The 57,671-nt window shown below is 52.6% G+C and carries 41 protein-coding genes and 1 pseudogene (1 of these 42 running past the window's edge); 14 read left to right on the top strand and 28 right to left on the bottom strand.

Annotated elements, in window-relative coordinates:
• The 5 genes from OOT00_RS10895 to OOT00_RS10875 form a co-directional block, all read right to left on the bottom strand.
• A protein-coding gene (locus OOT00_RS10895) for a UbiD family decarboxylase (RefSeq protein WP_265425409.1) crosses the window boundary here: on the bottom strand, positions 1–1,173 show its 5' portion. Its footprint begins 651 nt before the window's first position; the window shows 1,173 of its 1,824 coding nt (coding positions 1–1,173); the start codon lies at positions 1,171–1,173; the stop codon falls past the left edge of the window.
• Positions 1,170–1,736, bottom strand: a complete 567-nt coding sequence (locus tag OOT00_RS10890) for a pyridoxamine 5'-phosphate oxidase family protein (RefSeq protein ID WP_265425408.1) — start codon at positions 1,734–1,736, stop codon at positions 1,170–1,172. Before OOT00_RS10890 ends, OOT00_RS10895 begins: the two co-directional genes overlap by 4 nt.
• 85 nt (positions 1,737–1,821) lie before the next feature.
• Positions 1,822–5,538, bottom strand: coding sequence for a pyruvate carboxylase (locus OOT00_RS10885; RefSeq protein ID WP_265425407.1), 3,717 nt, complete (start codon positions 5,536–5,538; stop codon positions 1,822–1,824).
• A 96-nt stretch (positions 5,539–5,634) separates the two neighbouring features.
• A complete protein-coding gene (locus OOT00_RS10880) occupies positions 5,635–6,510 on the bottom strand; it encodes a biotin--[acetyl-CoA-carboxylase] ligase (RefSeq protein ID WP_265425406.1) in 876 nt (291 codons plus the stop codon).
• Positions 6,510–8,204, bottom strand: a complete 1,695-nt coding sequence (locus OOT00_RS10875; protein ID WP_265425405.1) for a glutamine--tRNA ligase/YqeY domain fusion protein — start codon at positions 8,202–8,204, stop codon at positions 6,510–6,512. Before OOT00_RS10875 ends, OOT00_RS10880 begins: the two co-directional genes overlap by 1 nt.
• A 380-nt stretch (positions 8,205–8,584) precedes the next feature.
• Here OOT00_RS10875 and OOT00_RS10870 point away from each other — a divergent pair, with 380 nt between their 5' ends.
• The gene (locus OOT00_RS10870; RefSeq protein ID WP_265425404.1) at positions 8,585–9,106 is read left to right on the top strand and encodes a DUF84 family protein; all 522 of its coding nucleotides are present in this window, start codon (positions 8,585–8,587) and stop codon (positions 9,104–9,106) included.
• A 30-nt stretch (positions 9,107–9,136) separates the two neighbouring features.
• Here the strand turns inward: OOT00_RS10870 and OOT00_RS10865 are convergent, their stop codons facing one another.
• Complete coding sequence (locus OOT00_RS10865; protein ID WP_265425403.1) at positions 9,137–10,015, bottom strand: pyruvate, water dikinase regulatory protein; 879 nt, start codon at positions 10,013–10,015, stop codon at positions 9,137–9,139.
• A gap of 301 nt (positions 10,016–10,316) precedes the next feature.
• Here OOT00_RS10865 and OOT00_RS10860 point away from each other — a divergent pair, with 301 nt between their 5' ends.
• The gene (locus OOT00_RS10860) at positions 10,317–10,892 is read left to right on the top strand and encodes a hypothetical protein (RefSeq protein ID WP_265425402.1); all 576 of its coding nucleotides are present in this window, start codon (positions 10,317–10,319) and stop codon (positions 10,890–10,892) included.
• Here OOT00_RS10860 and mnmH read toward each other — a convergent pair.
• From mnmH to OOT00_RS10845, 3 genes are read right to left on the bottom strand one after another with little or no spacing between them, the layout of a single operon-like run.
• Positions 10,844–12,076: a tRNA 2-selenouridine(34) synthase MnmH gene (gene mnmH, locus OOT00_RS10855; RefSeq protein ID WP_265425401.1), complete on the bottom strand. Its 1,233-nt coding sequence runs from the start codon at positions 12,074–12,076 to the stop codon at positions 10,844–10,846. The two genes, OOT00_RS10860 and mnmH, sit on opposite strands and share 49 nt — an antisense overlap.
• Complete coding sequence (locus tag OOT00_RS10850; RefSeq protein WP_265425400.1) at positions 12,066–12,599, bottom strand: dihydrofolate reductase family protein; 534 nt, start codon at positions 12,597–12,599, stop codon at positions 12,066–12,068. Before OOT00_RS10850 ends, mnmH begins: the two co-directional genes overlap by 11 nt.
• Positions 12,599–12,982, bottom strand: coding sequence for a hypothetical protein (locus OOT00_RS10845; protein ID WP_265425399.1), 384 nt, complete (start codon positions 12,980–12,982; stop codon positions 12,599–12,601). Before OOT00_RS10845 ends, OOT00_RS10850 begins: the two co-directional genes overlap by 1 nt.
• Positions 12,983–13,201: 219 nt before the next feature.
• Here OOT00_RS10845 and OOT00_RS10840 point away from each other — a divergent pair, with 219 nt between their 5' ends.
• From OOT00_RS10840 to OOT00_RS10820, 5 genes are all read left to right on the top strand, one after another.
• The gene (locus tag OOT00_RS10840; protein WP_265425398.1) at positions 13,202–14,323 is read left to right on the top strand and encodes a hypothetical protein; all 1,122 of its coding nucleotides are present in this window, start codon (positions 13,202–13,204) and stop codon (positions 14,321–14,323) included.
• A gap of 15 nt (positions 14,324–14,338) precedes the next feature.
• Positions 14,339–14,848 (top strand): hypothetical protein, encoded by a 510-nt coding sequence (locus OOT00_RS10835; RefSeq protein WP_265425397.1) that lies wholly within the window; start codon positions 14,339–14,341, stop codon positions 14,846–14,848.
• Positions 14,849–15,052: 204 nt separating this feature from the next.
• A complete protein-coding gene (locus tag OOT00_RS10830; protein WP_265425396.1) occupies positions 15,053–16,300 on the top strand; it encodes a glycosyltransferase family 4 protein in 1,248 nt (415 codons plus the stop codon).
• Positions 16,287–17,000, top strand: coding sequence for a class I SAM-dependent methyltransferase (locus OOT00_RS10825; protein WP_265425395.1), 714 nt, complete (start codon positions 16,287–16,289; stop codon positions 16,998–17,000). The genes OOT00_RS10830 and OOT00_RS10825 overlap by 14 nt, the downstream gene beginning before the upstream one ends.
• A 136-nt stretch (positions 17,001–17,136) precedes the next feature.
• Entirely contained in the window at positions 17,137–18,009 is an 873-nt protein-coding gene (locus tag OOT00_RS10820; protein ID WP_265425394.1) for a hypothetical protein, read from the top strand.
• A gap of 105 nt (positions 18,010–18,114) precedes the next feature.
• Here the strand turns inward: OOT00_RS10820 and OOT00_RS10815 are convergent, their stop codons facing one another.
• The 12 genes from OOT00_RS10815 to OOT00_RS10760 all read right to left on the bottom strand — a co-directional run bounded on the left by OOT00_RS10815 (position 18,115) and on the right by OOT00_RS10760 (position 32,838).
• Positions 18,115–18,489: a hypothetical protein gene (locus OOT00_RS10815; RefSeq protein ID WP_265425393.1), complete on the bottom strand. Its 375-nt coding sequence runs from the start codon at positions 18,487–18,489 to the stop codon at positions 18,115–18,117.
• A gap of 9 nt (positions 18,490–18,498) precedes the next feature.
• Positions 18,499–19,737 (bottom strand): type IV pilus twitching motility protein PilT, encoded by a 1,239-nt coding sequence (locus tag OOT00_RS10810; RefSeq protein ID WP_265425392.1) that lies wholly within the window; start codon positions 19,735–19,737, stop codon positions 18,499–18,501.
• Between the two features lie 77 nt (positions 19,738–19,814).
• A complete protein-coding gene (locus OOT00_RS10805; protein WP_265425391.1) occupies positions 19,815–22,862 on the bottom strand; it encodes a PulJ/GspJ family protein in 3,048 nt (1,015 codons plus the stop codon).
• Between the two features lie 31 nt (positions 22,863–22,893).
• Positions 22,894–23,319, bottom strand: coding sequence for a type II secretion system protein (locus OOT00_RS10800; RefSeq protein WP_265425390.1), 426 nt, complete (start codon positions 23,317–23,319; stop codon positions 22,894–22,896).
• Positions 23,316–23,819 (bottom strand): prepilin-type N-terminal cleavage/methylation domain-containing protein, encoded by a 504-nt coding sequence (locus OOT00_RS10795; protein ID WP_265425473.1) that lies wholly within the window; start codon positions 23,817–23,819, stop codon positions 23,316–23,318. The genes OOT00_RS10800 and OOT00_RS10795 overlap by 4 nt, the downstream gene beginning before the upstream one ends.
• Positions 23,819–25,033, bottom strand: coding sequence for a type II secretion system F family protein (locus OOT00_RS10790; RefSeq protein ID WP_265425389.1), 1,215 nt, complete (start codon positions 25,031–25,033; stop codon positions 23,819–23,821). Before OOT00_RS10790 ends, OOT00_RS10795 begins: the two co-directional genes overlap by 1 nt.
• 1 nt (position 25,034) lies before the next feature.
• Positions 25,035–26,744: a GspE/PulE family protein gene (locus tag OOT00_RS10785; RefSeq protein WP_265425388.1), complete on the bottom strand. Its 1,710-nt coding sequence runs from the start codon at positions 26,742–26,744 to the stop codon at positions 25,035–25,037.
• Positions 26,745–26,764: 20 nt separating this feature from the next.
• On the bottom strand, positions 26,765–28,306 hold the full coding sequence (locus OOT00_RS10780; protein ID WP_265425387.1) for an AAA family ATPase: 1,542 nt from the start codon (positions 28,304–28,306) through the stop codon (positions 26,765–26,767).
• A 56-nt stretch (positions 28,307–28,362) separates the two neighbouring features.
• Positions 28,363–29,916, bottom strand: coding sequence for a type IV pilus secretin PilQ (gene pilQ, locus OOT00_RS10775; protein WP_265425386.1), 1,554 nt, complete (start codon positions 29,914–29,916; stop codon positions 28,363–28,365).
• 44 nt (positions 29,917–29,960) lie between these two features.
• A complete protein-coding gene (locus OOT00_RS10770; protein ID WP_265425385.1) occupies positions 29,961–30,455 on the bottom strand; it encodes a hypothetical protein in 495 nt (164 codons plus the stop codon).
• The gene (locus OOT00_RS10765; protein ID WP_265425384.1) at positions 30,452–31,003 is read right to left on the bottom strand and encodes a hypothetical protein; all 552 of its coding nucleotides are present in this window, start codon (positions 31,001–31,003) and stop codon (positions 30,452–30,454) included. The genes OOT00_RS10770 and OOT00_RS10765 overlap by 4 nt, the downstream gene beginning before the upstream one ends.
• Positions 31,000–32,838, bottom strand: coding sequence for a type IV pilus biogenesis protein PilM (locus tag OOT00_RS10760; RefSeq protein WP_265425383.1), 1,839 nt, complete (start codon positions 32,836–32,838; stop codon positions 31,000–31,002). The genes OOT00_RS10765 and OOT00_RS10760 overlap by 4 nt, the downstream gene beginning before the upstream one ends.
• Positions 32,839–33,142: 304 nt before the next feature.
• On the opposite strand from OOT00_RS10760, the gene OOT00_RS10755 reads away from it, so the two are divergent.
• From OOT00_RS10755 to OOT00_RS10745, 3 genes are all read left to right on the top strand, one after another.
• Positions 33,143–34,474 (top strand): sigma-54 interaction domain-containing protein, encoded by a 1,332-nt coding sequence (locus tag OOT00_RS10755; protein ID WP_265425382.1) that lies wholly within the window; start codon positions 33,143–33,145, stop codon positions 34,472–34,474.
• Positions 34,475–34,691: 217 nt separating this feature from the next.
• Complete coding sequence (locus tag OOT00_RS16265; RefSeq protein WP_303649957.1) at positions 34,692–35,090, top strand: type IV pilin protein; 399 nt, start codon at positions 34,692–34,694, stop codon at positions 35,088–35,090.
• Positions 35,091–35,202: 112 nt separating this feature from the next.
• Entirely contained in the window at positions 35,203–35,370 is a 168-nt protein-coding gene (locus OOT00_RS10745; RefSeq protein WP_265425381.1) for a hypothetical protein, read from the top strand.
• An 81-nt stretch (positions 35,371–35,451) separates the two neighbouring features.
• On the opposite strand, the gene OOT00_RS10740 is transcribed toward OOT00_RS10745, so the two are convergent.
• The 6 genes from OOT00_RS10740 to OOT00_RS10715 all read right to left on the bottom strand — a co-directional run bounded on the left by OOT00_RS10740 (position 35,452) and on the right by OOT00_RS10715 (position 44,397).
• Positions 35,452–35,862 carry a type II toxin-antitoxin system VapC family toxin gene (locus OOT00_RS10740; RefSeq protein WP_265425380.1) on the bottom strand — a complete coding sequence of 137 codons (411 nt, stop codon included), beginning with the start codon at positions 35,860–35,862 and terminating at the stop codon, positions 35,452–35,454.
• Positions 35,859–36,101, bottom strand: coding sequence for a CopG family transcriptional regulator (locus OOT00_RS10735; protein WP_265425379.1), 243 nt, complete (start codon positions 36,099–36,101; stop codon positions 35,859–35,861). The genes OOT00_RS10740 and OOT00_RS10735 overlap by 4 nt, the downstream gene beginning before the upstream one ends.
• Before the next feature lie 344 nt (positions 36,102–36,445).
• Positions 36,446–38,038, bottom strand: a complete 1,593-nt coding sequence (locus OOT00_RS10730; protein WP_265425378.1) for a class I adenylate-forming enzyme family protein — start codon at positions 38,036–38,038, stop codon at positions 36,446–36,448.
• Between the two features lie 467 nt (positions 38,039–38,505).
• Positions 38,506–40,428: a molecular chaperone DnaK gene (gene dnaK, locus OOT00_RS10725; RefSeq protein ID WP_265425377.1), complete on the bottom strand. Its 1,923-nt coding sequence runs from the start codon at positions 40,426–40,428 to the stop codon at positions 38,506–38,508.
• Positions 40,429–40,448: 20 nt separating this feature from the next.
• On the bottom strand, positions 40,449–41,183 hold the full coding sequence (gene grpE, locus OOT00_RS10720; protein WP_265425376.1) for a nucleotide exchange factor GrpE: 735 nt from the start codon (positions 41,181–41,183) through the stop codon (positions 40,449–40,451).
• A 346-nt stretch (positions 41,184–41,529) separates the two neighbouring features.
• A complete protein-coding gene (locus OOT00_RS10715; protein WP_265425375.1) occupies positions 41,530–44,397 on the bottom strand; it encodes a DEAD/DEAH box helicase in 2,868 nt (955 codons plus the stop codon).
• A 239-nt stretch (positions 44,398–44,636) separates the two neighbouring features.
• On the opposite strand from OOT00_RS10715, the gene OOT00_RS10710 reads away from it, so the two are divergent.
• Positions 44,637–46,751: a PAS domain-containing sensor histidine kinase gene (locus OOT00_RS10710; RefSeq protein ID WP_265425374.1), complete on the top strand. Its 2,115-nt coding sequence runs from the start codon at positions 44,637–44,639 to the stop codon at positions 46,749–46,751.
• On the top strand, positions 46,744–48,984 hold the full coding sequence (locus OOT00_RS10705) for a putative bifunctional diguanylate cyclase/phosphodiesterase (RefSeq protein ID WP_265425373.1): 2,241 nt from the start codon (positions 46,744–46,746) through the stop codon (positions 48,982–48,984). Before OOT00_RS10710 ends, OOT00_RS10705 begins: the two co-directional genes overlap by 8 nt.
• Here the strand turns inward: OOT00_RS10705 and OOT00_RS10700 are convergent.
• Positions 48,949–53,190: an acyl-CoA dehydratase activase gene (locus OOT00_RS10700; protein WP_265425372.1), complete on the bottom strand. Its 4,242-nt coding sequence runs from the start codon at positions 53,188–53,190 to the stop codon at positions 48,949–48,951. The genes OOT00_RS10705 and OOT00_RS10700 overlap by 36 nt on opposite strands.
• Before the next feature lie 415 nt (positions 53,191–53,605).
• Here OOT00_RS10700 and OOT00_RS10695 point away from each other — a divergent pair, with 415 nt between their 5' ends.
• Positions 53,606–56,806 carry an EAL domain-containing protein gene (locus OOT00_RS10695; protein ID WP_265425371.1) on the top strand — a complete coding sequence of 1,067 codons (3,201 nt, stop codon included), beginning with the start codon at positions 53,606–53,608 and terminating at the stop codon, positions 56,804–56,806.
• A gap of 478 nt (positions 56,807–57,284) precedes the next feature.
• Positions 57,285–57,671, top strand: a pseudogene (locus OOT00_RS10690) (pyruvate:ferredoxin (flavodoxin) oxidoreductase); the annotation flags it as partial.

The raw sequence follows: 57,671 nt of genomic DNA, 5'->3' as shown, positions 1-57,671 counted from the left end.
ATACTTGGCAAGGGAGCAGTGGCCGAAACCGAGAATGGCCGAAGCCTGGGTGAGCAGCTCCATGGGCCTTGATGTAGCAGGCTCAAAACGCTCATGGCCTATGGCCAGCAACAGAGGATGAACACCTGCCGCATCAACGGCATGGACAGCTGCCACACCTGGCAGAGAAACGGGCACCATGGGAGCTGTGATCTCATGGATGAGCTGACCGAAAACCGTATCTTCCGCAGGGGGCCTGCTAACCACCGTAAAGGGCCAGATGGCATTTTTCCGGTGGAAAACCCGCACATTCTCCAGATAGGGAAAATCGTGTACAAGACTGTAGTAACCCAGATGATCCCCAAAGGGACCTTCGGGCTTCTTTCCTTCGGCCAGATAACCTGTGATGCAAAAATCCGCATCCAGACTGATAATATGATCGCCCCTGCGGGCGTAGCGGAAATTGCGTCCTCCAAGGGCACCGGCAAAAACCAGCTCCGAAAGGCCTTCGGGAAGGGGCATGACCGCAGCCAGAGTATGGGCCGGAGGACCACCTGCAAAAACGCTTACGGGAAGCCTTTTACCCATGGCAGCAGCCTTGGTATGGTGGATGCCTATATCCCGGCGGATCTGATAATGCAGCCCCACCTCCTCATCCTGAATATAGTCATTTCCGGAAAGCTGCACCCTGTACATGCCAAGGTTGGTGGAAAAAATACCCGGCTTTTCAGGATCTTCACTCAAAACCTGAGGCAAAAGCACAAAGGGACCACCATCTTTGGGCCAGCATCGCACGGCGGGAAGACTTGATATACGGGTTTCACAGGCTAAAACAGGCCCTGTTTTTTTCCGTATGGGGAGGGATGCTCCAAGGCTCCCCGGCAGGGAAAGGAGGCGGGATGGCCGTTTCAAAAAAATAGCAGGATCTGCCTTGGCTTCCACCAAAGTACGCACCGCAGCCAGTGTATCCCGGAAAAGAAAGCGGGCCCTTTCAAGTGTGCCGAAAAGATTGGAAACCGCAGGAAAGGGAGAACCTTTTACTCTTTCATAAAGGATGCCCGGTCCTCCCGCCTCCTGCACCCTGCGGTGGATGGCCGCCATTTCAAGATCCGGGTCCACCTCTTCACGGATACGAACCAGATCTCTCTTTTTCTCCAGATCCCTTACGGCCTCCCAAAGACTTGCATATTTCATGGGTTTTCTCCTTCTTTCATGGCAACCTTTTCCTTGAAGCCAAAACCCAACCGGTTGTCTCCATACAGAGCATACTCCGGTATAAAGCGAAAAAAACGGTTGCCAAAGCGTTCCCCGAACTGTGCGGGGTCACACATTCCCGCACCGGCCATTTCCCGTATAAAGGAAAACTTCCTTACGTATTTAGCAAAGGCAGAGGCCGAACCACTGCCACCGGGGCGAATGCGCCCTGTCATCTGCAGCCCCCTGATCTTTTTCCAGTGACCTCCATCCTGGTACACACTGGCCGATGCCTGCCTTCCATGGCGGATATGACGGGATTCCGGCGATGAAAAAAACCAGAATGTACCTTCGGAGAAGACATAATACACCGGTGCAGCCCATGGGCCTTCCGGCCCGCAGGTGCCAAGAATCATGATCGACGACTCTTTGGCCAGTTCCCTCGCGCGCTGGTTCAGGGTTTCAGCGGATAGTTTTTTTTCATCCCTGCGGGAAATCATTACCACCAGCCTGTCCTTTTCCGATGTGTAGGAGTGCGGGACCCGTGTAGCCCACAATGGCATCCGCTCCCGGAGAAAAACCCATACGCAGAAGAGGCGGCCCACAGGCCGCCTCTTGTCATGGCATAAGCAGGAAAGATGTCAAGCTCTAGCCCTGTTTTTTACCGCAGGACGGGCAGAAAACAAACTCTTCCTGCACAGGAACACCACAGTCCGTACAACGGTTGGCAGAAACCGGTTCCAGCTCCACCAGCAGTTCACCGTCTTTAACAGGAACCATTTTGCGGTCCACCTGATAACGGGCAGATTTTAACACTCTCTTCACACGGCCATCCACGGTGGAAAGCACGGCTTTTTCCTGCTTCATGATGGAAATATTGAATATCTCCTCACCGGCCTTCACCATATCTCCCACATTCACATGGGTTACCCACAGATCACCATTGGAAGGCGATGAAATATGATAGGGATTATCGGAATCCGCCATTTCCATGCCTGCGGTTCCGCCCCTGAGGGGTTCTGTCACCTTGACCACATGGGTCATGATTTCCGAATCCAGATGATAGCGGACCACGGCATTACCATCCTCATCGGGCAGGGAAACATCCAGAATGGTCATTTCATGGGGCATCCCCCGGCTGTCTTTGAAGGAGCAGGAACTGTTCTTTTCAATGCCTTCAAACCAGACATCCAGAGGCAGATTGTTGGGATCTCCGTATTTTTCCTGAAAACGTATGGTCTTCAGGGCATCCCCGGGATGATTCAGGTAAAGGACAAGCTCTTCTTTTGTAGGCTCCCGGTTCAGCGTCTTTGTCAGAGCCGCCTTCTCCAGATCAATATCCATGGGATCGAGGTGCTGCAAAGGAGAATCTTCCGTTCGTTTTTCCATGGCCTTTCTGTAATCCGGACCAAAGGCGGATTCATACACCCACTCCGGCGGGAAGCCTAAGGGCAGCTTGCCAAATTTACCCAGAATCAGATCACGGAAAGCATCATTGGCTTCCTGATAAATCTCAAGCCTTGCCTTTTTCATTTCTTCGGGCAGGGCCTCTTCCGGCGTACTTACTACCATTTCAAGAACATCCAGCAGTTTACGTACATTCTTTTCCCCGCCCCGCTTATAGGCACCGGTCACGGAAAGGAAGGCCGTATTCCAGGTAATCTGGGAGCCGGGGGTCACATCATGGTAACGGACAATCTGACGGATACCGGCAAGGTACTGGAGCATATAGGGCAGAAGATGAATATATCCCTGCTTCATGGCCCCTTCCTGGGACGAACTGGTAGCACCACCGGGCATGCCATGCTGCACCACCTCATAGTCCACACCCTGGAAATAGGGTGCCGTGTAACGGTCGTAGTAGGGCATGATCTGCTTTAAAACAAAGCCCGCATCCCGCACCCTTTCCTTGTCCAGACAGATATCAAGACCATGCTCCTCTTCAATGAGGGCCGCCGTTGCCAGGGCATCACCCTGACCGTACCACCGCACGGATGCACCGATGGCCACATCCAGAATATGGCATCCGGCTTTTGCTGCCGCAGAAAGGGCAGGAGAGAAAAGCCCGTCCGTACAATGGCGGTGATAATGCAGCACCAGATCCGGATATTTTACCCGAAGCTTTGTTACCAGATCCCGGATCATGGCGGGCGGACAGACCCCTGCCATATCCTTTAAGCCCAGAATAATGATACGGCTGGCTTCTTCAAGGGAAATACCGGCCACATCCGCCACCATGGCAAGGATCTCTTCCGTAACACCAAGGTAGTGATCCGCATCAAAACCCTTGGCGTGACTCATGGAAATGGCAGGCTGAAAAATCTTGTATTGCTTGGACAACACTACTTCCGCAAAGGGCCGCATGTTTTCAATGTGGTTCAGAAAATCAAAACAGCGGATAACATCATAATTCTCACAGATCATCTCGCCTGTAATACGCATGAGATTTTTAGGCTGGGGCTTGTAACCCAGCACATTGGTGGAGCGTATCAGAATCTGCTTTAAGGTATCCGGTGCAAAATCATTCCATTCATCGGCCTCCGTAAAGGGATAGGTCATGTTCCCCAGCATGGCCACATGAAAATGGGCACCGCCGCCGTTTTCCAAAGAGAAGAATCCGCACTTGTCCAGAATGGGGCCAATAATGCGGTCTTCGGCCAGACGGAAGCGGTTACCGGAGTTGGACTGAGTCTGATCCCTGCAGGTAGTATCGGAAAAAAACACCTTCCCTGCGGTTCTTACATAATCAAGGATGCTCTCCCGGCTCTGCCCCCTTCGAAGGGGAACATGGGCAACGGAATCCCTTTCCGGAGCAAAGGGAATAACAGGCACACAGGGCCCGAGGCGCTTATCCTGAACGCCCCTGTACTTATCAAGGGCAAGATACTCATTATAACCCTTGGCGGAAATTTCTGCGATGAGGCGGGAAAGGCGCAGGGCTTCGGGCTGCTGATCCACATAATCAAAAAGATCGGGATTTTTCTGCACAAATTTTGTGTCATAGTTTCCCGCAACGAATTCCGGCCGGTCCAGTACCACCTTAAAAAAAGGAATGGTGGTTTTAACACCGGAAATCATGCATTCTTTCAAGGCCCTGCGCATCTGTTCCACATTCTTGGTCCAGGAAGATGCATAGGCAATGAGCAGAGAGGCTGCGGAATCATACTGGGAAGGGAATTCATAGCCCGCTGTAATACACGAATCTATACGTATACCCTGACCACCGGGGGAGGTGTAACGGGTAATACGGCCCGCATTGGGAGAAAAACCTTTTTTGGGATCTTCGCAATTGATGCGCACCTGCATGGCATACTGGTGAGGCTTTGTATTCTCATCATTGAAACGCAGGGTGCAGCCATAGGCAATGGCGATCTGTTCTTCCACCAGATCCACCCCATAGCGGCACTCGGTGATTCCATGCTCCACCTGAAGACGGGTGTTGGCCTCAATCAGATAGGGGTTGCCTTCCATGTCCACAAGAAATTCCACCGTGGCCAGAGAATAATAATCCACTGCCTTCACAAGCCGGATGGCGTATTCCTTAAGGCGTGCCCGCAGCTCCTCTGTCATTTTCGGCCAGGGCGAGGGCGTGATTTCAATGAGCTTCTGGTGGTTACGCTGCACCGTGCAGTCCCGCTCATCAAAAGCAAAAACATTGCCGTACTTGTCTGCAATCACCTGAATTTCTATGTGCCGGACTTCAGAAAGCAGCCTTTCCACAAACAGTCTGGGGTTGCCAAAACTGGCTTCAGCCAGAGCCGAAGCCTTCACAAAACTGGATTCAAGGTCGGCATCCGAATAGACCTCATAAATTCCTCTGCCTCCACCACCGCCTTCCGCCTTGAGCATGATGGGAAAACCCAGCTTACGGGCAATGTCCCTTGCTTCCGGAATACTGACAGCACCCTCGGAACCGGGTACCACAGGCACCCCTACCCTCTGGGCCAACGCGCGGACAGCCACCTTATTGCCCAGCTCATGCATGGCCTTCTGGGGTGGACCGATAAAAATAATTCCGGCTTCTTCACACTTGGCAGGAAAAGAATCATCTTCCGCACCAAACCCCCATCCCGGATGAATGGCCTCGATGCCTTCTTCTCTGGCTTTTTTTACAATACGGTCCAGATCCAGATACGCTGTGGGGTTTTCGCCCAGAAGCATGAGTTTTCTGGCTCCGATGGCCGCAGGAGATGTTTTATCAATGTCCGTTGCCGTTATGCAGGCCGTTGCACCCAGCTCTGTGACAGCCCTGGCAATTCTGCGGGCAGGGATACCCCTGTTGGCAATGAGAATACGGACATCATTACCCGTTTCCCGTCTTCTCCGGATTTCTGAACGAAACTCTTCAAAGGTTTGTGCACCCATGTGTTGTTTCCTTTTTATGGTTTGCAATGATTAACAACAGACTATCAACCAAAATGGTGCAGAACAAAAAAACCTGATTTTCCGTTCATACACATGCTATGCGGGGCCTATGCTGCCTGAATAGAGGATTTGTTCCCCTTTTTCAGTAACCAGACGTAAACCTCCGTCTCCGGCAATCCCTGCCAGAATGGCAGGGAAAATTTCCCCTCCTGACGGATAGACCATGACAGCCTGCCCCCTTCGCCATAGCCATTGAGTCGAATCAATCATTAAATCATAAATCGACCCGTTTTCAATGTTTTTCCTTATTATTTTTCTGGCATATTCCGCCGAACTGGCCCAAAATTCCAAAGGGTCAAAAATATATCCACCCTGATTCAAGGATGTTGCGTCAATAGGGCTGGATTCTCTGATGGCAAGGCGGGAAGGAGCAGAAACAAAGTTCACCCCCATACCCGCCAGCACACAGTCCCCCCTGGAACGTATCAGCATACCGCCCACCTTCCGGTTTTCCAAAACCAGATCATTGGGCCATTTGATCATCAGCGGCACCCCCCTCCACCGGAAAATCTCCGCCAGGCCAGCCCCCAGCATAATGGGCAACAGTCCTTTTGCTGCAGAGAAAACGGCCGGCAGTTTCCAGACAAGATAGAGGTTGCCAGCCGGTGAAACCCACTGCCTGCCATACTGCCCCACACCGGAGCTCTGGCTCTCTGCCAAAACCGAATCCCAGTCCGAAAGCAGTCCCCTTTCCTCCAGCCACAGGGCCACATCAAAGGCAGAGCCGCAATCTCCGCACACCCTGATAACGGCTCCATGCGCCCCGGACTTTCCTGCCCGCACCCAGCCTCCCGCATCCTCCGAGCCACAAGGCATGAAACCCGTTTTTTCATAAAATACAGGGCGTAAGGGTGCCGCCAGACCGGGCAGTCCCTTTCGCCACAGCATCACAGAAGGAGACGGTATGGTCATCAGGGATTCCCGGCCACTTTTGCCCAGGAGTCCCTGAGGGTGATGGTACGGTTCAGGACCAGCTTCGCCTTTTCCATGTCTGTGTCCGTGTCCACGGCAAAATACCCCACCCTTTCCAGCTGAAAGACCTCTCCAGGCAGAGCATCAGCCATGGCAGGTTCCAGAAAAGCCTTTCTCTGCACAAAAGAGCCCGGGTTCAGGGCATCCAGAAAGCTTTTTCCTTCGGGCATATCATCAGGATCTTCCTGAGTAAAAAGCCGGTCGTAAAGCCGCACTTCAGCTTCCATAGCATGACTTTTGGATACCCAGTGGATGGTGGCCTTCACCTTCCGGCCGTCCGGAGCATTGCCGCCCAGGGTTTCGGGATCATAAACAGCACGGATTTCCACCACATCCCCCGTCTCAGGATCTTTCACAATTTCCTCACAGGTCACAAAATAAGCAAAGCGCAACCGGACCTCCCTGCCCGGGGAAAGACGGAAGAATTTTTTAGGGGGATCTTCCATAAAATCCTCCCGTTCAATCCAGAGTTCACGGGAAAAGGAAACCTTCCGGCTACCGAATGCCGGATCTCCCGGATGATTCACCGCATCCAGCCACTCCACCTGCCCTTCCGGATAATTGGTGATAACCAGCTTCACGGGATCCAGCACCCCCATGCGCCGGGGAGCGGAAGCATTCAGATGATCCCGGACACAATATTCAAAAAGGGCCAGATCCACAGTGCTGTCTTTTTTGGCCACACCGATACGCTCACAAAAATCCCTCAGGGCTGCCGCAGGAACCCCCCTTCTCCGCAAACCGGACAGGGTTGGCATACGGGGGTCATCCCATCCATGAACATGGCCCTCTTTCACCAGCTGAATCAGCTTGCGTTTGCTTAAGACCGTATAGGAAAGATTCAGCCTTGCAAACTCATACTGCTTAGGTCTTGCCGGGGCATCAATGTTGTCCAGCACCCAGTCATAAATTTCCCGGTTGTTCTCAAACTCTAAAGTACAGATGGAATGGGTGATGCCTTCCAGAGCATCGGAAATGCAGTGGGTGAAATCATACATGGGATAGATACACCATGCGTCCCCTGTCCGGTGATGATGCACCTTGCGAATACGGTAAATGGTGGGATCCCGCATGAGCATGTTGGGGGATGCCATATCAATCTTCAGCCTGAGCACATGGCTGCCCTCATCCAATTCCCCGGCCCGCATACGGGCAAAAAGGGCAAGATTTTCTTCCACACTCCGGTCCCGGTAGGGGCTGTTTTTTCCGGCTTCCGTCAGAGTACCCCTGTAGGCACGGGTTTCTTCCGCGGAAAGGGAACAGACATAGGCCTTACCACCACGAATGAGATCCACTGCAAAATCATGGAGTATGCCAAAATAATCGGAAGCATAAAATTCCCGGCCCTCCCAGTCAAAACCCAGCCACCGCACGTCTTCTCTGATGGCATTCACATATTCCGTGGATTCCTTTTCAGGGTTGGTATCGTCAAAGCGAAGATTGCATTTCCCTGAAAATTCTGCCGCCATACCAAAATTCAGACAAATGGATTTAGCATGACCCATGTGCAGGTACCCGTTGGGCTCCGGGGGAAAGCGTGTATGCACCCGACCCTTATGGGTGCCAGCTTCAATGTCTGCTTTAATAATATTGCGGATAAAATGGGAAGGTGCTGCATTTTCTGTGGTACTCATGGTATCCTTTCCGGGCGTAAAAACCCGATACTGGCAGTCTGTCACGGAGGCTCTAAGGCTGTTTGTAAGTGATATTGTCATGGTTTCGGATTCCGACACTCAAGCGATAAGCCGAAACCGGCTGCCGCAGCAACCAGACTTTTTACGCTTGAGTGACGAAGAGTTTTTGCCAATTCCGCACAGGACAAAAAGCTCTTACGAATACGATTGCGTAACGGACAATAAACATTGTGCCTCGGCAACTGTTTTACGGATATGACATTACCTAACAAAAACTGCTGAACTGACACATACAATCTCTTCATACCGCTTTGCATTGTCAAAGCAATGATGCCAGACAGGTCTTTTAACAGAAACCCGCTACAGACCAAGGAAAAAATATGCATTTCTGCTTAGGTTCCCTCAACCCCGTTAAAAAGGAAGCCCTTGTTCAGGTACTTGAAGAATCCGGCCGCTTCTCCTCCATCCATGTAAGCTGTGAAAACGCTCCATCTGGCGTACCGGATCAGCCAAGGGGCTTTGAAAGCACCCTCACCGGTGCCCGAAACCGGGCAAAGGCCGTATGGCATAACGGCCTCTTTCTGGGAATCGGCATTGAATCGGGCATCATACCCGTTCCCCTGACCCGCACCGGCTACATGAACCTTACGGCCTGCGTGCTTTACAATGGTCAGGATTACTTCACCGGCCTTGGACCTGCCTTTGAGTTGCCCACCGAAATCAGCCGCCTTGTTACAGAAAAAGGACTGGAACTGGATGCGGCGGTTCAGGCAGCAGGCTTCAGCCACAATCCCCGCATCGGCTACGACAAGGGGCTCATCGGTATTCTTACCGGCAATGCCGTCACCCGCATGGAGTACACCAAACCGGCCATTCATATGGCTCTGGCTTCTCTGCCCTGAAACGAACAGGCTCCAACACTACCCCGGCAATCAGGGAGCAACCTTGCGTTTACCCTGCTTATGAGCTCCCTCGGGGAACCGTTTCTCGATAATGCTCACCACCTCTTCGGCACTGGATTCAATGGGTTTATTGCTCACATTAATGGTGGCAAACCCATGGCGGCGGTACAGCTCCCGTACGGACTCAACCTCACGGAAGACTTCTTTTTTACCCGTATAAGCCATATCGTCGGTGAGGCCCAGCCGCTTCCTGCGAATCTGCCTGTGGGCGGCAAGCTGCTCAGGATCAATGTAAAGGGCCACAATGCGTTTACGGTTAATGGCCATCAGCTCCGAAGGCAGGGGGATACCGATTACAATGGGGACATTGGCCACTTTCCAGCCATGGACGGAAAGGTACATGCTCAACGGGGTCTTACCGGAGCGGGAAAGCCCCACCAGCACTATCTCGGCCTTTCCCAGATCCTGGGGATTGAGCCCGTCATCATGGGCCACGGCAAACTCAATGGCTGCCACCCTGTCCATATTTATCTGATTGAACTTGCGGTAACGCCCCGGTTCTCCCAGGGGTTTTTCATGGAAGGCAGCCTCCAGCATATCAAGGGCCGGTCCCATGAAATCCACACAGAGAATACCCGTTTTTTCGCACTCACTCTGCACAAGCATCCGCAACTCCGGGTCGACAATGGTATAGGCGACAACGCCCTCTTCTTCCCGTACCTTCTCCAGAATCTCGTGAATCTGCTGCGGCCCATGCATATGGGGTACCCGCACCACACGGCTTCGAACAGCGGGAAACTGAACAAGAACAGAACGGATCATCTGCTCTCCGTTAATCCCCTGTCCGCAGGATAAAACATAAACGGGTGCTCCCTGCCGGATCATGGTTGTAAGATCTCCGCCTGGCATGCAATCTCCTTTCAAATCAATCAACAAATGGCTGGATGCAGCACGCATACCTGATCCGGAACAAGACTCCGGACTGCCCGGCATCCTCCTCTTCAAAGCACCCCATACCTGAACTCCGGCACAGGGAGCCCCAGCCGATCATGTACCACTGCCCGTCAGAAAACCGGCCCAGCAGCAGCCAGTAAAAAACACTGATTATCCGTCTCTTTTTGTATTTTCCCTCAGATCTTTTGACAAGACAGGGGAACTCGACTATGGGGTACACAGTTTTTTCATCGTACAAAGGGAGGCAGGCACGGGCATGATTATCGAAAAGCTGAAGCACTTCAAGAAAAATCAGGATCTGGTGGAAATCGGAAGACGGCATCTCTCAGAAACCCCCATCGTGGGCCAGATCCGCGCCCTTTCCGATAGCCTCGTTCAGGTTACGGAATACGACGGCACAGGGCGTTACAACGGCATCAGTGTTTTCTATACCGATGATATCACAGATCTTTTATGGGAAACCAGAGATACCCGGTCCGTACTGAAACTCGCCCGGCTGCGTACACCCTTTGAGGTACCCGAGCTGCGCCTTGGCTCCCTGAAACTGCTCATCGAAGATCTGCAGCAACGCTTCGGGACCGTTGCCATGCTCAATGAAATGGCCGGCCTAACAGCCATGTGCGGGGATATCCTGAACGTGGACAACGAATGGGTCCACATTCTGGAATATGCCCCCCGCAGCGACGATGGGCGATTCCAAAGCCTTACACGGCTGGACCTCATCACCCGTCTCTGTGCGGACACCCCGGCCATTCAGGATATCACATCCGTCCACAGACTTCATCATAAGGACGGTTCCTCCGCCATCACGGCTGACCCCGAAGAGTCCTGACAGAAACAGCGCTGCCATATTCCTGCAACGGTCTCAGCCGCTGCAGGAATAGCATGGCAGCAAAGGACCTGAAAAGGCTCTGTTTTTTCTCCTTTATAGCCTTTATCATAATAATCAACCAGAATATCATGCAAAAAAAGACCGGTGTCACCCTTATCCAGAAGCGACTGCCAGTACCGAACCCTATGGCCGCCAACCCGCCTTGACAGATAAAGAAGGGCATCGCGAACCGCATCCCTGCCCCTGCCATCCTCCCCAAAATACTCCCGCGTAAGCCTTGCCACACGTAAATCCATAGGCGATTCCAACCGGATATGGGGGCCATTTTCAAGTGCCTTGAAAAGAGCCGGAGGAATCTGAACACCACCTATTTTCCGGCTCTCCATTTCCGTCAGAAAAAAAGGGAATTCACCGTTTGCCTGCCGATGTGCCAACAGCGCCAGATACAGGCGGGTTTCAAAGGTCTGCTGGTCCACCGCCCCCCCCTGCCCGGCGAACCGGATATGTCCGAAAACAGAGGCCGCATGACCTGCCAGTGCTTCCAGGTGCAATACGGGAAGGGATGGATGGGTCTTTGCCAGAAACTCCAGCAGCTCGGACTTGCCACACCCTGTCATGCCAGACAGAGACCACAACCGCAGACTTCCATGGTACAGCAGATCATAGACCTCCCTGCGAAAACCCTTATGACCACCTTCCAGACGCATAACCGGAACGCCATGCCTGCCCAGAAGCCCTGCCACATACCGGCTCCTTCCACCACCTCTCCAGCAATAAAGAATCAGGGGCCTGCCACCGGCATACCTGCGCGCCTTTTCCACATAGGAGGCCTCCTTTTCTCTGGCCAGATGGAAAGCATAGCGCAAAGCATCTTTATGGCTGTAACGCTTATACAGAAGACCCACCTCATGGCGCTCCCTGTCATTGAGAATGGGCATGGAGACGGCAACGGGAATGGCATTTTTCGCATATTCGGACTCCGACCGGACATCCACCACCCCATACTCCGGATCGTCACCGCAGAGATAAGACTGCAGCACTTCTCCAAAAGCTTTCTGAGAAATATTCTTCACATCCGGTGCAATGAGATTCTGCCTGATTTCCGGAAGCTCCATCGCCTGAATACGCTGGCACAAATCGTTCAGTTCCGCCTGCTGTTCCTGCTTTTCCGTATCATCCCCCATTCCGTACTCTGTAGTGAAGAAGCAGGGAGTTCTCCCCCAGAAGCTTCACGCCAGCCAGTTGCAAATCCATGGATACCGTTTCAGCAAAAAGGCCCGGCCCCTCACCAAAAAAAAGGGGAGAGACCGTCACCATCATTTCATCAATGCAGCCCTTTCTGGCAAAAACAGCATTCAACTCACTGCCGCCAATAAGGGCCGCTTCTCTGTATCCCTGATCCGCAAGATTAGCCAGCACCTTTTCCACGGGTCCGGATGTGAACACAAGGTTCGGGCTGTTTCCCGCCCGTTTTTCCGGAGACCGGGTAAAAACAATATTTTTTCGCCCCGGCAGAGGAGCTCCCATGGCATCAAAGGTTTTTGCCCCCATGATGACCACTCCCACGCGCCGGGTGAAATCTGCAAAATGAACTTTATCCGCCCTTTCCGTCCAACCCAGAGGATCACCCGGCCCCCGTGCCGTCCTGCCGTCCAGGGTCCGTGCCATAACCAGAATGACGCGAACCCTATCCCCGGTTTCCGCCATCACGAACTCACTACCGCATCGGGCATGGGTTTTCCCCGGTACCGTTCATCATAAACGTCATGAACACTGTCAAGAGAGTGACGCTCAAGAATATACGCTGCCATGGCTTCAGCTGTTTCCGGGTCTTCCATATCATTTTTTATACGCCCCATCAGCACCATGCGCACGAGTTGTACTTTGGAATCCTTATAGCGGATGGCCTTGTCCAGACTTCGTATATCCTCTTCCTCCATCCCGTCTCCCATGCGGGAAACGGGAACCCCGGCCTCTTCCAGAACCGCCATGCGCTCCGGTACCGGTATCCTCTGGAACCTGCGACAGAGACCTGTGGGTAAACGCCTAAGAGCCAGCTGAACATCTTCACAGGTAATTTTCTTATTCATGAAATCTGTACCCTCCTCAGACATTGACATAAGCGGGTCTGCTCTCCCTGTTTTTCAGCCCCACCATAATCAAAAACCTTCCATCCGGCAGGGAACCGGGCAGTCTGGCGAATGTAAGCCACCACCCCGGCAAGGTCAAGATCCACAAAAAGGCATAGATATTGCATGATTCCACGTTGAAACGACAGCATCCACAGTTCCTAGCCAAGGGAGTCCATCATGCATTTCACAAAATTATTTCTCTGCTGCCTCCTGCTTGCCATCACCTTCAGCTGCACCGAAGAGAGCACCCATTCCCCAGCAGCACCGGACTCCCCCGCCAGCCCGCCACCCGCCGTTCAGGCAGTCGTGGATCACCGGGGAGACGAACTTAGCGTATCCGATCCGGAAAATCCCCTTTTCCGTGCCGGAGTACGGATCCCACCCGATGCCCTTTACTCCACGGAAACCATTAGCATCAGCGAAACACCCCTGCCAGCGCCCCTGCCCTCCAGCCGGGCCGCCGGACCGGCTGTGCGGTTTCAGCCCCACCCCCTCATATTCGAATCTCCGGTCACCATAACCCTTCCCTACGGGGAAAAATTTGCCGATGGAACACCCATACCGGACTATCAGGTCGTGGCCCGCTACTTTGACCCTCTGGCCCACCGCTGGACGAACATGGCCCTGAAAACCAGAAATACCAGAGATAAAACCCTGACCTTTGAAACCAGCCACTTCAGTGTGTATATTGCCGCTGTGGAAAACAGACCGCCTGACCGCCCCACCTACCCCAACACCCTTGTTCCGGGAGAGTATTTTGTGGGTAACCCGGAATTCAGGATCATCAATGGAGAACCTGTACTGCTGGAAAAAGGCAGAATCAACCGTCCCGGTTATACCAAAGGCACCCCCTTTCATCTCTATGCCCGGTATTCTCAAGAGGGTCTCATTCTTATGGTGGACCAGAAAGCCTCCGTCAACACACCGGCGGGCTACCACGCAATGCTCAGGGACGATGGCAGGGGTGCCATACTGGACACTTCCGTACTCTTTGAAGCCTTTACCAAAATACAAGCCTCCGGCGATGCCAGATTGTGGCGATGGGAGGCCGTATTTGTTCCCGAACACACCCGCCTGAAAAACTATGAGGTCATAGACGAGCAGAATCCCTATGCCCTCCCCTTCCCTGTCGGGCAACGTATTTATGCGGAAATGGACGCTTTAAATGACAGGGAAGTGCTGCTATCATGGGGCTTTGACATCATACCGGAACTTAGAATTGACCTTGGAGACGGAGATGAATGGAGCTACTACACACTATGTATTGCCTTTGAAGCTACTTTCCTTGGCTATCCGTAAAGGAGAGAGAGCACCATGAAAACATACCTTTCCATTGGCATTGGCGCAGCCATACTGGCTGCTGTGGTTATCGGGCTTGCCCTGTATAAGCCCTACTACGATAAAAAGTACACATTTTCGGGTCTGGGAGAAATTTATCAGGCCCGCCGTGGTTCCTGGGAGGCCCAGCAGCAGCAGCGCATGTTTTTTGAACCGGGGATACAACCCCCTCTGGAAGAAACGGCCCACCTGCCAAGCTATCAGTTTCGCTTTGCCACCAACCTTGCGGATCAGAGTTTTTTATCCATGCAACTGACCTTCCGCTTCAAAGACTCAAACGGTATAACGGACATCCGGAAAAGATCGGACCGTATTCACCACGCCCTTACCATTGCCCTCTCTTCGTATACACGCCACGATCTGGAAGGCCATGAAGACAGGGTCATGGCCCTGACCACCAGTATCCTGAACCGCTACCTTACGACAGAGGTAGCCTACCTTTATCTCACCGCCTTCACCCTCAGCGGTGGCATGGGAGAAAACTGAACCTCCCCATGGCTCAAGCCAGGGGCTTTACGGCGACTTTCGGTAAGGCCCCGAAGCCCTGCGCGCCAAAAAAGCCCTTGACGAAACAAGCTCCATCGACATATGGGACTCACTTACCATCGGTTTTTTCCCGGGCAAAGGTGCTGTGCAAAACCTTCTCTTTTACCGGGACAGCCCTATCAGTCACAAGCTCGGGAGTCCTTTATGTCAGAAAACCAGGAAAAACCCTTACGCATATGCATGATCAGCTACCGCAGCAATCCCCATTCCGGCGGTCAGGGGGTGTATATACGAAATCTTGCCAAGGCCCTCTGTGATCTTGGTCATGAAGTGGACGTACTGGCCGGGCCTCCGGACCCTCTTCTCGAAGGAGGAGCCAGACTGATTCCCGTTCCAACGCTGGATCTTTACAATCCCGAGGCTCTGTTCCGCACCCCTCGCATTGAGGAGCTCAAAGATCCCGTCAATCTCATGGAGTGGCTCAGCATTTCCACCATGGGCTATCCCGAACCCTTCACCTTCGGTTTCCGGGCTGTTCGCTTCCTCAAAAACCGGCTCCACGACTACGATATCATCCATGACAACCAGAGCCTTTCCTACGGCATTCAGCAGATCAGCCAGAAAATTCCCACCGTTGCCACCATACACCACCCCATGACCGTTGACCGGAAACTCGCCATCCGCAGCGTCCGGGCTCCATGGAAAAAATTCAAGCACCTCCGCTGGTATTCCTTCATCGGCATGCAGAAAAGGGTGAGCAGAAAACTACCCAGAATTATCACCGTAAGTGAATTTTCTAAAAAAGACATCGCCCGGGAATATGCCATTTCTCCCTCCCGCTTTTCCGTTGTTCCCAATGGCATTTCAACGGAACTGTTCTTTCCCATGCCCGAAATCCAAAGGGAGCCGGGACGCCTGATCGTCACCAACAGCGCGGATATGCCCCTAAAGGGCCTCTACCACCTGCTGCAGGCTCTGGAAAAAGTATCCCGCACCCATTCCGTACGCCTTACGGTCATTGGAAAACCCAAGGAAAAGGGTGGTATTGAGAAACTGATCCGCAAACTCAACATAGGCCATATTATTGATTTTACAGGAAGAATAGACCACTGGCAATTTGTGCGGGAATATGCCAGAGCCTCCATTGCCGTTGTCCCCTCCCTTTATGAAGGCTTCGGGCTTCCCGTGGGCGAGGCCATGGCAACGGCCACACCGGTTATCTCCACCACCGGGGGAGCCCTTCCCGAGGTTGCCGGAGATGCGGCACTTCTTGTTCCGCCGGGGAATGCGGATGCCCTGGCAGAAGCCATCTGCGAACTGCTGGATGACCCTGCCCGAAGAGAACGGCTGGGAGCGGCGGGGTATGCCCGTGTGCATGAACACTTCACATGGAAAAATGCTGCGGAAAAAACCGTAGAAACCTACAGGGAGGTTATCCGTGATCACCGTTGATTTCCGTCGCATGAACATACAGCCGGGTTGGAAAATTCTGGATATCGGCAGCGGACCCGGCCGCCATACGGCGGCCGCCTATGGCCTTGAAAAAGTTACGGCCATTGGAGCTGACCTCAGCCACGAAGACCTCCTTTCCGCGCAGGAACGTCTTCAGAATCATGACATGATGGGATGGCATGGCGGAGGGTCATGGGGACTCAGCACCGCCGACATCACCCAACTCCCCTTCCGGGACCATGCCTTTGACGCCGTCATCTGCTCTGAAGTCATGGAGCACATTCCTGATGATGCCTCTGCCGCCCGGGAGCTGGTCCGGGTGGCCAGACCCGGAGCAGACGTTGTGGTCAGTGTTCCCCGTTTCTGGCCGGAACAGATCTGCTGGTGGCTGGCCAAAGACTACAGCCATGCCAATCAGGGCCACATACGGATCTACAGAAAAAAAGACATCATCCGCATCCTTGAAAAAAGCGGACTGACCTATCAAGGCTGCGGCTATGCCCACAGCCTTCACAGTCCGTTCTGGTGGCTCAAGTGCCTTGTCGGCCCCACAAAAAATCAGCACCCTGCTGTCCGGCTCTACCACCGTTTTCTTGTGTGGGATATCATGGAAAAACCGGCACTGACGCGCTTTATGGACCGCATGCTGAACCCGGTTATGGGCAAAAGCCTTGTGCTCTATTTCCGTAAGCCCCTGTAAAAAACCGGTGCGGATGTCCATTGCATTCTTATCCGAACGGTGATATTTTTGCCTTTAGTGAAAAGAAGGTCTGCATACTGCTAGAGCAGGCCAATGAACGATTTTCCTGAAAACTTTTTCGGGACAGGATGAAACAATGAAACAGGGTATTCCAGGGCATAAAGCTATTTATCTTCTTCTGTCTCTTTTTCTGGCGGCAGGAGGATTTGCCTGGGCAGAACCCGAGCTTCCTTACAACACGGAACCACCGGCACTTTCCATGCAGATGCACCTGCGTGACAACAATCAGGCTCGCCTTTCCCCCCATTGGAGTCAGGCGGATCAGGCCATGCATATGGCCAACACACAGAATGCCTCTCAGGGTGTGGACCTGCGACTTTCCATGGACCGGCTTCATTTTAAATCCTCCATTCAGCAGGAACGCCTCCACGACGATATTCCCTACACAGGCCAAAACACCTCTTACGCCAGAGGTACGGATCGTATGGATATGGCGGCGGGTATCGGTTACCAGTGGGATCTGCTGAATCAGCGCCTGTCCCTCATTCCCATGATGGGTCTTTCCTACCATGGCTATTCTCCGGATTCCAGGAATCCCCAGTACGGAAACACCGGAGGAGACGCTCTGCAGCCAGCCAAAGGAGAGCTTTCCGAATGGAACAGCTGGTGGTACGGCCTGGATCTCAGAGCGCAGCCCCGGCCGGATCTTTCCGTGGAATCTTCCCTCCTTTTCCATAATGCAAAATTTTCCGAAAGAAACCCCGAATGGGGTGATATTTCGGACAACAACCCGCATAAAAGCGAGGGAGAAGGACGTATCTTCCGGCTGGGTGTTCGCCAGCAGCTCAGCCCTTCATGGAGTGCGGGAATTCTGTACAGCTGGCAGCAGTGGATGTCAGAAAGAGGCGATTTACCCGCCGACCTCAGTCCTCAGGACAGGGGCCGGTCCGACATCCCATTTAACGGGGATATTCAGGAACTGAATATTTCCTTAAGCTATGGTTTTTAAGAAAAGGGGGCAGGCCCCTTTTCTTTTCCTTTTTTCTTTTACTTTCTTCTTTCCCTTCTCTTTTCTTCTTTTCATGCCCCTTTTTTTCTTTTGTTTTTCTCTGACTTAGTCAAAATATTCACAAACACAGCTTGAATCAACACTATCTAAATTGGTCAATACAACAGCCCCGTTACATACACATTTTTTAATTGTATTATTTGAATTGCTTTGAAAACTACCCTGACCTGAATAGTTTGAATTAAAAAATAAACGAGAATAATCCACATCACTAAAAGATGAAACCGAAGACACCGGAGAATGCGGGGATATTTTTTTTTGAGGATATGCACGCGTATGGGGACGTACATAGGTTCCATCTTGACGATAATATCCCCTTACACTCACTCCACCTGAGGTGTTTCTATCAGAAAAGGCATAATTACTAAAAACCAGTATAAACAGAAAAAAAAAGCCGACCCAAAAATAACTTTTTTTCATAATTTTTCCCTACAGGTTCTTAATAATATCCGACATGGACATCCCGTCTTCCTGAATTTCATAGGCATCCTCACCGGCATGATGCAAACTGGTGGGGATGCTTTTTTTGATACTGCCATCTCCCGTCAGCTCACCCAGGGCTGACAAAATTCCCGGTGCCTGAACCGGCCTCTGCTCATCCAGCACGAGAGAAGACGCATAGGAAGGATCGGTAACATCCTCTCTGGAAGGCCGGAAAATACGGAAAGGAGGCATGAGATTCTGCTGTTTTTTTAAAAAATCCCTGCGATACTGCTCCTGCGTCATCATCCCTCCCTCCTTGCCCATCTGTATGGCACTTTCTATCTGGGAAAAACGATTCTCACGAATCAGGCCCTTCACTCCGGAACTTCCCTGCAAAAGAGACAGCACGGGCACCCGGAAACCCGCTTCAGGCAGATATTCCAGATGCTGTACCACCAGAAGGGCCAGGGTGGAAGCCAGCTGGTTGCGCACCAGATCCTGAATTTCCGGCTGAAAAGAATTACAGATACGGTAAAAGGCATCTTCAGAATGGGTGGCATGGAGGCTCGCTATGACCAGATGACCGGACTCCACGGCATTAAGGGTCAGACGGATGGTTTCCGGCTCCCGCAGCTCCCCCACCACAATGACATCCGGATCCTGACGCAGCACGTCCCTCAAACCCTGATCAAAGGAAGGCATATGGGTACCCAGCTCCCTCTGCTCCACATAGGATTTTGCCGAGGCAAAGCGGTATTCAATGGGATCTTCCAGAGTAATGATGTGCTCACTGCGGGTCTGATTGATCTCATCCACCATGGCAGCAATGGTGGTGGATTTACCGGAGCCTGTGGAACCGCAGATAAGAATCAGCCCCTTGGGGAGGCGGCAGGCCTGACGGATCAGGGGATGGAGGTTCAGATGATCCAGAGTCGGCGGACGGCCGGGCAGCATGCGGATGGAAATGCTGATACCCCGGGATGTGGCAAACACATTCATCCGCACTCGCACACCCTGCATGGAGCGCGCCAGATCCACGGAAAAACGGGACTGCAGCATGGCCCTTTCACGGTTTGTCAAAAGGGTCCCTGCCAGTCCATCCATCTCCTTTGGGGAAAAACGGGTATCCGTCAGAAAACCGATTTTCCCGTCTTTACGGAACACCACCGGATGCCCGCCCGTTAGATGCAGATCGGAGTACCCGGACTGCATGGCGTTTTTAATGAGTGTGTCAAGGTTGTTCATCAAAAGTCCCTAAAGGGGTCGAATCGATTTTTAATTTCAGGGTATTCCCGATGGATGCCTCATAAAAAAAGTTTTTTTTACTGCTGAACAGGCGGCAGGAAACCCGTTCCAGCCTTCTGGTCCAACTGAATAGCAAAATCGTCGTAATAGGTAGAAGTTCCGGCACTGCTGGAGGTAATAAGGGAAACATGATCCCCGTTACCAGTGACAAAATCAGTAGCCGTACTTTTTTCCGTCCACACAGGGGAAAGCAATGCACTCGTGCGGATAACCGCTTTTTTCAACTCGCTTCCTACCGCTGACGGCACAAAAGTAGCGCCGCCTCCCGGTACACCTGCCCACTTTACCAGTGTAAAATAGTCATTGCCAGCCGCCCTGTCAGTCCAGTCATCGGGAGGCCAGTTCGCCTGATTCCTTGGGTTGCCACGTCTGAAAACATTGGACTGGCTTCCGTCACCTAGCTCGGGGGTATTCTTATTATCTGACACATAAGCCATAACCCAGTTTACCTTAGAAGCGCCCTGAGATAAGGTTCTGATCTGGGCATGACTGGTGTCGCCTTTCAGATAAATTTTTTCGTTTGCTGTAAAGTCTCCCCCCTCCATCTGGGCAAGAAGCAGAGAGCCATGAGCCGCAGATCCTCCTCCCCACCCCCCTCCCCCAAGCACTGGCATACTCATAACACGGGCGGTTTTACTTCCATCATAATTCTGAATCCTATCGCCAACCTTGAGGTGCCGTCCAGCCAGATTGGCCCTGCCCTGATCAAAGGTCAGCTCCCAGCCCTCCTGTACTCTCACCATGATGGATGACCATTCTTTGAGACGCAGCGCCGTACCTGTCCCCACTGTCACACCATCACCGCTAATGTCTCTGTGGGCAATGCGCTGAAAACTACCCGTACCTGTGGATGGGCCTGTCCTCTGCCAGAAAAGCAACGCCGGAAGGCTGTAACGAGCTTGAATCTGTTCTCCTAAAAGCCATCCGGCAGACTGTATGGTTTCTCCTGAAGAGACATGACTACCCAAAGCAAAAGGACGCAATCCAGGGTGGATATCATCATCAAAACCCCATTCACTCCAAGAAGTATAAACTCCTAATATTCGGCCACGGGAACGGGTTTCACGCTGGCGTAAAAATGAAACCCCATAAGTATGTAAATCCGAGCCATCAAAATTATTACGCATCCTAAAACCCAGCCCTGCCATAAAATAGGGCTCGTTATTCTTTACCTTTGCCTGAAGATCATAGCGTAAAGCCCCTCTGTGATCCATCCAGGATTGGGCCAGATTAGTATTCAAATTGCTCCAATTAAAAACAACAGCAGCCCAGCGGCCGTCATTGCCCCATCCAAATAACCCTGCGATCCAATCCACCAGGCCGATACCCGTTGTGGTGGGATCAACCACTGCATTCACTTTTAAAGCCCCATCAGACAACCCATGACTACCCAGCATCTGATCTCTGCCCGCAAACCAGGCCCCAAGAGAATCAAATCTGTCATGAAAAATTTCCTGCTTGAACTCATCTCCACCACCGGCAATCCAGCCAACGGGCACACTGTAAGTCACCTCACGCTGGGCACCACCGGCAATACCGGTGGAACGTACCCGGAGATAGGGTTCCAGGACCACATTGGCAGCAGAATCTATACTGAGACTGCTGTTCCACCTCGCGTCTTCCAAAGGATCAGACATAGTAACCCGACGCAGGGTATTGCCCACCCGCTGTTCATAATTAAACACCGTTGTCTCCGTGATTCCGGCAACGCCCGAACCTTTCAGAGTAAAATTTCCATTCAGCTCAGGAAAACCCCATGAATCACCCGTACTCAGGCTCAAATTGCCGTTTCGCGCCATATTCTGAGCACTCGAAACTCGGCTGGAAAGGCGCACATCCGTTCCGGCACTGGCCGTCAATGGAGGGATAAGTCCCGTAAAAGTCAAAATACTGGCACCGCCACTGCCTCCGGTATAGGTATGCATCGTACTGCCCACAACAATACGACCTTGAGACAAATTCTCCGCCGTAAGTTCCACAGGAACATTCCCATGCACCTTTACGCTGATCGTATTAGAGTTAACTTGCGTTCCAGTGGTTTTAAACCAGTAGGGTTCAAAGGACAGAGAAAACGCACCCCTGTTATCAGCCAGCGTATAGGTCTGACCATGCATATCATCAAGCACAGCCAGCCGTGCCTTCTCTTCACCTGCATTGAGGAACTCACTGGCAGCATAACGGAAACCGGATTCTGCAAGAAAAAAAGCCTTCCTTCCCTGATCAGCCACGACCTGATTCATTGTAGAAACTGTAAACATGGGCACTACCGCAGCGGTAAGGACGGATATGACCACTAAGGTGACCACAAGACCAATGAGAATACTACCTCTTTCCTGCGAAAAACCACCATGTTTCTGAGAATAAAAGCCTTTGATGAACAGTACCATACAAAGAATCAGGCCTGTAATCACAGCCCAAGCCATTTGCCAGAGCCTTTCCACAGAGGCCGTATTTTCTGCAAGAACAGAAATCATGCAAAGGCCGTAACTGGGGGCCGTAGGAGGCGGCGTTGTCGGAGAAGCACCGCCGATATTTTTATTATTTCTGGGCGCAGCTCTGCCCATAAAAGTCATTACCGTACCATCCGAACGATTCAAACGAAGCTCTATATCCACCATAGAAAGAGTTTCTACAGGGTCTCCATCCTCCCATTTTTTACTGCCAGAATGCATGGAAAACTTCAAACCATCGACACCCTCCAAAAGAAGGTCTCCATTCTGAAAATCATTACTGCCCAGAGCAAGCCTGATACTGTTTTCATGCAAACCAAAGCTTCGCAGCCCCTCCCGATTTTCCAAAACTACAGAGGAAGCAGTTACATGCTCGATACGAAGCAATTCCACAATTTCTCGTGTCATACGCCCCATGGCCAACTGGGCCTTTTGGGTCATCTCAGCATTTTCCCTTGAAAAGGCGTATCCTTCCACGACCCGCACCAGGCCCAAGCCCGCCACAGACACAAGAATGGACAGAAGCACCAAGCTTACAATCACTTCTACCAGGGTAAAACCATTGGAAAAGGACAGCTTTTTACTGTCATTTTTCTGAAGAAGTAAAAGCATCATCGTTATCTCTCCCTATCCCCATCCACACACCCTATTCCGTGAACAAAGCAGTAAGCGTAAGCCCCCTGTATGACAACGTAACCTTCAACACTTTCCCGCCGCTATCTTCCGTTTCTGCATTTTTATCAAAACGAATCCGCTTGTTTTCAATCACCGCATAAGGATGTTCCTCAACACTGTATTGATTAGAATCGATTCTATTCTGAAGCTCCGTAAGAGGTTCCGTATTTTCGGTCATCAATATTTTATAATCCGCAGTGATATTTTCCATAATTTGATTAAGGTAATGCCCATGCTGCACATTCAGAAGAGGGTCTGCACTCCGGGTCACGGCGGTACCCATGAAGGTCACCAGCATGGTTCCCACAATGGACACAAGAATGAGGGATACGATCACCTCAATGAGGGTAAAACCTTCTTTATGAAAAGGGAGCAGCGCCCTTTTTATCATTCTCATGGGATATACCCCGTATTGCGGGTAATGGTGATGGCCCCCCCCGATGTTACAAGGGTAAGGGTATTGTCTCCGGGACTGCCGTAGGCATCAAAAGTAACTGTCAGGGGTGTTCCGGAAAAAAAGCCCGAACCTGCCTGCACCATAAGGGAGTTTTCACCCGGAAAGAGCACCTCATTGCCGCTTTCATTCGTACCTCTGAAAAGATAATAGCTGTCTGCCGTAACATGCACCCCCCATGGCCTGCCCTCCCCCATAGCTCTGGCCTGGGCATATCGGAGATGGGCTTTGATGGCATCCACACGGGCACTTTCCTCCACAGACCGGGTATCCATCATACGGCTTGCCGCCACCGCCGCCAGTATCCCCACAATCACCAGTACGGCAATGATCTCAATCATGGTGAAGCCTGCCTGCCCGTAAAAGGGGTCAGACCCCTTTTTAAGTAAAAGGGGTCTGACCCCTTTTACGTTTTTTACGTTTACCCCTTTTACGTTTTTCATCATTTCACCATCTGTGTGAGATCCCACATGGGAAGGAAGATGGCAGCGGCAAAAAAACCCACCACAACGGCCAGTCCCACGGTAAGAAGCGGGCCTACGGCATCGGAAAGCTGCTTGGTGGCATAGCCCACTTCATCATCATAATGAACGGCCACTTCCTGCATCATTTCTTCCAGATTACCGGATTCTTCGCCGATGGCCACCATATTCACCACCATGGGCGTGAAATAGCGGGCCTCGCTCAAAGGTCCTGCAATTCCCTTACCCTCATTGAGCTTCTCCCCTATCTGATCAAACTCATAGGCAACGGCTGCATTGCCGATGGCACCGGAAAGAATGTTGAGTGTCTGGAGTACGGGAATACCACTGGACTGCAGAATGGAAAAAATACTGGCAAAGCGGGACATGGCTGCCTTGGCAAACAGGTTGCCGAAAAGGGGAAGCCTCAGAAGAAAACGATCCCGGAGCAGCCGCCCCCTTTCTGTACGGAACCAGAAAGCCAGCCCCATCACGGAGCCTGCCATCGTCACCAGCAGCAGGGGCCAGAAAGCCTCAAGAAAAGCGTACAGACCCAGTGCAAGCTTTGTGGGCAGGGGCAGCTCTATGCCGGTCTTCTGAAAAATAGATACAAACTGCGGGATAACAAATGTTAACAGCACAAAAAAAGCGACCACAAGAAAAACCGTGACGATGATGGGATACTGAAGAGCACTTTTGATATCGGAGCGCACCTTGTGCTCATGTTCGATAATATAGGTGAGTCGCTCCAGAACCTGAGGAAGACTTCCGCTCTGCTCCCCTGCCCGGATCATGCTGCCGTACAGGGGAGAAAATGTTGAGGGGTGCTGGCGGAAAGCATCATAAAGACTGGCTCCTTCCCGGATATCTTCTCCCATATCCGCCAGTATGGAGCGCAGCTTTGCGTTTTCGGTCTGCCGTTCCAAAACCTCCAGAATCCGCAGAATCCCAACGCCTGCCCGCAAAAGGGTGCGGAACTGCTTGGTGAACAGGATCAGCTCTTCTGTTTTTACGGATGTAAAACGGGACAGAAGAGCACTGGTATCAAAAGCACCGGCACTGTACGTTCGGATCTCAAGGGGAACAAGCTCCCTGTCAAGAAGCATGCGTTCGGCTGCTTCCGTACTTTCCGCATCCAGCACACCCTTTACTTTTTTCCCTGTTACATCCAGAGCCCTGTATGCATAATGCGCCATACTACACCATTACCGCAGAAGCGGCCTCTTCAAAGGTAGTGTTACCGGCCAGCACCTTTTCCACAGCATCCTGCTTCAGGGTTTTCAGATCACCCCTTTCCTGAAGAATTCTTGCAATTTCCTTGGCCGACTTATGCTGCAGAATCATTTCCTGCACCCGCTCATCATTGACCAGCACCTCATACAGCCCCATGCGCCCAAGATACCCGGTCTGCATACAGGTGGTGCAGCCCCTGCCCCGCACAAATTCCCTTCCCCTGCAGGCCATCAGCCCCCATCGTTCCAGCACACTGTCTGCGGGAACATAGGATTCACGGCAATCAGGACAGATACGCCTGACCAGACGCTGGGCAATGGTTGCCAGCATGACCGAAGAAACAAGGAAAGGCTCCACACCCATATCCAGAAAGCGGGTAATGGCACCGGCGGCATCATTGGTATGCACGGTGCTGAAAACTCTATGCCCCGTAAGGCCTGCCTGTACGGCAATGGATGCGGTCTCACTGTCCCGGATTTCCCCCACCATCACCACATCCGGATCCTGGCGGAGAATGGAACGAAGGCCGCTGGCAAAGGTCATGCCTGCCTTGCGGTTCAACTGCACCTGACGGATTTTATCCACTCGGAACTCCACAGGATCCTCCAGGGTGACAATATTAATATCCGGACGGTTGATCTCTTTGAGCATGGCATACAGACTGGTGCTTTTACCACTCCCCGTCGGCCCTGCGGCCAGTATCATGCCATAGGGCTTACGGATCACAGCCCGGATTTTTTCCTGAACGCCTGCATCCATGCCAAGATTTTCAAGGGACTGCACCCCGGCGGATGTATCCAGAATTCGAAGCACCAGATTTTCGCCATAAATGGTCGGAAGACTGGATACCCGGATGTTGATTTCCTTCTGTGCCATCCGTATGGTAAAACGGCCATCCTGAGGAATACGGGAAACGGCAATATCCAGCCCTGCCAGTACCTTGAGACGGGAAACCATGGGCAGAAAAAGCCGCCGGGGTGGTGCCGGTACTTCAAACAGCTTGCCATCCACACGAAAACGGACCTGCACATGATCCTTTTCCGGGCTGATGTGCACATCGCTGGCCCGCTCCCGGACAGCCTGAGACAAAAGGGTATTCACCAGTTTAATAACAGGAACATCCGAAGCCATGGCCTGCAGGGAGCTGACATCCAGATCCCGGCTGCCCGCACCGGTTTCATCTTTTTCCTCACCATCTCCCCCGGCATCCTCCCGAATCTCTTCCAGAGCCCCTACCAGACCGGAGCTGGCACCGTACACAGCAGCCACCAGCTGATTGAACTCCTGTTCCGTGCAGATCACCACTTCCAGCTCATGGTTGGTAAACACTTCCAGAGCATCCAGCACATAAATATCCGTTGGGTCCCGGAGGGCCATAGCCAGCACGGAACCCCTGCGTGCAAGGGGAACGGCCTGATATTTCATGGCCTGATTCACGGGCAGGCAGTCGGCAAGGCTGGTTTCCACCGGAAAAAGACCCGGCGCATACCGCTGAATCCCCAGCTGCCTGGAAACGGCTCCAATGATGTCTTCTTCCTTAACCAGCCCCTCCCGGACAAGATATTCACCAAGTTTCTGACCGGATCGGCGCTGAGCGTCAAAAATTTCCTCCAGACGCCCTTCGGTGATAAGCCCTTCCTCCACCAGCATCTCTCCCAGCCTTTTACGCTTCATCACCATTTCCTTTTCGTGTTTCACGGGATACAGGCCGCTTCCGGGTCCGTATAAAAAATAAGGTCATCTTCCCAGATTGTAATCAGAATATCCTCACCCGGAGTGGCCGCCTGCCTGAGTTTGGCCTGCCAGACTCCCAATGCAGCTCCGTCCTTCAGACAGGCATCGGGTACAAGCCGGAACAAAGGGGGTTGCCCCTTTTGCCCGAAGGCAACCAGCCGCAGGGGAATATTCCCTGCCATCGTCTGCATTTTCTCTAAAGCCGCTGTCAGATCCCGTATTTCCCCAAAAGCCACCACGGGATACCGGGGGGTAAGCTCTAGGGGGATGGCTGGAAAATGAATTCTGTTTCCGGGGTAAATGCGGTTATAATCCCGAATATGGGGGTTCATCCCTGCAACCGCTTCCATCAGCTCTGGCGTTGCCTTTCCGTAAACTCTTCGCACCATATCTCCGTACCGGTCTCCGCTGCGCACCGTAACTTGGCCAAGAACAACCGGAGAAATATTCCCTTCATTCCATCCCATATTCTCAAGGGAATCCGGTGCGGCAGGTATCCGTTGCTGGGGAGGCAAAACCGCAGGCCCAGCCTGCAACCCAACGGCCTGCCCATTGTCTGCCAGCTCCTTGTGCGGCACGTCCTTTTGAAACAGGCCGTATCCCAGTCCCAGAATCAGCATCAGATTGAGGCAAATTAAAAGAAAAAAAGCCATCCTGCCACCCAGCCAGGAGCTTGCGGAATGGTCTTTCTCCTGCAATGGCAGGCGGGAGGCTGCCTGACGCACCGTAGACCAGCCCGCCTTTTCCCTGTTCTGAATCAGAAGTAAAAGAAGGGTATGATGACAAAGATGGATAATTTTTCTGGGATGACCGCCACTTTTATGATGAATGCAGGCCAGTGCCGCCATGGTAAACAGGCCCGTACCATCACGGCCCGCCATGCTAAGACGATGATGAATGAGTTCCCGCGTATCCCGAAAACGCAGAGGTTTCAGATAGTGACAGAGATGCACCCTGTCCATGAAGTTTTCAGGGGGTCTGTTTTCCCGGATCAGTTCAGGCTGACCCACAAGAACAATCTGCAGCAGCTTGCGCTGATTCGTTTCAAAATTCAGAAATTCCCGCAGGATTTCAATGATGTCCAGCGATACCTTCTGCGCTTCATCAATCAGGACGAGGGGAATCCGATCCTTTCCGCTGGCCTCTTCCAGCAGAAAAGAACAGATGGCTTCCCTGAGATCAGCAACCGTCCCTTCTTTGCTCAATCCCAGACCCGAAGCCACATGGGAGAGAAAAGCCCTTACATCCCGGAAAGCAGGATCCGGGACAAAAACCATCAGAATGCCCGGCTCTTCAGCAAAAGACGCATACATATGCCTGCAGAGCGTGGTTTTACCCGCACCCACATCGCCCACCACAAGGGTCAGCCCCCTGCGCAGGCGCAGGCTCATCTCTATCTGCTGCAAACAGTCTCTGTGCGGTCTGGCAAGGTAAAAGAAGCCCGGATCCGGTGCATTGGAGAAAGGCTCCCGTTTGAGATTCAGAAGATGAAAATAGCCCATATCCACCCGCCTTTATTCATAATTCCCAAAATCTCCGGCAGGTACTGACACAGCCCTCAGGGTGCTTCTGGCTCCACCCGAAGGCCGGGCATTCCCGCTTCCGTTTTTAAAATTCTGGGAGTAATGAAAATCAGAAGCTCTTCCGTTTCACTTCCCCGGGTACTGCCCTTAAAAAGATGACCCAGCAGGGGAATATTCCTTAAAAACGGTACCCCGGTCTCTCCCCTGCTTTCTTTTTCCTTGTTCAAGCCACCAATCACCGTTGTCTGTCCATCAAAAAGCACCACCCGCGTCTCGGCTCTTTTGGTGATAATAGCAGGGTTACCAGCCACAGCGTTCGTCCAGTCCAGCTCATCTTTATTCGTTTTAATTTCAAGACGAAGGGTACGATGATCTATCACATGGGGCAAGACCTCAAGACGTACGGCGGCTTTTTTAAACTCAATTTTAGTTTCCCCGTCTTCCACGCTCTGGTAGGGAACTTCCCTGCCAGACTCAATAATAGCTGTCTGGTTATTCAACGTGGTGATGGATGGCCGGGAGAGGATATTCAGACGGCCTTGTGATTCCAGCGCAGAAAGCTGCACGGAAAGCAGGCTGGAACCGCCCTGACGAAAAAGATAGCCCAGAGAAAAGCCTCCTTCTGACAGGTCCACGGGAAAATTCACCACATTCCCTGCAGAAGGGTCAAAGGAAGCATCCCCTGCATTCACATCCCATCCGGCCTGATTTCCACCCTTGATCCAGTGGGAACTCATTCTGTGTGCACCGCCCCACTGAACCCCCAGTTCCCTTGCCGTATCCCGGGTGGCTTCCACAATATGGGCCTCCAGCAGAACCTGAGGTGTCGGCCTGTCCAGATGCTTGATCAGCTGGAGAATCCGGCCCAGATCCGTCCGTGTTGCCTGAATCATCAGAGACTGGGTATTTTTATCCACCATAACCGCCGATCCGTCCGGCCCGCCATCCGCCGAACGCCCGACATCCCTCCGGCTCTGAAGAAACTGACGCAGGTTGGCTCCCAGCGCTTCGGGGTCTGCGTAATCCACATGAACCACAGCCGTAACCAGCGGCTCTGCCACCCGCACCCGATGCTCGGAAGCCAGCTGGGCAGCCCTTTCCTCCCTTGTCAGGATACGAAGCATGCTGCCCTCTTCCACAAAGGTGAGGTCATGGGCATTCAGGAGGCTCAGAAAAACCTCTTTCCATGGTGCATCCACAATATTCAGACTGGTCCTGCCCTGTACCCCCGGGCTCATTACCACATTGCGTTCCACACTGCGGCAGAGAACCCGCAGCAAAACGGCAATATCCACATCCTGCATGCGGAGAGTCATGGGCGTAGCCGGAAAGGCTTTCATGGCAGGCATCACGGAATCTTCCTGCTCAATATAAGTACGGGCTTCTCCATCCAGAAAATCCGGGTACTGCACAATGGGGGTAGCCGCCGTAGGGGAATAGCCTTCTGAAACCTCCGCCATGGCCCTCCAGGGCTCCATGAAGGGATCCGGCAACTCGCTGCTTCCCCGCCCCATGCATCCTGTACAAAGCAGCAGGCACAGACAGATCCAGACAACTCTCTGCCTTCTGAACCCGGCGTCCTTCTCCATCAGGCACTCCGCTGCCCCGTATCTTTTTTTCCTCAACAGACCTGTCACCATATATCCCCTCCCCTGCGTTCCAGGAGAATTTTCTGTCCATCTTCATCTTCCAGAATCACACGCTGCTCCTCAATGGCTCTGATTCTCAGATCCTCCCGTCCCACAAGGGTTTCGCCAACCTGATATTCCAGACCGGAAATAACGGCAATCCGGACTTTTCCAAGGGCCATATACCCCATAAAAACCCACTCACTGACATCTTTGGTTTCCGGCCGTGGCTTTTCTTCACGGGGTGAAGCATCCTCGGTATGGGGCCCATGAAAAGGGTCTTGATCCCATTCAGAAAGTGCCGCATGAAGAATATCTCTCGGAAAGCGTCCTCCCTGCACTCCCCCCGTACCACCGGCAATGTCCCGTAATGCCTTCTCCGCCGCGGGTTGTGCGGAACTCCATTCCTTACCATTTTCTTTTTTCAGGAAAAACTCATACCCCGCATACAGAAGGGCCAGCAGCACGGCTCCGACCAATATCTTTTCTCTGGTATTCATTCCCGGCCTCCCTGCGGAACCATGCGGATCTGGAGGCGCACACGCATCTGCAGATTCCCATCCGGTCTCCGGATTTCCAGAAAAAGAAACTGATCCACAAAAGGCAAACTCCCAAGCACACGAAGATAACGGTAGAAGTTCTGAACTTCACCGGAAAGTATCAGGGTAAGAGACAGGCGACCCGACCTTGGGTCAAAGGCATCCGTATCCGGCAGAAGACTCACCAGTACCAGCCCCGCTTCCCGGGCAGGTCCGCTGAAAACCGAAAAAAGATCCCGTGACTTATCTTCTCCCAGTGGCCGGGACTCCGGGAGTCTCAGTGATTCCGTTCCATCCTCTGCATCAAGAGAACGCAGAAGCTGGGTATAAACCGGATTCAGCAGTTCCTGCACCCGAAGCCGGTCGGCAAGCTGCACCCCTTCGTCTCTGGCTGCCTGCAGACGACGGAACTCCCCATAGGTACCGAATATACCGTACAAAAGCACAATACCGGTCATGACACAGAGGAGCACAATATTCATCCGGGAGACCCGAAAGCTTTCTTTCATGGTTTTCTGTCTCCATGGCAGTCAACGGAAAGGGTAAAGGCCAGCAGACGGCCGTTCTCACGAAGGATCTGCCTGCGAATCCTGGTTCCCGTAACAAAGGAAGCCCTGCTCAGTTCAAGGGCATAGCCTGCCAGTATATTTTCCATGGCTGGGCCTCCCTCCTGCAGAAGAATGCGGCCTTCCAGTTCCGTACGGCAGGGTTCCTGACGGGAACCGGTCGCATTTCGCTCCCACAGCACCCGCTCCACCAGCACAGTCTCTGGTGTTCTCCGCAGAACTTCACCGATCACGGCCAAAGGGAAATAACGTTCCACGCGCCGGGCTTCATCAGCCCTCTTCGTTTCCACTTTTTCATGAAGTTTCCGGATCATTTCCGGATTCAGAGAGGTACTGTAGCGGGTCAGCTGTTCTTCTGTTCGGAGATTGCTCAACAACTGAGCCTTGGTCTGCATTTTTTTCACCGCTGTAAAACCGCCCATCAGTCCCAAAACAAGCAGCCCGCCCAGACAAATGGCCGCTGTCAGCCTCCGGTTACGCCGCGCCAGCTGTTTTTCTTTCCAGGTACAATACAGGTTAGGCGTCATACCGGAAGAAAGGGCCAGACCTGCAGCAGGAATCATCTGATCCTGCTCCCACGCAGAATCCGGCGGAGAAAGAAATCCGCTGAAATCTTCCGGCTGAAAAACATTCAGCACCTTAACGGGAAGGGCAAAAGAACGGCTGAGGGCATGCACCATGCGGGGGTTGCGTACCATTTCACCGGTAAGAAAAACCTGGCTTACGGGTTCCGCCTTAAAATTGAGGGCAAAATACTCCAGCGTTCTTTCCACCTGCCGCACCAGCCGTGTCACCACAGGATTACTCAGCTCCCGTACACGCCTGTTCGGGATGGCATAATCCCGGCCGTTCATCTGCCAACGGGCCTCATCGCCCTCCACCACAAGGGCCACAATGGAAGAGACCAGTGCTGCGGAAGGCTCCAGCATTTCACCGGCTGCCCGCATCACGGCCTGCATTTCCTCCTGCATCACCTCCACAAGGCTGTTAAACCCCGTTTTAATATCCCGGCTCAAACGCAGTCTGTTTTTATAGTAGATATCAATGCGGGACCAGCCGTCCCCCACATACAGAAAACAGGAACTTTCCTCACTGCTGCCAACCCGGCCTTCCCTCAGGAGATTTTCCAGAGCAAAACTGGCCACGGTAATACCGGACAAGGGGTAGCCCAGGGTTTCAAACAAATTTCGCAGAGGGTCCAGCACCTTCCTGTTCGCGAAACAGGTAACGACTTCCAGACGGGGATACCCTCCGTCCATCCGCCTTCCCACAAGGGCATAGTCATAGATCAGATCGTTGGGGAGCTCCTGACCCAGCTCCTTTTTCAAGCCCCAGTACACAGCCACAGAAAGCTCGTCATCCGTAGCCGGAGCCAAACTCAGCAAGCGGACTTCCACATCCGCAGCGCCCATCAGAACCCAGATTCTGGCCTCTTTTTTCTTACCCGCAAACGATGCCAGAGCTTTCTCCAGCACGCCCCCAAACTGCGAATCGTCAAGATTCGGCGATACGCTCAGCTCCGTTCGGCTGTAACGGGTAAACAGCTTTCCCCGCCGGTCGCGACAGGCTTCCACCATATAAATGGCGTCTTGGGAAAAACTGATTCCCAGAGTGGGCCGACCTTTTCCGCGAAAGGGCGGGGTTCCTTCCATAGGATCAGAAATACGGCGAAGAGGTGACGGAGCAGCAGCATCCGAACGGATACGTTCCAGCAGTTTTTCCGTTGCCGACAGATTCCGGAAAGAAGTCACATCCACTCCCTGATTCAAAAAGTTCATCCAGCCAGCACCAGTCACCCAATACCCTGTGACAAGCAAGAGTCTTTACCCGGGACTCCCGAGGGAGTCAGGATATCTGCCAACGGAAAGTTATGCAGTAAATATTCTTAATAGGATTTCCTCCTATTTCTGTCAATCAAAAAAGATATATGCCCGAAATCATACAAGGTTCGATCTCGCCGAACACCCCTGATCAGCCAGGATATTCACCAGGGGCCTTTTATTTGCTCCCCATGAGGATATATGGCATGATCTGTGGGAAGATAGCTTTTGATCCGCCTTCAGAGAAAGGCGAGGGAGTCTTATGAAAAAAATCCAGATCCATTTTGGCCTCAGCATACTGATCCCATTTATCTGTTCCGGACTGTCACTGCTGTCTGTGCTGACCGGCTTTCACTCCGCATCCAAAACCGCTGCCCATACCCAGTGGCTGGGCCTCCCTTTTCTTTTTTTCCCGGCCTCTGCCATGACCCTCATCGGTGGCATCATCGGATTTCTGATGGCCCGTTTTTTCCTCGCACCCGTTGAAACCTTCATGGAAGCAACCCGTCCCCTTGTCCCGGAAACCAGTCCGCCCAATGGCCATGAAGATGAGATGCAGCGGTACCGGAGAGTATTCAGGGAAGTGGGTTCTGCCCTGAGCCGCATGGAGGCCCGGACCCTTTTTCCGGATATAGTAGGAGAAAGCCAGTCCATACGGGAAGCCCTTGAAGCCCTGCGAAAGGTGGCCCCCACAGACACCACCGTTCTCATCACAGGCGAATCCGGCACGGGCAAAGAAAAAATGGCCGAAGCCCTGCATAAAAGAAGCCGCCGCAGTGCAGGCCCCCTCATCCGCATCAACTGCGTCTCCATACCCGACGGACTGCTGGAATCCGAACTGTTCGGGCATGAAAAGGGCTCCTTTACCGGCGCGGACCGCATGCGCAAAGGAAAATTTGAACTGGCCCATGGTGGCACTCTGTTTCTGGATGAAATCGGTGACATGCCCATGGCCCTGCAGGGCAAGCTTCTCCGGGTGCTGCAGGAAAAAACCATCCAGCGCGTAGGCGGAGATAAGGACATAACGGTAGATGTTCGGATTGTGGCCGCCACCCATCAGAATCTGGAAAAGGCCGTGACCGAAGGCCGCTTCCGGGAAGATCTGTTTTATCGTCTCCATGTTTTCCGTCTCATGCTGCCCCCTCTCCGGGAACGACGGGAGGACATCCCTTTTTTTTGCAGAGACTTCACCCGGACCACCGGCGTTGCCGTGTCCGGAGAAGCCATGGCACAGCTGGTGGCCGGTAGCTGGCCCGGCAATGTACGGGAACTTCTCAATGTGCTGGAAGGGGCTGCGGTTTTTTCCGAAGGCGGCAAAATCCTGACACAGCACCTGTCGGCCGCCGGTCTGATGGCGGCCGGAGAATCCGGCCGCAACGAAGCCGTGCTGGCGGAAGCGGCCGTTCGCTTTCAGGAGAAAAGCTTTCAGCTGGACGCTTTTTTAAAAGAAATGGAAAAGCGCATCCTCATGGAAGCACTGAAAGAAAGCAACGGGGTACAGGCCAGAGCGGCAGAAAAACTGGGCATCAACCCGAGGAGCATGTGGCATCGGGTGAAAAAATATGCGCTGCAGAAAGATGACCCGAAGACCTAAAAAGCCCTTTTCATGGCCTTCAGCCAGCCCATCTCCAAAATTTGCAGGTGCGTCAACACAATTTGGAGGGAGAGGAAAAGGAGAAAGACCCCGGATGTACGGGATTGACAGAAAAAAACTATGGCACGGTTTGTGCTTTTAAGTTTCGGGCAGATATGAAGAGGGCCGGAAGCTTTTTCGGCATAGGATTCAAAAAACACCCCTTAGGAGAAAAACCATGGAACAGAGAAAATCATTGATGAACAATCAGCAAGGCTTCACCCTGATTGAAATTATTGCCGTGCTGGTGCTGCTGGGAATTCTGGCGGCTGTGGCCGTGCCGAGGTATTTTGATATGCAGGATTCGGCAAGAGACAATGCCGTTAAAGGTGCTTTAGCTGCGGCTCAGGCTGATGTTTCTATGCTGTACGCAAATAGTGTTGTGAAAAGTACAAATTTTACCGCTCCTGTCGACCAAACAGTAGGAGACTTTAACTATAAAGCCGAACAAAAAACTGGTTCAGAAGGCACGTATACGATCACTTTAACTAGTGGCCCTTCTGAGTGGTTCACAGCATATCAGGCAAGTAACGCTGATAAAATCAAAACAGAGATTGTTTTATTTGTTAAAAACTAAAAGGGGTCAGACCCCTTTTACACCCTCGTCAGAAATGGCGGGGGTTTTTCTTTGCTTTTTTCCAAAAGGGGTCTGACCCCTTTCTAGACCCTTTTCTCTAAAGGTGACAAAAATGCCAAGACGCCCAAGAATTCACATTTCCGGTGTTCCTCTGCATCTGATCCAGCGGGGTGTTGCCCGGAATCCTGTCTTTTTCAGCGATGACGACTGCACGCCTACCTCCACTGGCTGGGCGGACATGCCGTCAAAAGAGGTGTGGACATCCATGCCTAGTGCCTGATGACCAACCACATTCACCTTCTGGTCTCCGCACCTTCTAACGAAAAGGGGTCAAACCCCTTTTCTCTGACCCCTTTTCTACCTAAGAAAATAAAATTTCGAACTTTTTTCTTCCTTTAACCCTGTAAACTGTAAAATCACGATCAATAGTTGCAATGGTATTTATGTTGAGTTGTTCAGCCATATACACAAGACATGAATCCGCAAAATCCATTGGCAAATCACGATATTTTTCTGTCAGCTCTTTTAATCGGTGAAAATCTTTATTTTGGATATCATGGATCTCAACGCCTCCTCTGCCAATCCATTCTAAAAAATCTATCTGGGCATTTCGGTTAAAATCTAATAAGTGAAGTGTTTCTGTAATGGAAGCTATCGTTGTAACAAGGGGAAATTTATTTAGTTTAATAAAATTAAGTGTTTCTTGATGATATCTGTCGGATGAATCGAATAATGAGATTAAAGGGCCAGAGTCTATTAGAATTTTTTTCATTTTCTTTTTGCCCGGATCTTTTCTTTTAAAATCATTTTTCGATCTACCGACAAATTTTCCATACCACTTGAATATCGGCCAAAATAATCTTTGCCCAATTCCCAAGCATTAGGATTTTCTATCTTTCCGAGATATTCAATTACGCTTTTACGTATCAAATCGGATTTTGTCAGGCCAAGGTTTTTGGCAACGGTACTAATCTCTTTTTCTAAGTTCGGATCAAGTCTTAATGTGATCATATCACCACCTCCGTATTACAATACGTAATACAAGGGGTTTGTTGTGTCAAGTTGCTTTGTAACTGAAAGGGGTCGTACCCCTTTTACACTCCAAATGACCATATAAAAGACCATCTTTCCATATTGACAAAACACCAGTCCAAGCTAAAAGGGGTCACAAGCTAAAAACCAAAAGGGGTCTGACCCCTTTTTTCGAAAAGCGGACTAAAAGGGGCCTGACCCCTTTTTCAAAGCCCTCGCACCGGTTCCGGTGCGAGGGCTTTCTGGTTGCAACAAAAAAAAAATTTTCAACGGAGGGCTGACGGAGTCAGACACCGGCCTCTTTGTGCTGGTCTTTTTCCTGCTCAATCCCTCCTGAAACTGGAATAAATCCCCGCATAGCGTTTGCGCAGCACGGGCTTTTCAATTTTACCGGTGGGATTTCTCGGCACTTCCCCAAAGTGAACAATGCGGGGCCTGCGGTAACGGGGCATACCAAGGCAATAGGATGCCACCTCTTCCTCGTCCATCTCCCGACCGGGCTTGAGCTGAATGACAGCCGTCACCAGCTCGCCCAGCCGGTCATCGGGGGTACCGATAATGGCCACATCCTGAATTTTTTCATGACGGATCAGGTAATTTTCCACCTCCACGGGATACACGTTCTCCCCACCCGTAATGACCAGATCTTTTTTGCGGTCCAGCAGCCAGTAAAAACCATCCTTATCCTGCCGGGCAATGTCACCGGTGCAGAGCCAGCCTTCTTTCATGCTTTTCTGCGTTTCCTTGGGATTACCGTAATATTCCCGCATCACGCCGCCCCCCCGCACAATCAGCTCACCGGGCTCGCCAAAGGGAACTTCCTGCATCTTCCGGTCCACAATGCGGCACTCCCAACCCCATCCCGGCTGTCCGATGGCACCGACCTTGTGGGTATTCTCCAGCCCCAGATGCACACATCCCGGCCCCGTGGCTTCGGTTAATCCATAATTGGTGTCATACTGATGATGGGGGAAAATTTTCTTCCAGCGCTTCACCAGACTGGGGGGAACGGGCTGGGCTCCAATGTGCATGAGCCGCCATCGGGAAAGGTCGTAATCCTCCAGACGCAACTCACCGGATTCAACGGCATGGAGAATATCGTGGGCCCATGGCACCAGCAGCCAGACGATGCTGGCCTTTTCTTCGGAAACAGCCTCCAGAATCCATTGGGGAGATACACCCTTCAGTAATACGGAAGCCGCACCCACCTTAAAATTACCGAACCAGTGCATCTTGGCACCCGTATGATACAGGGGCGGAATGCAAAGAAAGACGTCCTCGGGCTTCTGCTGGTGGTGACGATGCTCCACCTCACAGGCAAAGGCCAGATTACCATGGGTTAAGAGCACCCCTTTGGGATCCCCCGTCGTACCGGAGGTAAAGTACAGGGCCGCCTCATCATCGGGCTCCAGAGCTACGGGCGGAAGGGCACGGGCCTTTTCCCGGTCTCCTTCTGCCAGAAGATCGGCCATGGGCATGGCAAAGCGGGGCCTATCCTCCTCCGGCCCGGCAAACACGTACAGCTCCACCACCGCATCCAGACCGGGCTTCACCGCCCGGACCCTGTCCACAAACTCCGGTCCGAAAATGAGTACTCTGGCTTCGGAAAGAACCGTGCAGCGAAGAATTTTATCCGCAAGAAACCGGAAATTCAAGGGAACGGCCCAGGCTCCGGATTCCAGAATGCCCATATAATACGGCAGCCATTCCAGGCAATTGGTCATAAGGTGTACAACCTTCTCCCCTCTGGAATAACCCCGCATGCGGAGGGCTCTGGAAAGGCGAAGACTTTCCTGGTGAAAAACACTCCATGTGATGGAGCTGCGGGTTTCCGTCTCCGGAACCCGTTCCACGAGGGCGATACTGTCCGGAAAATTCCGGGCGTTCTGAGCGAGAATCTCCGTGATTAACTGCATGATCGTTTCTCTTTTCCTTCCGTAAAGTACTGACGTTGCCCATTCGGGTAATGGGGCAGGATAATCCGCAGCCTTTTGAAGATCAACCGTAACTATTCAACAAATCAGGCATGCGGTTACAGAATCCTGAAATCCTTGCACATAAATCCATGACCAGCTCATTTTTTACAATACCCGGTCTTCATGCCCCGCATTTCGCCTGTGAAAATCCGGGCCTGCAGCCAGACCTGTGTGCCGGGCAGACCCTTCTCCCTATAGGGACCGAGGGGCAAAATGGACAAAAAAACCACCCGCCATTCAAAGGACAGGCCATGGCAAAAAAACCATGCACTGGCTTCGGCAGGCAAGCGGCCAGCCCAAACCGGCATCTGTGTCAGAAAAAAATAAAAGGGCTGGCCCCTCATTGCCATGTCGGCACCACGGGCCAGCCCCCTATTCAGGCTGATGGATGATTATCAGCTGTCTTTTCAGTCTTTTTTATCACTTTTTACTTCTTCAAAGTCCGCATCCACCACATCATCATCCTGAGGACGGGAAGCATCCTGCGCACCGCCCGCTCCTGCCGCATCCGCCGCCGCACCAGCCGCCTGCTGCTGATACATGACTTCTGCCAGCTTGTGGGAAGCCTGAGTCAGGGTTTCGGTTTTGGCTTTGATGGCTTCCAGATCTTCACCATCCATGACCTTTTTCAGGTCTTCCACGGCGGTTTCAATGGAAGAACGGGTATCCGCATCCACCTTGTCGCCCATTTCCTTCAGAGATTTTTCCGTCTGGTAGACCATGCTGTCTGCCGTATTTCTGGCTTCCACCAGTTCCCGCTTACGCTTATCGTCATCGGCATGCATTTCCGCTTCCTTCACAAGGCGATCAATGTCATCCGTGGAAAGACCGCTGGAAGAAGTAATCTGGATAGACTGTTCCTTACCCGTACCCAGATCCTTGGCAGACACGTGCACAATGCCGTTGGCGTCAATGTCAAAACCCACCTCAATCTGGGGAACGCCCCTTGGTGCAGGCGGTATATCCCTGAGTTCGAAGTTACCGAGGGTCTTGTTATCCCGCGCCATCTCCCTTTCACCCTGCAGCACATGGATGGATACGGCAGGCTGATTGTCGGCGGCAGTGGAAAACACCTGACTTTTCTTGGTGGGAATGGTGGTATTACGTTCAATCAGCTTTGTCATAACACCGCCCAGGGTTTCGATACCCAGAGAAAGGGGCGTTACATCCAGCAGCAGAACGTCTTTCACATCCCCTTGCAGTACACCGGCCTGAATGGCAGCGCCTATGGCCACAACCTCATCCGGGTTCACGCCCCTGTGGGGCTCTTTGCCGAAAATCTTTTTCACCCGCTCCTGCACCGCAGGCATACGGGTCATACCGCCCACCAGAACCACTTCGTTAATATTGGAAGCACTGATTCCCGCATCTTTCAGGGCCTGTACACAGGGAAACTCCAGTTTATCCAGAAGGTCTGCCACAAGAGATTCCAGCTTGGACCGGGACAGCTTGACCTGAAGATGCTTAGGCCCGGATGCGTCGGCCGTAATGAAAGGCAGGTTCACTTCCGTTTCCATGGAGGAGGAAAGCTCGATCTTGGCCTTTTCCGCTGCTTCTTTCAGACGCTGCAGAGCCATTTTGTCTTTTCTGAGATCAATGCCCTGCTCCTTACGGAAGCTGTCTGCCAGAAAATCGATGATGCGGTTATCAAAGTCCTCACCCCCAAGGTGGGTATCCCCGTTGGTGGCCTTCACTTCAAAAACACCATCTCCTATTTCCAGCACAGAGATATCAAAGGTACCGCCGCCAAGGTCAAAAACCGCAATTTTTTCATCGGATTTTTTATCCAGACCATAAGCCAGAGAAGCTGCCGTAGGCTCATTGATAATACGTTTCACATTGAGACCGGCAATGGTACCCGCATCTTTTGTGGCCTGACGCTGGCTGTCATCAAAATAGGCCGGAACCGTAATAACGGCGTCCGTTACGGGCTCACCAAGATATTCTTCGGCTACCTTTTTAATATAAGCAAGGATATAGGAGGAGACCTCAGCAGGGCTGACCTTCTTATCCTGAATTTTTACACCCACATCTCCGTTATCCGCACTTTCAATGTGAAAAGGAAGAACACCTTTGTCCTTCTGCACGGCAGGAGAATTGAATTTACGGCCAATCAGTCTTTTTACACCGAAAATGGTATTTTCCGGGTTGGTGATGGCCTGACGCTTGGCAGGCTGCCCTACCAGACGTTCTCCGGAGCTCGTAACGGCCACAATGGAAGGAGTGGTACGACCACCCTCCGTGTTGGCAATAACTTTTGGTTCTCCTGCCTCCATGATGGCCACACAGGAGTTGGTGGTTCCAAGGTCGATACCAATAATCTTACCCATATCTATGTTCTCCTTTTAACTTATCGTCTGTCAGCATCCACGGACTGATCAGGTGCCTGATTACTCTCCCCTGCCCCGCCGGATTGATTTTCCGCAGGAGCCGCCATGGCTTTGGCTACGGATACCATGGCCGGGCGTATCAGTCTGTCGTGCATCATATATCCCTTTTGAAAAATCCGGATAACCGTATCCGGATCCGCCGCATCCGTTTCCTCATGGGCAACGGCCATGTGGTAGACGGGGTCAAACTTTTTGCCCTCCGCTTCCACACATTTGACATGGAATTCGGAAAAGACCTTCAGAATATCCGCAAGGGTGATACGAAGCCCTGCCACTATGGCAGAAATGGCTTCATCCTTTCCTGCGGAATCCATGGCCCTCTCCAGATTGTCCAGAGCGGGCAGCAGTTTCTGCACCAGAGAGACATTGGCATATTTACGGAACTCTTCCGTCTCGCGGGCCGTTCTTTTCTTAAAGTTGTCCAGTTCCGCAACGGTTCTCAGATAACGGTCTTCCGCCGTCTTCAGGGCAACTTCACTGCTCTTCAGTTTTTCAGCAAGACTGGCTTCCCTCTCCTCTGCAGGCTTTTCTTCTCCCGCAGGAGCTTCCGGCCTGTCTTCCGTTCCGGGCACAGGAGGGTTCTGCTCATCCTCCTGCGGAGAAAGGGATTCACCGGAAAAAGGTGCGTCCTTTACTCCTTCACGTTCCTCTTCAGGTCTCACTTCCGTCCTGTTATCCATATCTGCCTGTTTCAATCCTCATCTCCTGACGCAGATCCCATTCACCTTAGGACATCTGGAATTTCCATTAAAAAGGGCATGATCTCTTGTTCTGCATGCCCTCTCTCCTTTACTGCCGGACCCTGACTTCCAGAGTCTGCGGCCACCATTCCATGAACAGACTGTTCTTTACCGCCTTTGCACTATCATCCAAGGCCTGACGGTACAGCCACATATGGGATAAGCCTTTAAAATTAAGTTCCTTTTGATGCCTTTGCTATGTACTTTCACCGTATCCCGGTGAGGTTGGCAAGAAGATAAGGCCCAAAAAAGTCTTGTCAAGAAAGGGGAAAAAGCAAAAAAAGAAAAAGATTGCCCTTGTTTACCATGCCGGCAGGCGCACCACCTGCTCCGCCTTATTGCGGAAAAGCACATATCCCTTTTCAAGGCCATGAAGATAAAGGTCCCGGGTCAGCACAACATCCTGACGGCAATAGTCAATAATTTCTAGAAGTTTACCCTCCTTCCACCACTGAAGGGCAAGGAGACCATCGGCACTTTTCTGAGCCCCCAGCGTTTCCCTGCCCAGATGGTCCAGAGATAAACGATATCCCAGTCGTTCATGCACCTTTACCAGAAGATCAAGGGTGGGCAGGGAAGAAAAATCGAAATTCGTGTATCCGGAAAGAACCCGGTAATCAAAACGCAGAATATTGAAACCCACCACAAGGTCTGCCTGCTTCAGAAGAACAATCAGCTCATCCATATCTTCGGCAAGGAAGGTGATGCAGTCATCGAGGGCTGAATCATAAACCACCACACAGCTTACCTCCATGCGGTCGGCTCTGTGCCAGCCTCCCACCTCTGCTGCGGATCTGCGGGTTTCAAGATCCAGTACAAGGTATCGTTTTCCCGACACAGGGCCAGGCTCCCGAATCTCCGGAGGAAAGGCCACGGACGGAAGATCCGGCAGGGGCTCACCGGATGGCATGAGCAGCCCTTCCAGAAGACAAATGGCGGCCGCCTTATCTATGGGTCGGTTACCTGAACCGCATTTGGGAGAGTGCACACAGGCGGGGCAACCGCTTTCACAGGGACAGTTCGCCACAAGATCCCGGGTACGGACAAGAAGATGTTCTGCCTTTTCAAAGGCTTCCCGGCACAGACCTATCCCCCCCGCCACACCGTCATAAATAAAAATACATCCCCTCTGCACCTGAGGATGAAAGGGCTGGGAAATGCCACCAAGATCATTGCGGTCACACATCACCACCAGAGGCAGTATACCGATGGCAGCATGCTCCATGGCATGGATACCCCCCATAAAGTGCATCTGCCTTTCCGCAAGATACGGCTCCACTCTTTCGGGAATTTCTATCCAGATACCTTCGGTCTCAAAATGCTGGGGAGGCAGATTCAGGGGAGTGACACCCAGAAAACGCTGGCCCTTACTGTGTCGTTTCTCATAGCCTGTTATCTGATCCCTTACTTCCAGACGGCACAGGCCAACCCGGGTACCCGCCACCCTTTTTGTGTCCATGATTTCAAGAATCCGGGTTTCCTTGAAACCTCTGGGCCGGGTAAAATACGGAACCTTCTCCCTGCGCACCGTGACCCTTGCTCTGTCCACATCGAGATCTTCCACAAGGAAGTGTTCTCCGTTATGAAGGTACACCGCTCCGGGGTGGGTCTCCCGCATGGCCCGGAAAAGATCACTTTCTCCTATGCTCCGGCCACTTTCCTTCTCCACTATCATCATGGGCCTCCCCCCGCCCCGGAGGTTCACACCCCGATGGGGATATTTCAGGGAAGAAAGAAAATGAGAACCCTCCCTGCTTTCAAAAAGGCCGCCTTCCCTGAGAACACGGCCCATCATACCCTGAAATTCCATAACCATGGGATCATCACAGCGTAAGGGCAACTCCGCAGCAGCACAGGCAAGATGCCGGGCCGCAATCACCGGATTGGCCGGATGCACAATGGCCTTTTCCGGCGGCATGGAAAAAAAAACATCGGGATGACGCAGCATGAAACGGTCCAGCGCATCTTCCCCGCCAATGAGCAGCACGGCCGACTCTCTGTCCCTCCGCCCCACCCTTCCGGCACGCTGCCATGTTGCCATTACCGTGCCGGGGTAGCCCACAAGGATGCAGAGATCCAGCGCTCCAATATCAATACCCATCTCCAGAGCAGAAGTGGAAACCACGGCAAGAAGTTCACCTGAACCCATCTTCTTTTCTATCTTCCGCCTGTCCTCAGGCAGAAAGCCTGCCCGGTAAGCGGCAATTTTTCCCCTGAATGCACCGGAAAGCCCGTTGGCCCAGAGTGCAATCAACTCTGTCATTTTCCGACTCTGACAGTAGATCAGGGTTCGGAACCCCCTGTGCAGGGCCGCATGGATCAGATCCAGCACCATGCGGCTGCCTGCATCCATGCCATCCAGCATAAGAAAATGTTTGGGCGGTGCTGCCGCACCCGAACCCGAAACACAGGCCACGGAAAGCCCCGTGAGCCTCCCGGCCAGATCCTCCGGACTGTCTATGGTGGCAGAACAGAAAACAAAGGTGGGAGTACCACCATAATACCGGCAGATGCGCAGCAGTCTCCGGAGCACCCATGCCATATGGGAACCCATTACCCCCCGCAGAGTATGGACCTCATCAATGACAACGGTTTCAAGGGAAGAAAAAAAAGAAGCCCACTTATCATGAAAAGGAAGGAGGGCCAAATGCAGCATTTCCGGATTGGTAATCAGAACGGCAGGAGGACGCCGGCGTATCTTCAACCTTTCGTGGGAAGAGGTATCACCGTCATAAACGGCAACCGTGGGAGGGTTGAGAACCTCCATGTGAGGGATGATGGCTTCCAGCGTTTCTTTCTGATCCCTTGCCAGCGCTTTCAAGGGAAACAGGTAAAGAGCTCTGGCGTTGGGGTTGGCAAGAAACCGCTCCAGTACGGGAATGGTATAGGTGAGACTTTTGCCGCTGGCTGTGGGTGTGGCCACCACCGTATGCAATCCCTGACGGATGCGGCCTATGGCCTCTGCCTGATGGGCATACAGCTCCCCGACACCCATGGCATCCAGCATACGGCGAAGGGGAGGGGCAAGCGGAGGGTCCGCCTGCCCAAAAGTGGCCGTATGCCCCGGCATTTTTTTGTGCACCACCACCCTTTCCCTGATGGGACCATACTGCTTCAGGGCTTCCAGATAGGCTGCCATATCCTCTGATTGCTCCACCCCATCCTCCACGGTTCCGCCCCTTTCTCCTCCGTCAAATCCGATATGCCATCCTTTTTGCCGGAAAGGCCCATGGCCTTTCCAAAGCTCACACAGTGTGCACTTGTATCCATGAAATTCAACGGAAAGTTCATCCTGCCAAGCGCTCCATAACCGGCACCCTGTTTACAAGGCAGGACAAATAGCCTAGATTCAAACAGCTTTCTACAACACACCCCCTTTCATAGTCATCCGAAGGAGGTCATGCCCCCATGACAGTTCCGGATTCCGTTTTATCCAGCCCGAACCATGCCAACTCTCCATCCGGCAGCCTCCAGGAAATGCATACCCTTTTTCTCCACGCACCCATTCCCATGTCCTGCACCATACTGGACGACAGGGGAAAACCCGCCAGAACCCTCTGGAACCATACCTGGCACAAACTTTTCGGTTATCCGGCAGACAGCGTACAGGATCTGTGTGCTCCTGCCTTTCACTTCTGGAAAGACGAAGATGCCTACAACCGGTTTCTGCACCAGACAACACTATCCGGAGAGATCCACAACACGGAGGCATACCTGCTCTCCTATGATGGCAGCCAGAGGGTTGTCATTGTCTCCGGCCGCATGATCCGCCTGGAAAATCAGGTTCTTCTCATCAAAAGCTACATGGACATCACCCGCCAGCGCGAAGTGGAAACGGAACTTCTTGTTTTCCGGGAAATGGTGGAAAGGGCCAACGATGCCATGGTGCTGGTGGAAGACGACCGCATCATTGAATGCAATCCCGCAACCCTTCGCCTTTTCGGCCTGAGCCGTGACGAAATCATCGGCATCCATCCGGGCAGACTTTCCCCGGATCTTCAGGAAGATGGCAGTCCTTCTCTGCTGGAAGCGGACCAGCTCATGGCGGCGGCCATGGCCGGAGAAGCCCGCCAGTTCCTGTGGCGGCATCAACGCTCCGACGGAACACTTTTTATAGCAGAAGTCACGCTCAACCCGGCTAAAGACATGCCCCTGTCCGGCTCCGAAAAGCGCAGACGTTTTGTGGGTGTGCTCCGGGATGTCACCCTGGCCCAAAAGGCCAACCGGGCTCTGCTGCAAAGTGAAATGCGATTCCGGGAGCTGTTTGAACTGGCCCCCGTCCCCCTCTGTCTTCTGGCCACCGATGGCCGGATTACGGCAATTAACCGCAGATGGACCCAGCTCTTGGGTTATACTCTGGAAGATATTCCCCACATCAGAGACTGGTGGGAAAAAGCCTATCCGGACCCGGACTACCGGAAAAAAGCCATGGCACTATGGCATAAAGGAATGGATCATCTTGCCACAACCGGCGAAGAGCTTCGTCCAACAGAACTTACCATCTGCTGCAGGAACAAAGAAAGCCGCAACCTTCTGGTGGGTGGAGCCATGGTGGGTGAGGACCTCATGATCAGCTTCTATGATGTAACCGAACAGCGCAAAGCGCAGCAGGCACTGGAAAGCCTCAATACCAGCCTGGAAAGCCGGGTTGAAGAAAGAACCATGGCACTCCGGACAGCACTGGAAAACCTTCGACTTACCCAGACCGAACTGGTCCGTTCTGAAAAGCTCGCGGGTCTGGGATCCCTTGTAGCCGGGGTTGCCCATGAACTCAATACTCCCATCGGCAATGCCGTTATGGTAGCCAGCACCCTGAAAGACCTGACCCGGCAGTTTCAGACCGCCTGTGCCGAAGGACTGAAACGCTCCGTTCTGGAACATTTCATCAACCGGTGGCAGGAAGCAGGAGAAATCATTGAACGAAATCTTTTCAGGGCGGCGGAGCTGATTGCAGGCTTCAAGCAGGTAGCCGTGGATCAGTCCAGCTACCAGCGCAGAACCTTTGAACTGGGCGAAGTGTTGCATGAGCTGCGTCTCACCCTCAGCCCCACCCTGAAACGCAACAGGGTGGAGCTCAAAGATGATGCTGACCCGGGCATTTACATGGACAGCTATCCCGGCCCCCTTACTCAGGTATTGATGAATATCGTCAATAATGCCGTTATCCATGCTTTTGAAGGAGGGGCAGAAGGTCGTGTCCGCATTGAAGGACGGGCCATTGACAGTGACAACGTACGCATCAGGGTCACAGACAACGGCTGCGGTATCCAGCCGGAAAATCTTACGCGTATTTTCGATCCTTTTTTTACAACCCGGCTGGGAAAAGGCGGCTCCGGCCTGGGCCTGCATATCGTTTATTCTCTGGTGAGTGAGCTTCTCGGCGGCAGTGTGCGCATGGAAAGCACGCCGGGAAGGGGCAGTACCCTCATTATGGATCTGCCCCTCCACGCTCCAGGCCATCCCCAGCAAGAAAACCAGGGCTCCGGATCCATCACAGCGGACACACGAGGTCACCATGAATGATCAGCCAAGGCTCTTACCCTCCGATGAACTTATCTTCATAGAAGAAGATACGGACTCCCACCCTTCCCACAGGGAGGCCACGGACACCGGTCCGCCCTGGCAGATTCTTGTGGTGGATGATGACGGGGATGTTCATCGGGCTACGGAACTGGCCCTCCGGGATCTTCAGATTGAAAACCGGCCCCTGCAGCTTCTCCATGCCCATTCCGGAGAAGAAGCCTGTCGCATGGTGGAAGCCAGCCCCAACCTTGCTGTCATCCTGCTGGATGTGGTCATGGAATCCGATGATGCAGGACTCAGGGTCGTCCATCATGTCCGCGAAAAGATCGGCCGGAAAGCCCTGCGGATTATCCTCCGTACCGGCCAGCCCGGCTATGCGCCCGAACTGGAAACCATACGCAGTTATGATATCAACGACTACAAAACCAAATCCGAACTCACCCGTGTACGCCTTTTCACCAGCCTCACCACTGCGGTGAGGGCCTATACACAGATGCGCAGCCATGAGGATATGCGGCGTGGCCTTGAAATGGTGGTCAGGGCCAGCACGGAGCTGAACAAGCTGAATGGGATGCAGCTTTTTGCCGAAGGCGTGGTGGCCCAGCTCTGCGCCCTTCTGCAAATGGAACCGGAAGGGCTGATCTGTGCTCAGGAGGGTGCGGGGGAAAACAAAGAACCCGCCCGCATCATTGCCGCAGCCGGTAACTTTCGTCATCTGATGCATCAGCCCCTTGAAACTCTGAATATGCCCCATGTCCAGAAAGCTCTGGAACATTGCCTCAGGGAACGAAAAAACATTTTTGAACACGACCTGCTTTTATATTTTGCTACGGAAAAAGGACGGGGACTGGCGGCGTTTGTGGAAGTTCGGCGTACGCTTGAATCCACAGAAATGGATCTTCTGGAGGTTTTCTGCTCCAGTATGGCTGTGGGCTTTGACAATGTCATGCTCTATGAGAGACTGGTGGATCAGGCTTATCTGGACCCCATGCTCCGCATCCCCAACCTGAACCGCCTTCTGGAAGTTCTTGAACAACCAGAACTGGAAAGAAAAAGAACTACGCTGGCACTTCTGGATATTGATGATTTTTCCGCTATCAATGACACCCTTGGCCATGAAATGGGCGATGCGGTGCTCCATGCCATTGCCCGGAGGCTGGAAAACGGTATGCAGGGAAGCCTCATTGCCCGGCTGGGCAGCGATCTCTTCGCCCTGTTGGGGCCTTCACGGGAAATCAGTCCGGAAAAACTGCAGGATCTTTTTACCGGCAACTTTGAGGTTATGGGCCAGCATGTCCGTATATCCGCCACCATGGGACTGGTACGGCTGACCCAGGATACCGGCCCCGGATCCCGTCTGCTCAAGGATGCCCATGTGGCCCTCAAGCAGGCCAAACTGCGCCAGAAGGGAACGGCCCTGTACTTTTCCGAATCCATGGGCCAAGACGTACGGGAGCGCATGCGTCTTCTCATCAGCCTCAGGGAAGCTTTCAATACCCAGCTCCTTTTTCTTGTCTATCAACCGAAAATCAGTCTGCAAACCGGCCTCGCCAGCGGTATGGAAGCCCTGCTCCGCTGGCGAATGCCCGATGGCAGCTTTGTGCCGCCGGACCGCTTCATTCCGCTGGCCGAACAGTCCGGCCTCATGATAGCACTGGGAACCTTTGTGCTGCGTACAGCCTGCCAGCAGCTTTACCGCCTGATGGATGCAGGTTTCACAGACCTTATCATGGCCATCAATATATCTCAGGCACAGCTCAGGGAACAGGACTTCATACCCATACTGCAGAGTGCCATTGAGGATGCGGGCGTACCCGCCGAACAGGTGGAGCTGGAAATTACCGAATCCATGGCAGCAGAAGATCTTATGCGAATCCGCACCCTGCTGGATGCCATCCGGAGCATGGGAGTGAAGGTGGCCATAGACGATTTCGGCACAGGGTTCTCCTCCCTGAGCGTTCTGCGCCACCTCCATACCCAGCGTCTGAAAATTGACCGCAGTTTTGTGCATGAAATCCTGGAAGATGACAGCATAGCCCGCATGGTGATAGGCCTGGGTCACAGCCTCGGCATGAGCATCACCGCCGAAGGCGTGGAAACCGAAGCCCAGCGTCAGGCTCTCTTCTCCCTTGGCTGTGATGAAGGCCAGGGCTGGCTCTTTGCCCGTCCCATGGAAGAGCCAGCCCTGCTGGAGTGGTTACAGGGCACAGAGAAAGGGAAACCCTCCCTTTGACAGGCAGGATTCCTCCCCTTTTTTCACCCTCGGGAAGGTAAGGTAAGGAACCAGATCCTGATTCCGGAAACCACCCGTGCCATCATAGGTAATGGACACCACGGGAATACCGGTTTTTTCTTCTATGCGTCCGGCCATGGCCTCCGTAACCAGAGATGCACAGCAGAAGGCAGGGCTCACCTGTACAAAAAGCCCCAGATCCGGATGGTGCCTGTGCAGGTAGAACACCTTCAGCAGGTTATCCAGAGATTCGCCTGTATTTTCAATGGAAACCCCGTACTCCTTCAGGATGTCCCCGGGCGGCACATCATATTCCGGTCTCGGTTCTCCGATCAGGGGTTCAAAATGGCGGTAATACCGCCACTCCAGACGGGACAGGGCTGCCAGCAGGGGCCGGTAGGAAATCAGATTCCGGTATTTTCCTTCATTGAACCATTTTTTAAAATATACCTCAGCGGTCATACGTGCATAATCACTGTAGGGCATGGGAATCACCTCACCGCCGTGGGACTCGATGAAACGGACAAGATTCTGGTTCATCACATCATTGTCCCGGACATAAATATCCCCGAACACAGCCACCTTGACCCTTGCCCCGTCCTCCTGAGGAATGGAGGAAAACATGGCCGCCACTTCCCTTGCCGCATCTTCCTTCCCCTTTTCACCCATAAAGGCAGCCTCCATAACGGTGATGGCTTTTTCCAGCACCGCATCCGTCATGCCCACAAGTTTTTCCCTGGGCCGGATTCTGCAGGCAACCCTGCGCAGAAGCCCGCCAAACAGATAGGCAATATAGGTATTGAAGGCCGAGCGCATGGAAATTTCAATAAAGGAAAGATCGCCCACATAAAGACCTGCCCTGCCATATTTTTCCCCATAACGGGCAAGGAGGGTTTTAATATGATGGGGATAAAGCTTGATGTTGCAGGCAATGTCCGACTTCATCATCCACAGGACTGTCTTTTCCGGATCCAGATCGTACCGGTCGATGGTTTCCACATATTCTTCCGCTATGGCATTGACCGGAATACACTGCCCCGTATTAAACCGCAGACTGCGACGGATGGCCGCTTCGCTTTCCTCCATAACAATGACCCGCAGTCCTTCCCTGCGGAGATTGGCAGCCAGCAGGCGGCATGTAATGGGATCCCAGTTGGGCAGCACCAGGGTTTTCCCCTCTAGGCTTGCAGCCATCTCCGGGTTCACCCCTTTCAGTACGGCAGGTGCGGCAGGCTGCTGCCCTTCGTTGTGATTCCTGAAGGCACGGATGGCTGCCTCAATACGGGTTTCATACCCCACACTGGAATCGTGCTCATCCAGCTCCAGCACCAGATAGGGCTTATCCCAGGCTTCCAGAATGGCCTTGGCATAGTCCAGAATGAAGCTGTCCGGTGCACATTTAAAGGCCGTCACAAACACCGGGTACAACCCTGGTATTTTTGCCGTTTCCTCCACAGCGGCAAGAATGCGGGCCGCATAACGCCAGTGAACCGTATCCAGCAGAGGCTGCAGGGAAGTATCCTTTTTATCAGGATCCGGCAGCATGTCCTGAAAAAAGGGACGCACCCCAAGGGATTCAAAAATTTCCGGGATACCCTTGTTGGCCCAGGAAGGCAGCACATTGTAAGGACGGCCCAGCAACAGCACGCGGATATCCCCGCCATCTTTTGCCTTTTTCCCCACTTCCTGCAATCGTTTTCCGGACTCCTCTTTATAGCGGGTGGCCGCATCCCATGCTCTGGACACCTCCAGAAAACCAATGTCCCGGCCACTGATACGGCGCAGCATGCGGTAAAGTTCCATTTTGGTATGCAGATCCGGATACAGATACCGGACCGTGGGCCGCAGAACCCGCGCGCTGTCCATAAAGGACGCCAGAGAGGGAACAAACTGCGTATAATAGCAATACTGACGACGTGCCGTTTTGTCCGACCGGCGCTCCTCAAAATAAAAGGGGAGGAAAACATAGTCCGTTCTTTCCAAAAGCCAGGCCACATGACCGTGCATGGCACTCATGGGAGCGCAGAACTCTGCTCCGGCCAGCACCTTGCCACTTCGAACTCCTTCCGCATAGGTATCACTGCTCCGTACGGCAAAGCCCAGCCGTTCAAAAAAGACCTTCCAGAAACCCTGATCCTCATACAGATGCAGGGCAGCAGGCAGACCAATGGTCAGTTCCCCTTCTTCCGGCGGCACCATGTCTGCCATGGCCAGCGCCTTTTTTCTCACCTTGCTCAGGGAAAAACCCGCACGGTTGCGATTCACATAGTTTTCTGTTTCGTAATCCCTGCCGCAGAGAAAACCATAGGCCACCTTTGCCCCGGCTACCTGTGCAACAGTGAGTTTGCAGTGGTTGGTGCACAGGGTGCACACCTCCGTCTCAATGGGGATGGGATGCTTATATATCTCCACACCCCTGAAAGCGGTGGCTTCTGGCAGGGCTTCACCAAGAGCAAGGGCAGCTCCCAGAGCACCTGTCAGATGGCAGTAACGGGACACCAGAATGGGTTTTTGCAAACGCTGTTCAAAGGCTGCCACAAGGGACCGGTTTTTAGCCGTGGCTCCCTGAAAAAAAATCACATCGCCAATCCGGCTTTCCGTAGCCACCTTGAGAAGGTAATTTTCCCGGACGGAATGCAGGGCACTGGCCAGCACCTCCTCCACGGAAAAGCCTTCCGCCAGATAATGATTCAGATCCCTTTCCATGAACACCGTACAGCGATCACTGGAAAGGGGAGCGGCCACGCCTTCGGTGAGACGGGCATAATCGGAAATGGCAACCCCCAGCTTCTGGGCCTGCTCCTCAATAAAACTGCCCGTTCCAGCAGCACAGACATTGTTCATGATGGAACTGGTAACCCGACCATCCTTCAGGGTGGTGAACTTGGCATCCTGCCCACCGATCTCAATGATGGTATCCACCTTCGGATTCAGCATACTGGCGGCCTTTGCATGGGCTGTGATTTCATCCAGTATGAGATCCGCCCCCAGAATACCCCCCACAAACTTCCTGCCGGAACCTGTAGTGGCGCAGCCCGCCAAAGGCACCGTGATACCAGAGGACCGCTGCATCCCGTCCAGAGCTTCCAGAATGGAACAGATAGCCGCCACGGGCCGTCCCTGAGTCCGGGTATAGAAGCCCGCCGCCACCCCTCCTTTTGGGGAAACCAGAACGGCTTTGGTACTGGTGGAACCGATGTCTACTCCCAGAATATGAGGGCTGCCACCAAAAACCTCGGGGAGCTGGTAAAGGTCCACTTCCACATCCGGTCCCTCACCGTGCTCTGGCCGAAAAATACTGGTGGCAAGGCCAGCAAATTCGGGCCAGACAGACATCTCAAGGGTCAGAGGAGGATAACAGGCAGTGGCGATGGAGGTTTCCTTGCGGGCATGGATGGCAACGGGCCAGACACACCGCCGCACCAAATCGGGATGTTCCCTGTGGTAATGCAGGGCCGTACCCACAGCACCGAAAAGATGGGAAAGGGGATCCACAATAAACGATTCACCAGCGAGCTTTTCCATATGGCGGCGTACCGCACCGTTAAGGGCTACCCCCCCCACCATGACCACCGGCCCCTGCCATGCGGCATCGGAAAGAACCGTATCCACCACATTCCGGGCCAGACCTTCGCAGAGCCCATCACAGATAGCGGCCTGTGAATACCCTTCCTGCTGGGCATGAATCAGGTCTGTTTTGGCGAAAACAGCACAGCGGGAAGCAATTTTAGGAGGTTCTCCTCTATGGGAGTCGGCCATCTCTGCCAGTTCTGCGGCACCGGAAAAACCCAGACGGCCAGCCTGCTGATCAAGAAAACTACCCGTGCCTGCAGCACAGGAAGTGTTCCCCCTGTAACTCTGATAAGCTCCATTGGCATCAAAACGGATCAGCCCGAACTTCTCCCCGCCCACCACAAGGGCTGCCCGGGCGGAAGGCTGCCTTTTCCTGAGGGCTGCGATCAGGGCCACCCTTTCATCATAATGCCCCTGACTTTCAAAATACCCGCGAGCCCTGCCCGTTGTAACGAGGGCTGCAGGATTCTCACCTTCAAAATCTTGAAAAAGAATCTCCAGCGTTGCGATGATATCACCATGATGAAAACGACAGGCCGTGCGACCGATACTGCCATCGGATGCCACAAGAGCCATACCGATGGTTACCGAACCCACATCCACACCCAGCACCCATGTTTTTTCTGTATGCATCAGGATGAAACCTCCTTACGGATCACGCATAGTGCGCTTTTCTGTGACAATAAGACATCTTGGCAAGGTAAACTAAGCGCATGGAAAAAGTCTTCAAAAAGAAAGAGGAAACATAAACCTGCTATGATTACCACCGGAAGCCCTGCAGGCGCAAGGGTGGGAAGGGTTCCGGGGAAAAAACAGAATTTGCTTGCCCTGCCCTGTCTTTCATTCATGAAATACATCTCTGTTTTGTAAATTGACAAAAGACAACGATTCTTCTATACTCTGACCTTATCGTTACAATATGTCCCGCCCGTACCCGACCCCCTTTCCGTTGTCGGAAGAGAGGGAACCACACGTCTCCTTTCCATGTGCGTATACGGTAAAAACCAGACTGATTTCTTCCCAAACGTCCTGTCAGGTGGATTCTTCCATGGCCCTGATGCAGAAATTTCTGAACATGCCCATCCGGAATCGTATGCTGGTCAGCTATCTGACCCTTTTCATCATGGCCATGACCTTTACCGGCATAGGTGCCCACACCCTTCTGCGCCTCACCATTGAACGACACATACAAAGTACTTTTGACAAAACCACAGGAACCATCCACAGCCTCATCCATACGGCAGGAAACGTGGCCATACGTAACCACCTCAGAACCGTTGTCGAAACCAATCTGCAGATTTTACAAGAACTGCACCGACAGACAGAAACAGGCACTCTGTCTGAAAATCAGGCCAGAATACAGGCATCCGCTTTTTTCCGCAGGCAGGTCATCGGACACACAGGATATATTTATGTTCTCAATCAGGAGGGCGTTCTGCAGCACCATATGGACAGAAACCTGGAGGGCCAGGATATGTCTCATTTTGATTTCGTCACTCAACAGAAACGGACAAAGGATGGCTATGTTGAATACGACTGGAAAAACCCGGGGGAACAGAATTTCAGACCCAAAGCCCTGTATATGGGATACTTTGAGCCCTGGGACTGGATTGTTTCCGCTTCCTCCTACAGGGATGAATTCCGGGACCTTCTGAGAATCGACGACCTGAGGGAAGCCATTAACAACCTCCGGTTTGGAAAAAGCGGGTACGCCTTTCTGATGGACAAAAGCGGCGAGCTTCTCATTCACCCCCACTTTGAACCACAGAACATTGAAAAATGGCTGGATACCGAAGGCAGGCCCATTATCCGTAAAATTCTGCAGGCAGACCGTGTCGTTCACCGCTACACCTGGCAGAACCCCCAGGAAAACAAACCCAGAAACAAAGTGATACTTTCCGCCCACGTACCGGAACTGGGCCTTGTCATTGCCGCAACAGCCTATACGGATGAATTCTACGCACCCATTCACAACCTCAGCAAAACCCTCTTTGCCTCTCTACTGCTCTGCCTCATTGTCCTCATACCCCTTACGGCATGGCTGGGACGATCCATCACAAAACCCATTGAAAGCCTTGTCGCCATCATGCGTGAAGCCGAAAAAGGAGATTTTTCCCTGCGTGCTCCCGTTCTTTCCGATGGAGAATCCGGCGTTCTTGCCAGATGTTTCAACCATTTCATGGAGTATATTCAAACCGGACACAGCACTCTGAAAAAAGAAGTTCAACAGCGGAGGGAATCCGAGGAAAAAGCCAGAGCCCTTGCCCGCTTTCCGGATGAAAACCCCAACCCTGTTCTGAGAATAACCCAAAATTTCATACTGGACTATATGAACAAGGCGGCACGGGAACAGCTGAACGGATGGGATCTCGTTCCCGGCCAGAGGATTCGTGAAGAATGGGAAAAAATAATTAAGGACTGCACAAAAACCGCCGGCTCGGGTTCCGTGGAAGCCACCATAGCAGACAAAACTTTCCTTTTTACCGCAAGCCCCCTTTCAGACGGTAAGGCATGGTACCTTTACGGGCATGAAATTACAGAAAAAAAAGCCTACGAGCGGCTCCTTCTCCTTTCGGATACGGTTTTTGAAAACACCATAGAAGGTATCTGTATAACCAATGCCAGTATGATCATAGAACGGGTCAACCCGGCCTTTTCAACCATTACGGGTTTTGCTCCGGAAGAAGTTCTGGGAAAAGATCCCATGGTTTTAAAATCCGATATTCACCCACAGGGTTTTTATAGAAATGTATGGAATGCCCTTCAGAAAAATGGCGAATGGAGCGGAGAAGTCTGGAATCGGAGAAAAAATGGTGAAACCTACCCCCAGTGGCTTGCCATTACGGGCATTCCCGATGAAACCGGAAAAACCGTACGCTACATGGCTGTTTTTCACGACATCAGCGAACTGAAAACCAGCATGGAGGCACTGCACTTTCAAACCTTCCATGATACCCTCACAGGTCTTGCCAACCGGAGAATGCTGACGGAAGAACTCGAAAAAATGATTGCTCTTGCACGCCAGAGAAAGGAAAAGCTGGCCGTTCTGTTTCTGGACATAGACAACTTCAAGAATGTCAACGACTCCCTGGGCCACCTTACGGGAGATCATATCCTGAAGAAAATTACGCGTCGCATTGCTTCCATACTTAAGGCGGAAGAATTTTTAGCCCGCTTTGCCGGCGATAAATTCGTGGTGATCAGCCCCATGATCCAGGACTCAGGCACCGCTGCTGCCACGGCTCTCCGAATCAAAAACATACTCAAAAAACCGTTTAGCATGAAAGACAGAGAATATTTTGCATCCCTCACCATCGGTATTGCCCTGTTCCCCGATGATGGAGAGAATGAAGAAAGCCTCATCAAGAATGCGGAAACGGCCATGTATCGTGGAAAGCAGACCGGTAAAAACAGCTTTGCCCTCTTCTCTCCGGAAATGAATACCTTTGCCATACAACGCATGGATATGGAAAACCTTTTACGTAAAGCCCTTGAAAAAAATGAATTTCACCTTGTTTATCAACCCAAAGTGGATCTTGTTTCCGGAAAAATAACGGGGGCGGAAGCCCTGCTCCGCTGGCATCCGAATGGTGGAGATCCGGTTGCCCCCTCCATCTTTGTTCCCATTGCAGAAGAAACGGGCCTCATTCTTCCCATTGGAAGCTGGATACTGGAAAATGCCGTGAAGGAAGCTGCCCGATGGCAACGAGAAGGCCTGCACGGACTTTCCCTTGCCGTCAACCTTTCCGCTGTGCAGTTTCAACAGCCGGGGCTCTGTGATGAAATTTCCCTGTTGCTGACCCATACCGGCCTGCCACCGGAACAGCTGGAGCTGGAACTCACAGAGAGTGTGATTATGGAAGATGCGGATTCCGCCATCCGGACTCTCTCACGTTTTGCCCATATGGGCATACGTTTTGCCATAGACGACTTCGGAACCGGCTACTCATCTTTGAGTTACCTCAAACGCTTTCCCATACAGGTACTCAAGGTGGATAAATCCTTTATACAGGAAATTCCCCATAATCAGGATGACGCATCCATTGTGCTCTCCATCCTCTCGCTGGCCCACAGCCTGGGGCTTACGGTAGTGGCAGAAGGCGTGGAAACGGAAGACCAGCTTACCTTCCTCCGCGCCCACAACTGTGACATGATGCAGGGGTTTCTATTTTCACAACCCCTCCGGGCCGAAGAGTTCCGCTCCTTTGCCGCTCAGGAAACAGGCATCCGGCCCATGCGGGTGCTCTAAATTTCCACCCTGCCTCCCTTCCCCTGCCAGACAGACTTCCTATGCTGTTTTTATCTTTACGCTTTACAAGTTCGACCCCTTCGTACTATGTTTCCTGATTACGAACATGCTTCATAAGGCTACAATGGGAAACAATGGTAATCTCAAAGGGTTTTCTGCTCTAAAAAAACCTGTTCCGCCTTCCCCTTCTGCCGATGCAGCTTCCGCCTGCTGTGTGACCGGGTGGCCCCCTGGCCAGCAGGCGCATCCAAAGGGAGAAAAGGCCGGACACCGCAAAGGAAAACAGCCGCCTGTAAAACGAAAGAGATCCGACCGCAACGATATTATGGAGTAATCCTCCGCCAGGTCGTATCCGGGCGGCGCAGACCCGCCACCCCTGCTTACAAGCCTGTTTTCCATCTGCGATGTTCCGTCCTCCTTACAAGCTCTGCGGAACAGACACCAGAACAGACAACATTTAAAAAAAGGAATTTTTTCGATGTCTACAAAAATGATGACCATCGACGGCAACACCGCAGCGGCCCATGTGGCCTATGCCTTCAGTGACATGGCCGCTATTTACCCCATTACCCCCTCATCCCCCATCGGTGAAATTGCCGATGCATGGGCAGCAGACGGACGTAAAAACATCTTCGGCCAGACCGTAACGGTCCGTCAGATGCAGTCTGAAGCCGGTGCTGCCGGTGCCGTGCATGGAGCCCTTGCCGCGGGGACCTACACATCCACCTTCACGGCATCTCAGGGGCTTCTCCTCATGATCCCCAACATGTACAAAATGGCTGGCGAACTCCTGCCCACGGTTTTCCATGTTACGGCCCGTGCCGTGGCTGCCCACGCCCTTTCCATTTTCGGTGATCATCAGGAT

The sequence above is a fragment of the Desulfobotulus pelophilus genome (assembly GCF_026155325.1).
In the GTDB taxonomy this organism is placed as follows: domain Bacteria; phylum Desulfobacterota; class Desulfobacteria; order Desulfobacterales; family ASO4-4; genus Desulfobotulus; species Desulfobotulus pelophilus.
Note: the sequence above shows the minus strand (reverse complement) of the source record. Positions and strands in the feature narration are given on the sequence as shown.

Excerpts from the sequence above, each read along its gene's own strand:
- OOT00_RS10890 (WP_265425408.1), bottom strand. The coding sequence starts at position 1,736 with ATGCCATTGTGGGCTACACGGGTCCCGCACTCCTACACATCGGAAAAG.
- OOT00_RS10885 (WP_265425407.1), bottom strand. The coding sequence starts at position 5,538 with ATGGGTGCACAAACCTTTGAAGAGTTTCGTTCAGAAATCCGGAGAAGA.
- OOT00_RS10880 (WP_265425406.1), bottom strand. The coding sequence starts at position 6,510 with ATGACCATACCGTCTCCTTCTGTGATGCTGTGGCGAAAGGGACTGCCC.
- OOT00_RS10875 (WP_265425405.1), bottom strand. The coding sequence starts at position 8,204 with ATGAGTACCACAGAAAATGCAGCACCTTCCCATTTTATCCGCAATATT.
- OOT00_RS10870 (WP_265425404.1), top strand. The coding sequence starts at position 8,585 with ATGCATTTCTGCTTAGGTTCCCTCAACCCCGTTAAAAAGGAAGCCCTT.
- OOT00_RS10865 (WP_265425403.1), bottom strand. The coding sequence starts at position 10,015 with ATGCCAGGCGGAGATCTTACAACCATGATCCGGCAGGGAGCACCCGTT.
- OOT00_RS10860 (WP_265425402.1), top strand. The coding sequence starts at position 10,317 with ATGATTATCGAAAAGCTGAAGCACTTCAAGAAAAATCAGGATCTGGTG.
- mnmH (WP_265425401.1), bottom strand. The coding sequence starts at position 12,076 with ATGGGGGATGATACGGAAAAGCAGGAACAGCAGGCGGAACTGAACGAT.
- OOT00_RS10850 (WP_265425400.1), bottom strand. The coding sequence starts at position 12,599 with ATGGCGGAAACCGGGGATAGGGTTCGCGTCATTCTGGTTATGGCACGG.
- OOT00_RS10845 (WP_265425399.1), bottom strand. The coding sequence starts at position 12,982 with ATGAATAAGAAAATTACCTGTGAAGATGTTCAGCTGGCTCTTAGGCGT.
- OOT00_RS10840 (WP_265425398.1), top strand. The coding sequence starts at position 13,202 with ATGCATTTCACAAAATTATTTCTCTGCTGCCTCCTGCTTGCCATCACC.
- OOT00_RS10835 (WP_265425397.1), top strand. The coding sequence starts at position 14,339 with ATGAAAACATACCTTTCCATTGGCATTGGCGCAGCCATACTGGCTGCT.
- OOT00_RS10830 (WP_265425396.1), top strand. The coding sequence starts at position 15,053 with ATGTCAGAAAACCAGGAAAAACCCTTACGCATATGCATGATCAGCTAC.
- OOT00_RS10820 (WP_265425394.1), top strand. The coding sequence starts at position 17,137 with ATGAAACAGGGTATTCCAGGGCATAAAGCTATTTATCTTCTTCTGTCT.
- OOT00_RS10815 (WP_265425393.1), bottom strand. The coding sequence starts at position 18,489 with ATGAAAAAAAGTTATTTTTGGGTCGGCTTTTTTTTTCTGTTTATACTG.
- OOT00_RS10810 (WP_265425392.1), bottom strand. The coding sequence starts at position 19,737 with ATGAACAACCTTGACACACTCATTAAAAACGCCATGCAGTCCGGGTAC.
- OOT00_RS10805 (WP_265425391.1), bottom strand. The coding sequence starts at position 22,862 with ATGATGCTTTTACTTCTTCAGAAAAATGACAGTAAAAAGCTGTCCTTT.
- OOT00_RS10800 (WP_265425390.1), bottom strand. The coding sequence starts at position 23,319 with ATGAGAATGATAAAAAGGGCGCTGCTCCCTTTTCATAAAGAAGGTTTT.
- OOT00_RS10795 (WP_265425473.1), bottom strand. The coding sequence starts at position 23,819 with ATGAAAAACGTAAAAGGGGTAAACGTAAAAAACGTAAAAGGGGTCAGA.
- OOT00_RS10790 (WP_265425389.1), bottom strand. The coding sequence starts at position 25,033 with ATGGCGCATTATGCATACAGGGCTCTGGATGTAACAGGGAAAAAAGTA.
- OOT00_RS10785 (WP_265425388.1), bottom strand. The coding sequence starts at position 26,744 with ATGAAGCGTAAAAGGCTGGGAGAGATGCTGGTGGAGGAAGGGCTTATC.
- OOT00_RS10780 (WP_265425387.1), bottom strand. The coding sequence starts at position 28,306 with ATGGGCTATTTTCATCTTCTGAATCTCAAACGGGAGCCTTTCTCCAAT.
- pilQ (WP_265425386.1), bottom strand. The coding sequence starts at position 29,916 with ATGGAGAAGGACGCCGGGTTCAGAAGGCAGAGAGTTGTCTGGATCTGT.
- OOT00_RS10770 (WP_265425385.1), bottom strand. The coding sequence starts at position 30,455 with ATGAATACCAGAGAAAAGATATTGGTCGGAGCCGTGCTGCTGGCCCTT.
- OOT00_RS10765 (WP_265425384.1), bottom strand. The coding sequence starts at position 31,003 with ATGAAAGAAAGCTTTCGGGTCTCCCGGATGAATATTGTGCTCCTCTGT.
- OOT00_RS10760 (WP_265425383.1), bottom strand. The coding sequence starts at position 32,838 with ATGAACTTTTTGAATCAGGGAGTGGATGTGACTTCTTTCCGGAATCTG.
- OOT00_RS10755 (WP_265425382.1), top strand. The coding sequence starts at position 33,143 with ATGAAAAAAATCCAGATCCATTTTGGCCTCAGCATACTGATCCCATTT.
- OOT00_RS16265 (WP_303649957.1), top strand. The coding sequence starts at position 34,692 with ATGGAACAGAGAAAATCATTGATGAACAATCAGCAAGGCTTCACCCTG.
- OOT00_RS10745 (WP_265425381.1), top strand. The coding sequence starts at position 35,203 with ATGCCAAGACGCCCAAGAATTCACATTTCCGGTGTTCCTCTGCATCTG.
- OOT00_RS10740 (WP_265425380.1), bottom strand. The coding sequence starts at position 35,862 with ATGAAAAAAATTCTAATAGACTCTGGCCCTTTAATCTCATTATTCGAT.
- OOT00_RS10735 (WP_265425379.1), bottom strand. The coding sequence starts at position 36,101 with ATGATCACATTAAGACTTGATCCGAACTTAGAAAAAGAGATTAGTACC.
- OOT00_RS10730 (WP_265425378.1), bottom strand. The coding sequence starts at position 38,038 with ATGCAGTTAATCACGGAGATTCTCGCTCAGAACGCCCGGAATTTTCCG.
- dnaK (WP_265425377.1), bottom strand. The coding sequence starts at position 40,428 with ATGGGTAAGATTATTGGTATCGACCTTGGAACCACCAACTCCTGTGTG.
- OOT00_RS10710 (WP_265425374.1), top strand. The coding sequence starts at position 44,637 with ATGACAGTTCCGGATTCCGTTTTATCCAGCCCGAACCATGCCAACTCT.
- OOT00_RS10705 (WP_265425373.1), top strand. The coding sequence starts at position 46,744 with ATGAATGATCAGCCAAGGCTCTTACCCTCCGATGAACTTATCTTCATA.
- OOT00_RS10700 (WP_265425372.1), bottom strand. The coding sequence starts at position 53,190 with ATGCATACAGAAAAAACATGGGTGCTGGGTGTGGATGTGGGTTCGGTA.
- OOT00_RS10695 (WP_265425371.1), top strand. The coding sequence starts at position 53,606 with ATGGCCCTGATGCAGAAATTTCTGAACATGCCCATCCGGAATCGTATG.